The following is a 57671-nucleotide window of genomic DNA, read 5'->3' on the forward strand; positions in this document are numbered from 1 at the left end:
TAAAGTGGTGGTAGCGCTATATACACTTTCCCCGCTTCTACAAGTGGTCTCATATATCGGAAGAAGAATGTTAACAACAGTACTTGAATATGTGCTCCATCGGTATCAGCATCCGTCATGATAATGACTTTATCATACGCAGCATCTTCAACATTAAAATCAGAACCAACGCCTGCACCAACTGCATGAATAATAGTTGAAATTTCTTCGTTTTTCATTATATCTTGCAATTTTGCTTTTTCAGTATTGATCACTTTACCTCGTAGTGGCAAGATAGCTTGGAAAGTACGGTCACGCCCTTGCTTAGCAGAACCACCAGCAGAATCACCTTCGACTAGATATAATTCATTTTTCGAAGCATTCTTTGATTGAGCAGGTGTCAACTTACCAGATAAAATGGTGCTTTGCTTTTTAGATTTTTTACCATTTCGCGCATCTTCTCTTGCTTTTCGAGCTGCTTCACGAACTTGTTGTGCTCGAATAGCTTTGCGCACAAGCGATGAACTAAGTTCAGCATTTTCTTCTAAGATATACATCAATTGCTGAGATACTACTCCATCAACTGAACTTCTAGCTTCAGATGTACCAAGCTTTCCTTTGGTTTGTCCTTCAAATTGCAATAAGTGTTCAGGTATACGAACAGAAATAATTGCAGCAAGGCCTTCTCGAATATCAGAGCCGTCCAAGTTTTTATCTTTTTCTTTTAACAGTCCAATTTTACGAGCGTATTCATTAAAAACGCGAGTCATCGCAGCTTTCGCACCCGTTTCATGAGTACCACCATCGCGTGTTCTTACGTTATTAACAAATGATAGGATTGTTTCTGAATAGCCATCGTTGAACTGAAAAGCAAATTCTACTTCAATTTCATCTTGTGTTCCTTCAACATATTTAACTGGATGTAAAACATCTTTTTCCTCGTTTAAATAGGATACAAACGCTTCAATCCCGTTTTCATAATGATAAACTTCATGACGTTCTGTTGCCTCTTCGATTAACTCGATTTTTAAGTTTTTGAGTAAAAATGCAGATTCACGCAAACGTTCTGCTAATGTATCGAAATTATATTTTGTAGTAGAGAATATCGTTTCATCAGGTTTGAAGTGAATAAGTGTACCAGTTTCTTTCGTTTTACCTATTTCCTCTAAAGTGGTAACGGGTTTACCACCATTTTCGAAACGCATACGATACTTTTTCCCATCACGATGAATTACAACTTCTAACCATGTTGATAGTGCATTTACTACTGATGCACCCACACCATGTAAACCACCGCTTGTTTTGTAGCCACCCTGTCCAAATTTCCCACCTGCATGTAAAATGGTGAAAATTACTTCTGGAGTTGGTTTACCTGTTTTGTGCATACCTGTAGGCATACCTCGTCCATAGTCACGCACGCTAATACTTTGATCAGCTTGAATCTTTACAATGATATGAGAACCGAATCCTGCTAAAACCTCATCCACAGCATTGTCAACGATTTCATATACGAGGTGATGCAAACCTCTACTATCAGTTGAACCAATATACATACCAGGACGTTTTCTAACGGCTTCTAATCCTTCTAATACTTGAATATCATCTTCATTGTAAGACGTGATTGTCTGTTTACTTGTCAAAAAAATTCCCCCTAAATACAAACACCCGTTCTACTTTTATTCATATTAAACACAATCATTGGAACTGTCAACTTCTTGCATTTATATACATACAGCATTTATTGTATCAAACGTTGAATTGAAAGGAAAATAAGAATATGATTAAAAAGCGAATAAAGTTGATGATTGTGTATTCTACTGACTTCGTGATAAACTATTAGTACAATATAATAGTACCAACTACTAAAAAGTAAGAGGGAGTTTTTTATGGATATGATTCTTGTTTTGGTTATAGCCTATTTAATTGGATCGATTCCTTCCGGGCTATGGATTGGCCAAATATTTTATAAAACAGATATCCGAAAGCACGGTAGTGGCAATTTGGGTGCAACAAACACATTTCGTGTACTTGGTAAAAAAGCTGGAATAGCTGTAACCCTAATGGATATTTTAAAAGGGACGGTTGCTACCCTAATACCAACAATTGCTGTCTTTGCTAATAGTGGTGTACATCCTCTTATTGCTGGTGTCGTTGCAGTATTCGGCCATATGTATCCAATCTTTGCTGGCTTCCGAGGAGGTAAAGCTGTTGCAACCTCAGCAGGTATTTTACTTGGTTACCATTGGCCAATTTTCGTTTTATTAGTTTTAGCTTTTTTACTTTGCTTAAAAGTATACAAAATGGTAAGTCTAGCTTCCATGTTTGCAGCAGTTGTTGCTTTCATTTATGCACTTATCTATGCTATTTTAGAAAAAGAGTATTTACTCTTAATCATCATAACGATTATAGTAGTCTTTATATTCTATCGTCATCGCACAAATATTTCACGTATTAAACACGGTACAGAGCCAAAAATAACTTGGTTATAGTTAAAAGGAGTGTTCTCATGAATATTGTGATAACTAATCAAGCTTTACAATGGTTTTCAAATGAAATGGAAGTACAACCAGGCGACACAATTCGCTTTTATGTACGATATGGAGGCTCTAACCCTTTCCATGAAGGATTTTCACTTGGCATGAGTAAAGATGAGCCTATGAATCCTACTGTCATAGCAAAAAATGAAGGTGTAACTTTCTTTATCGAAGAAGACGACGTATGGTTTTTTAATGATCATGATTTATATGTAGACTTCGATCAAGAATTAGATGAACTTAGCTATGATTATAAATAAAATACATACAAAAAGCATGCTAGAGTTATTAGCATGCTTTTTGTTTTTTATTTTTGAATCTCAGCGATTTCTTTATACTTGTTATACCATACTTCATCTACATGATTAAACGCCACTGGACGGAAGTTTTCCTTTTTTACTACAATATGTTCAGATGTTGCAGTTGCAGCAACTGTGCCATCTGTATGTAAAATTTCATAGGCATAAACCGTACGTAATCGATCTTGTGATTTTACCCAAGTGCGAATAATTGCTTTTTCACCATAACGTAAAGCGGCTTTATAGCTTACATTTACATTCATAACAGGAGAAACATAACCATCCGCTTCAAATTTTGTTACTGAAAATCCAAGATCATGAATAAGTTGTGTTCTTCCTACTTCCATCCATATAACATAATTCGCGTGATAAACTACGCCCATTTGATCTGTTTCTGCATAACGAATTTCGATTTCTTTTTCACTTACAAACATTTCTGTCACCTCATTCATTAGTATATCGAAATTTCTTCAAAAAATCTTATTTCGATCATCGTTTCAACCAAAAACCCCTCATTTTTTTTACAATTTGAAAATCTTTGATGTAATTTTGGAATAAATATTAATAAAAATGTTATTAATCTCTTTAATGAATCAATTTTTAAATACGAACATTTCAACATTTTAACTTACAATATTCAGATATTGTTGTTCCGCTACAGACGGCGCTTTCCACGGGCAAGCATCAAGCCTCCTCCTCACTTCGTTCGTGCGGGGTCTTGATTCGCTTGCTTTTCCCGTAGGAGTCGCCGTCTTTCGCTCCACAATGAATAAAAAGTGGATATTAAAAATGTTCGTATATTTATTGAATTTTGCATTTTGAAATTGACTCAAATACATTCTTTTAAAAAAGAGCTTGAAAAACATTTTAAATCGAATTACCTTATCTAAGAAAGGAGGAATAAAACATGATAATATCTATTGAAGAATTACCTGAATCAAGGATTGCTTATTTCCGAAACCTTGGAGAGTATGGTGAAAAGCAAAACAGAGAACTAATGGGGTCGTTTAAAAATTGGGCGCAGTTGAATGGTGTATTTGATAATTCTACAATTTTAGGTATACCACAGGATAACCCTGAGGTTACTCCTAAAGAGAAATGTCGTTATGATGTTTGCGTTATTATAGATAAAGATTTTAATGTAGCAAAACCAGCTCAAGATGGTAAATTTTATGGTGGAAAATATGCTGTTTTCTTGCTTGATCATACAAAAGAGGCAATCAGTGAATTTTGGAGTAATATTTTTATTGAAATAGAAAAAAATAATCTATTAATAAGAGAACAGCCAATTGTAGAAAGATACACTTCACAAATGATTGATAATCATTTATGTGAGATATTATTTCCCATTAAGTAATAGAAACAGAGAAACTTACCATCTTTTGTTAAATTTAGTAGAGATGATTTTGAGGACTGATATCTAAAAAAAATCACCCCCAATAAAAACTAAAGGGGTGATTTTTCAAACTTTTTGATTAAAGCTCTCACTATAGAGGTTTTTACAACAGGTTATCTTTTACTTGCTTCATTTGCACCGAATAAACCGATTGATTTGTTTTTGTTCCATACACTATTCCAGTATCGATGTGGTACTGGTCCATATCCCGCGTAAGGAGCTATTTCGATGGTTAAACCTGGTTTCTTTTGATTTAATATAAACCAATCAGCAGATGATCCAGATCCTCTATATGGTAAAGGAGGTACAACTGAATAGCCTGTAATTCTCGCAACACTTTTAGCTAAATTTAAATCTCTTGTACGATTAGATCCTTTTTGGAAATTATACCAATATACAATTTGTCCAGATGAGTGGTAAGATAAATCAGTTTTAAATTTATGACGTTGTACAAAAGCTTTTAATGCTTGTGCCTCCGGTTCTGAGAATGCACTTGTTCCTTTATAATTCATATAAGACTTAGGTGTTGTGGCTACATATTTCCATAATCCATCAAAATTGCGGTTTAAGTCAACGCCTCGTCCATTTGCCTTCCAACGATTAAAATTATTGCTTCCATGATTATATTTTTTGAGACTCGCTTTATATTTACTATCCATCGAGCCAATGCCTTTTTGGACTAATGTAACTCCATCAGGATTCATCATTGGTACAAACCAAATACTTGTTTTATCTAAAACACGTTTCACATTATATCCCGCATAATTTGTTCCTTTTCGATAAGAAACAGTATACTGATCTATCATTTCCATTAGGACATTCGTTGTCATATGTTCCCGCGCATGTATAGCAGCATCCATTAAGATTTCTTTCTTTCCATTCCCTACACGTAATGCATAAATAGAACGTCCTTGTACGGATTCTCCAATCTTTTCGATTTCAGTGAATTCAGGGTATAGCTGTGCAAAGACACGAAGATAATAGTTGTACATCCCGTAGGTAATGTTCTTTGTTGGGTTAACTATATTGGAATGGTTAAAGTATTTAAGATCTACATAGCCTGATTTCCCCATATAATTAATGATTCCTTTATTACCTTTTAAACCTTTTAAGCTTACTACTTGTCCTTTATTGATTGTCCCCATCTTGGTGCCTTTAGAAGTATAAATAGAGTTTGTTTTACTTACTGTTAGTGTGATAGGATAAGTGGATTTCATTAATGTTCCAAGCGATGCAGGATTTTCTGTAGGGATTGTACCTTTTTTGAGGATTGCATATGTTTGACTTCCAACTTGAATAATATGATATTTAGCTGTTGATTTAGCTACTTTTACTACTGCTCCATTATCTAATGAACCCATCGCTTTATACTTACTACCATCGATTTTATACATTTTAACTGAGCTTGTCGCAACCTCTACATTGCTGTTTTTCTTGTAGTCGATATTTACATCGCTAATAGGAATGTATCCTCTTACTCCAGCCATTGATACTACATAATAATCTTGCACTACATCAACAACTTTGAAAGTCGTTTCTTTTGTTCCTTCGACAAGAATTTTCGAATTGTTATCGTTTTCGGAGTAAATGTTAAAGTTGCTTTTAGTGGTGATGATCAGATTTCGTTTCTGAGTTATTTCTGATGGATTTTCAGGCGAAGCAATTAAGTTTTCTGCTTTAATCCAATATGTATTTTCCCCTATAAGGATTTCAAAATAGTCCTCATTTGAAGATTTTGTTACATAATATGCATGATCATCTGCTGGTAGTTTCAAATTTGTTGGTTGTAACGATTCCGGTGTAAATAGCTCTGCATCTGAGCTTATTTTAGCGAAATTTCCAATACTCTGATTTTCACTTCCACTTTCAGATGAAGTTGTATCATTAGTCTGACTGTTAACTCCTTCTGAACTGTTTTCTAAACCATGTTTTGTTACTTTAACTGCACTGCTTTGTTCACTTAATTCAGCCGCAAATGCTTCAGCGGATAGTAAACTCATCGACAGCAAAAATCCCGCTGAATAGACAAGCGAGCGCTTAATTTTCTTTTGTATTCCCATTATTTTTTAACACCTCGTTTATTATCTAGTATAAATATATCATAAAAAATAGTACTTTGGTTTGTTTTGACAAGGTTTTGTTAACAATATTGTTATATTTATCCGTATCTTTACTAATAGACACTATCCGCAGGATTCAGCATTTTTCGCTCAAGTTCGGTAATAAAAACAATAAAAAAAACATGTGCACAATTTACTTGTGCACATGTATGAAAATGTTCATTTTACAACGAACTTATTTTGCTAATTTATTACGTAATACCATTTGTAGGATACCGCCGTTACGGTAGTAATCTACTTCTACTTCTGAGTCGAAACGAGCAAGTGCTTTGAATTCTTTTGTAGAACCATCTTTAGCAGTTGCAGTTACAGTTAAGATATCGCGAGGTTTAACACCTTCACCGATTTTTACTGCAAATGTTTCTTCACCAGTAAGGCCTAGTGATTCAGCGTTATCGCCATCTACAAATTGTAAAGGAAGAACACCCATCATTACTAAGTTAGAACGGTGGATACGTTCGTATGATTCAGTGATAACTGTTTTAACACCTAGAAGGTTAGTACCTTTAGCTGCCCAGTCACGTGAAGAACCCATACCGTAATCTTTACCACCAAGTACTACTAAACCAGTGTTGTTTTCAGCATATTTCATTGCTGCATCATAGATGTATTCAACATCGCCTGTTGGCCAGTAAGTAGTGAAGCCACCTTCTGTACCTGGAGCGATTTGGTTACGGATACGGATGTTAGCGAATGTACCACGCATCATAACTTCGTGGTTACCACGACGAGAACCGTAAGAGTTGAAGTTACGTGGTTCTACACCGTTTTCACGTAAGTATTTACCAGCAGGAGTATCTTTACCGATTGCACCTGCAGGAGAGATGTGGTCAGTTGTAATTGAGTCACCAAACTTAGCTAACACGCGTAAGCCAGCAAGTTCTTGAATATCTTCTGGTTTAGCAGATAAGTTTTGGAAGAATGGTGGGTTTTGAATGTAAGTTGATTTATCATCAAATTCATATAATGAATCAGTTGAAGTTTCAATTTCATTCCATTTTTCGTTAGCGTTGAATACTGTTTCATATTCTTTTTGGAATAATTCACGAGTAACAACTTTTGAAAGTACTGCGTTAACTTCTTCAGTTGTTGGCCAGATATCATCGAAGAATACATCTTTGCCGTCTTTGTCTTTACCGAATGAATCTTTACGTAGGTCAACATCTACAGTACCAGCTAATGCATAAGCAACAACCAATGGTGGTGAAGCTAAGTAGTTAGCTTTTACTAATGGGTGTACACGACCTTCGAAGTTACGGTTACCAGAAAGTACTGAAGTTACGAATAAATCGTTAGATTTGATTGCTTCTTCAATTTCAGGTAGTAATGGACCTGAGTTACCGATACATGTAGTACAGCCGTAACCTACAGTATTGAAACCAAGAGTATCAAGGTATTGTTGTAAACCAGAGTCTTGTAAGTAGCCAGTAACAACTTTAGATCCTGGAGCCAATGAAGTTTTAACCCATTTAGGAACTGTTAAGCCTTTTTCAATCGCTTTTTTCGCAACAAGACCTGCAGCGATTAAAACGTATGGGTTTGATGTATTTGTACATGAAGTGATTGCAGCAATACCAACAGCACCTGCTGGAATTTCTACATCGCCTTCAGCAAATTTAGCTGTTGCTGTTTTTGTGAATTCATCTTCAGTTAAACCGAAGCCTTGAACACCAGCTGGAGCAACTACTACTTCGTGGTAGCGATTTTTCATGTTAGAAAGTGGAATCAAATCTTGTGGACGTTTAGGACCAGAAAGGTTTGGTTCGATATCGTTTAAGTCGATTTCTACTACATCAGTGTAAGTTGGTTCTAATTCTGGGTCAAAGAACATGTTGTTTGATTTCAAGTATGATTCTACAACTTTGATATGTTCTTCTTCACGACCAGTTAAACGCATGTAGTTAAGTGATTCTTCATCAATTGCAAAGTAACCACAAGTTGCGCCATATTCAGGAGCCATGTTAGAGATTGTTGCACGGTCAGCCAATGGAAGTGCAGGTACGCCAGGTCCGAAGAACTCAACGAATTTACCTACAACACCTTTTTTACGTAACTCTTGAGTAACTTTAAGAGCTAAGTCAGTAGCTGTTGTGCCACTTGGAAGTTTACCAGTAAGTTTAACACCGATAACTTCTGGAATTGGGAAGTATGAAGGTTGACCTAACATACCAGCTTCAGCTTCGATACCACCAACGCCCCAACCAAGAACACCGATACCGTTGATCATAGTTGTATGAGAGTCAGTACCAACTACTGAGTCTGGGAATGTTTCGAATGTACCGTCAGCATTTTCGTTCACGTGAACTACTGGAGCTAGGTATTCTAGGTTAACTTGGTGTACGATACCAGTTGCTGGTGGAACAGCACGGAAGTTATCGTAAGCAGTTTGTGCCCATTTTAAGAAGTTATAACGTTCTGCGTTACGTTCGAATTCAAGATCCATATTTGCTTGTAGTGCAGATGAGTTACCGTATTTATCAACTTGTACTGAGTGGTCAATTACTAAATCAACTGGAATTGCAGGGTTGATTTCGTTAGCGTCGCCGCCCATTTCTTTCATAGCTGTACGTAGAGATGTTAAGTCAACTACTACTGGTACACCAGTGAAATCTTGTAGTACTACGCGAGATGGTTTGAAAGGTACTTCAGCGTTTGCGTCTGCATCTTTACCCCATTTAGCTAAGTTGTCTACGTGATCTTCTTTGATTACGTAGCCGTCATATTGACGTAATACTGATTCTAATAATACTTTGATTGAATAAGGAAGGCGTGAAACTTGTGCGATGCCAGCTTCTTCGATCGCAGCTAAACGATAAAAGTTATAAGTTTTACCGTTAACTTCGAATGAAGAACGACTATTATGCAAGTTGTTGTTTGCCATTGTTCGGTTCCCCCTCTAAATAAACTAATGAAAAGGCTTTTTAATTGAGCATCTTTTCTCCAAAACCAATAATAATCGAAAAAGATACATAAGTAAATAACATTAATTTTATGCTTTGTGATAAGAAAAAATTATGACCTCTAATTTAGAAAACGTTTTCGCACATTTTCATCAGGAATTTTACATATCTTACCTGAATTCGTAAATTTATAACGATTTTTGGATATTATTCGGTAAAAATAATCACGGATGGGTGAAGGAATTATTTTAAAAATAAAAAAGAACAAAAAAGGAAAGTTTAAATTTTTTGTAATAAATAGAATCGCATTCGATTCTGTTAACATTTTTCCATCCTGATAAACAACAACCGAATCTAAGTTTTGAGTTATATTTGCTGGTAATAACTTTGCTGCGACTTCTCCTTGTAGTGGTGCAAATTTAAAAATCGGTTTCTTTTCATGTCTTAGTACAAATTGCACCGACTTTTGGCAAAATCCACAGTCACCATCATAGAAAAGAATCGAATTCATAACATCCTCCTTTATTTTATAATAGAAGAAACGCCAATTTCTCTTAATGGTACAGAGAATTGAAATTATTATCAATAAAAATACCCAGCTTAGGCTGGGCTTTTTTCAGCTAAATTATTCATCTATCAAGATAATATATGTTGCATGAATTGGGCCATGTACTCCAACAACTAATTTCATCTCAATATCAGCCGAGTTACTCGGACCAGATACGAAATCAATTGCTGATGGTAATGTTTCACCTGATTCTACACGTTTGTTTAATATTTGTGCTACTTGTGTCATACGAGGTACAATCGTGCTTTTTTTGACAATAGCGATAAAACTATTAGGTAAAAGACCAACAGATTTACCCTGTTCCTTATCAGAAAAAAGCACAACAGTTCCTGATTCTGCTAGCGCATACTCAGAAAAAGTTAGCCCAATATTAGCTTTTTCCGCATTTTCAATATTTTTTTCTCCTAATTCTTCCTTCCATTGTGAGATTTCATATCCTTTTCTTGGCCATATTTCTTCATACAATGATTTTAGCTTGTATTGATTAAAGCGTGGATCTTGCCACATTGAAATTGGTCCACCACCATAGTTTTCTACTACTTGTTCTAATGCTTGTGGTAATTCTTCAACAGTCGTTTTTACTACATCTGTATGAATGTTTTGACACTGCTTTTCAAGAATTTCTAACAAATCGTCTTGTGATAATCCTTGATAGCCTTTTTTCTGTGGTGCGTATTTCCAATTACGTTGTGGTTTATCTGTTGTATTTACAGCACGACCTAAAGACATCCCGATTGTTTCTAAAAATTCTTCACGGTGTTGAATCATTTGTTGTCACTTCCCTTTTCATGTTCCTTGAACCAATCTCTAAAGCGTTCTTTTTTAGGTGCTGGGAAATCACGAACTTTAGTCCATTCTTTTAATGGTCCAGGTCCTTTTGAAATTTTTCCGTTTTTCGAAAGGGGTGCTACAAAGCGTGAAGCGATCTTAGCTCCAGTTGCGTATATTGAGCTTGATGATCCACCTAGGCTAAATGCTTTCATCAGCATGGCTTCGGAAACGGGTGCCTTTCCTTCCTTTTCAACGATTCGTTCACGATGTGTTAATAGCAATTCATGTAATGGAATCTTTACTGGACATGCTTCTGAACACGCTCCACATAAAGATGATGCGTATGGCAACTCTTTGAATTCATCATAACCGGCTAGTAATGGCGTTAAAACAGCGCCAATAGGTCCTGAATAGATAGAATTATAAGAATGTCCACCTATATGCCGGTATACTGGGCATACATTGACACAGGCACCGCAACGAATACATTGTAGAATAGATTGGAAATCTGTACCTAAAATACTTGAACGACCATTATCGACAATAACTAAATGAAAATCCTCAGGTCCATCTGTTTCTCCGGGTTTACGTGGTCCTGTAATAACATTGACATAGCTTGGCAATTTTTGGCCAACTGCACTTCTTGTTAGCATATTCACTAAAACTTCTAGTTCTTCAAATGTTGGTACTAGTCTTTCCATCCCCATGACTGTAATTTGAGTTTTTGGAATTGTTGTAACCAGCCCCGCATTTCCTTCATTCGTCACAAGACTGATAGAACCTGATTCCGTTATGGCAAAATTACATCCCGTAATCCCAACATCCGCTGTTAGGAATTCATTGCGCAATGTAGTACGAACATGTCTTGCTAAATCACCAGCTTCAGCTGAATTTTCTGGATTATATCCTAATTTATCAACAAACACATCTTTCACTTGATGGGCATTTTTATGTAATGCCGGTGCGACAATATGTGAAGGTTTATCGTGATTATCAATTTGCAATATATACTCACCTAAGTCAGTTTCCACAACTGTACATCCTGTTTCTTCCAATGCTTCATTTAAACTGATTTCTTCGGTTACCATTGATTTTGATTTAACGATTTTCTTTGCTTTCTTTTTCTTCACGACTTCTTGAATATAATCTGTCGCATCTTTTGCTGTTTTTGCAAAAAATACATGTCCGCCAGCTTTTTCAACGTTTTCAGCTAATTCATTTAAGTAATAATCTAAATGATTTAATACATGTTGACGAATTTCTTCTCCATGCGAACGCCACTCTTCCCAATCACCTAATTCTTCTGCAGCGGCAATACGACCTGCACGAAGACGATCTTGAGCAGAAACTACTGACCCTCTCATAAATGAATTGCTTAAATTATCTTCGACGTTATCTTTAAATTTATGATTATTAAATTGAATAGACATTCAATTCCCTACCTTCCCTAATGGTGATTCAGTACTTCTGCAATATGCATTACTTTGACATTTTCACCACGTCTTTGCATACGGCCTCCAATGTTCATCAAACAGCCACCGTCTGCTCCTATTAAGTAATCTGCCCCAGTTTGTAATGTACTATCTACTTTTTCATCTACCATTTGTTCGGAAATATTGCCCATTTTCACAGAGAACGTTCCACCAAAGCCACAACAATTATAGCTATTTGGCAAATCAATCAATTGAAGACCTTCCACATGACTTAATAATTTTTTGGGTGACTCAGATACGCCTAAAAGTCTAGTCATATGGCATGATGGATGGTATGTAGCTTTCCCCTCTAATTTCGCACCTACATCCTCAATTTTTAGTACATTGACGATAAAATCCGTTAATTCGTATGTTTTGGATGCAACTTTTTTCGCTTTTTCAAAATAAATTGGATCCTCTTTAAACACTTTTGGATATTCTTTGAACATAAACGCACAAGAACCAGATGGTGCTACTATCACTTCAGCATCCTCAAACGCTTCAATCATTTTTTTCATAGGTTCTTTTGCGTCTCTTACATAACCTGAGTTATAAGCAGGTTGACCACAACAAACTTGGCCTTTTGGAAAAATAACTTCACAACCCAATCTTTCTAATAGTTCAACTGTCGCTTTACCTACATCTGTTTGAAACATATCCACAATACATGTTGCAAATAATGAAACCTTCATTCATAAATCCCCCTCAATAAAAGAAAGTTAGGTCATCAGATGACTAACTAGATAGTTTTTATACTACACTCAAAATTCTATATTTTCAAACTATTTTAATTACACTATTTGTACTTATTATTGAATACAAAAAGAAAGTGCGACAACTTATGGTCACACTTCCTTTTAATTTTTGATACATAGCTTTTCAACTATACTTTTTTATCAAAGTCAAAATCAACTTCTTCTAATTTAACTAATTTCGTTTTCCTAAATATTTTATAACCAATCAGTAAAATTATGAATAGTGGAATACCCAAGTATGCGGCTACAACACTGCCCCAATCCACATTATCAGCAAGAAACGCTTGGAAATTTTGAGCTAATATTACGATAATGCCACATGCGATTGCAAAAATTGGTCCAATCGGATACCATTTTGCACGATATGGTAATTCATCTAAAGAATGACCTTGTGCCAAAAATGCTTTACGGAAACGATAATGACTGACAGAAATACCTAACCAGAAGATAAATCCTGTAATTCCTATAGCATTCATCAACCAAAGATAAACTGTACCATCGCCAAAGAATGAAGCTAAAAAGGCAAGGCCACCAATAGCACACGTGAAAATCATACTAGCAATAGGTACACCACGTTTATTCAATTTTGCAAATATTCTTGGAGCTTGTCCTTCTCGAGCCATAGAGAATAGCATACGAGTGGATGCATAAACACTAGAATTACCTGCTGATAATACAGCTGTTAAAATAACTGCATTCATAAGTGAGGCAGCAAATGCAATTCCTGCCTTTTTCAAAATTAGAGTAAACGGACTAACCATTACACTATCATTTTGTAAATTTGGATTTGTATACGGAATTAGAAGTCCGATAACAAAAATCGCCAAAACATAAAATAGTAGAATTCTCCAAAACACACTATTCACAGCTTTTGGTACATTTTTGGCTGGATCTTCACTTTCCCCAGCTGCAACACCAACAATTTCAGTTCCTTGGAAAGAAAATCCTGCTGCGATAAATACAATGAATACTCCCATCATACCGGTTGGAAAAGGTGCATCACCAACTGTGAAGTTTTTAAAGCCAACTGCTTCACCACCCATAATACCGAAAATCATAAGAATACCTACAACAATAAAAATAACAATTGCACTTACTTTTATTAAAGAAAGCCAATATTCTCCTTCTCCATACCCCTTTACCGATAAATAGTTTAGAAGGAAAATAATCGTTAAGAATGCACCACTCCATAACCAGGAAGGGCTATCTGGAAACCAAAATTTCATAATCATCGTAGATGCGGTCAATTCAGCTGCAATTGTCATTGCCCAGTTAAACCAATAAGTCCATCCAATGGCAAAACCGAATGCAGGATCCACAAATTTAGACGCATATGTACTAAATGAGCCACTTGTTGGCATAAAAGCTGCCATCTCTCCTAAACTAGTCATAACAAAGTAGACCATTGCTCCAACTATAGCATATGCTAGTAATGCACCACCTGGACCAGCCGTATGAATTGCAGTTCCACTACTAAGAAATAAACCGGTTCCAATTGCTCCTCCGATTGAAATCATCGTTAAATGACGGGATTTTAATTTCCGTTGTAAATGCTGTTGTTCTTGCTGTTCAACAATACTTTGTTCATGTTGTTTAATAACAACATTTTGTTCCTCATGATGTACTGTCATTCTCTTCATCCCCTTTGAAAACGCTATCATTTTATTTTATAAATTTAAATGTTCTATATTACACCCCTTCGTCAGCAAGTAAAATAGTACACTTTCGAGCAAAATAGTATTTTGTTGTCGAATTTACAAAATAAATATATTAGAAATATAATTCATAATTGTCTGAAATGCAATGAATTTTTAGAAATTTAGTACTTTTTTTAAAAAAGTTAATACTTTTTATTTTCAAAAATGTATATCCGAAGTAAAATTAGTGCAAATCCATGTCATTGGATTTGCACTTTTAGGTTTTGAATCTGTTGATTTCCGTTCAAATATGACACTTTCTACATGATGTGGAGTTAGCTTCAATTTTAACTGGTGAGCGTTGAATTCCTTGACAGTGGAGACTTTTTCTTTGCCATCGTTTCGTCAGAAGAAAAAGATTGCTCATACGGTTACTCGTTGCAGAAAATTTTTGCAGCATGTGGGCTTTATCTTACTTACTTTCTCTCAGGAGTCATCGCAATTTCCATTTCAACAAAGATAGCTGTTTAGGACTCTGTTTGTATTCGATTTAATCACTAATGGTTACGTATTATACTAATAATAAAGAGAAGAGCCTTTCCCCTTCTTTTCTCATTCTCAATTATTAGGACTTTAACCGAGACCATTCTGCAACCAAATACCCCTATAGAATCTGGGGTATTATCTATCAGATATGATAATATAAGTTGCTTTAATGGGCCCATGAACACCAATAATTGGATTCATTTCAATATCAGCTGAATTACTAGGTCCTGAAATAAAGTTAATACAAGCAGGAATTCCTTCGCTATTTTTTACTTGTTGTGATATAAATTGCGCTGCTTGTGTCATTCTGGGGACAATTGTACTTTGTGGAATGATAGCAATATACGATTTTGGAAGGACGCTAACAGATCTACCTTTGCCCGAACTTGAAAATAATACGACTGTTCCAGTTTCAGCAAGTGTCATATCACTAAAAGTGATTCCCACATTCGATCGTTCAGCTTGAGCTATATTAGCGGCACCAATATCAGGATTCCATTCGTTTACTACTACATTTGAAGAGGGCCACTCATCTAGTATCAAAGATTGGAGACCAAATTCAACAAATCGTTCATCCTTCCAAATTGAAACAGGACCACCACCATTTAATTTGACTCTATGTTTTAATTCATTTTTTAAATCTGCAACCTTCGATACAACATAATCAGTATGGATTGTATTACACTGACTTTTAAATAATTGAAGTAATTCATTCTGTGAAAGGTCAATTAGTGTAGAGGCTTGAGGATTGTGTTTCCATTTTAATTCAGGCTTTCTTGAGGTATTAACATTTCTGCCAAGGGCTTTTGCAATATTATTTAAAAAAGGCTCACGCTGTTGAATCACTCTTTAAATCCCCCTTCTCGATTGTCGAACCAGTCACGGAATCTTTCACTTTTAGGCATTTGAAACTCACGATTGGATGTCCATTCTTTTAATGGACCAGGACCTTTTGAGATAAATTTTTTATCTTTAATAAATGTTTTCACAAAAGATGAAATCATTTTTGTGCTGGTGGTATAAATTGTATTTGATGAACCTCCTAATCCAAATGTCTTATACAATACTTCCTCTTGAATAGGTACTTCACCTAATTTCTCAACTAACACCTGACGATGTTTATGGATTAATTCATGTAAAGGAATTTTAACTGGACATGCCTGAGAACAAGCTCCACATAATGAAGATGCATAAGGGAGGTCTTTAAAATCTTCATATCCACCCAATAATGGTGATAAAACCACCCCTATCGGTCCAGGATAAATCGAATTATAAGCATGACCACCAATATGACGGTACACAGGACAAACATTAATACATGCCGCACATCGTATGCAGTGAAGCACAGATTGAAATTCTGTTCCTATTATTTTCGAACGACCATTATCAACAATCACGAGATGAAATTCATCTGGTCCATCTACATCTTCAGTACGCCTTGGCCCAGTAAGTATCGATACATAACTTGTAATATTTTGCCCAATAGCACTTCTAATCAACAAAGTAATAAGTACTTCAAGGTCCGCAAAAGTTGGAACTATTCGTTCCATACCCATAACGGTTATTTGCGTCCTCGGAATAGTTGTTGTTAAACGATCATTTCCTTCATTTGTAACAATACTAACGGAACCTGATTCCGCAATAGCAAAGTTACACCCAGTAATCCCTATATCTGCTGTAAAAAAATCATTTCTTTTCGTATCGCGTGCATGACGTGCAATTTCAGTTGGATCACTTGTTTTCGTATAGTTCAGTTTCTCCTCAAAAATTTTACGAATCTCTTCTTTGCTTTTATGAAGTGCTGGCGTAATGATATGTGAAGGTGGATCATTATTATCCATTTGTAAAATGACTTCAGCTAAATCTGTCTCTACCACTTCAACTCCAATTGCTTCCAGATGCTTATTTAAGCCAATTTCTTCGGTTACCATTGATTTTGATTTAACAACCTTTTTAGCTTTCTTTTTCTTTGCTACATCTTGAATATATCGATTGGCGTCTTCTGCAGTTTCAGCAAAGAAAACGTAACCACCAAGCTTTTCAACATTTTCAGACAATTCATGCAAGTAATAATCTAAATTTTCAATCACATGTTTTCGTATTTCTTCTCCATGAGATCGCCATTCTTCCCAATTACCTAGTTCCTTAATGTTTTTTAACCTACTCAATCGAAGCCCGTCTTGTGCCCCAGTCATTGAACTTCTCATAAATTGATCTTGCAAATTTGCTTTTACTTTATCTAAAAATTGATCGTTAGAAATCTTTATAGGCATTTTTACACTTCTTCCTAATGAGAATTTAATACTTCTGCTATATGCATTACTTTAATCGGAACTTTTCTACGTTCCATTCTTCCAGCAATGTTCATCATACAACCGCCTTCTGCAGCAACTAAAATATCGGCATTCGTTTCAATCACTGAATTTACCTTTTCATCCACCATTTGCTCTGATATTTCTGCCATCTTAGTAGAAAACGTTCCACCAAAACCACAACAATTATATCGATATGGAAGTGGTTTAAGCTGAAGCCCCTCTACATTTGATAATAATTTAAATGGTGAATCCTTCACACCTAACAATCGAGTCATTTGGCAAGATGTATGATAAGTTGCAACCCCATTTAGCTTTGCTCCAACGTTTTCAAGTTTTAACACATTAACGATAAAATCAGTCAGCTCAAATGTCTTTTGTGCTAAGGTTGTGGCCCGTTTCGCCCAATGTGGCTCATTATCTAAAATTTCAGGGTATTTTTTGAACATCAATGCACAAGAACCAGATGGCGTAACAACAACATCGGAGTCTTCAAATGTTTCGATCATATCTTTAATCATGGGCTTTGATCTTTCTACATAACCAGCTGCATGAAAGGGTTGTCCACAACATACTTGCTTCTTAGGAAAATCAATTTCACAACCAAGCCTTTCCAATAATTCTACAGTCGCTTTACCTACATCCGTTTCAAAAATATCAACAACACATGTCACAAATAATGTAACTTTCACATGAACCAAGCTCCTTATATTCAATTGTTTCTATATGCAATTTTATAAAAATCAAGAACAATTAATATGTTCACTAAGCATGTAGTTGTTTTCATTATTTACAAATGGAAATTGTTTTAGTCATCTACATATTGTTAGGTATTCACCTTCACTTTTTATTCACATAAAAAAACTATCAAGAAATCTAATTTCATAGATTTAATCGATAGTTCTGTTCCGCTACAGACAGGCGCTTTCCGCGGGCAAGCATCAAGCCTCCTCCTCACTTCGTTCGTGCGGGGTCTTGAATCGCTTGCTCTTCCCGCAGGAGTCGCCTGTCTTCCGCTCTATTAGTAGCAGTCATTCGTAAATGGCATCAATCTCGGAATATCTAAATGAATCATTCTCATTAATCTATTTTCGGTTTTTAAATGTGATCATTACAACAAATTAACTTTTCAATATTCAGATATGGATGTTCCGATATAAACGGCACTTTCCACGAGCTTGGCTTCAATTTCCAATATGTTGAAATCACTGAAAAAGTAAAAAAGATGAAAATTCATAATAAAAATTTTGTATAGCTATCTTAGTTGATGTGGAATTAGCGAAGACTCCTGCGGGAAAGCGAGCCAGACGAGACCCCACAGCGTAGCGAGGAGGCTCGTCAGTTCGCCCGCGGAAAGCGAAGCTAATTCCACATCATTGAGAAAACAGATTAATACTTTTAAATTTGTATTTTAACACTTTCTCAGTGCCTTCACTACGTTCCTGCAAGGCTTTCAGCTCAAGCTTTTCCCGTAGGACTATGAATGAATCTCACTGAAATAAAAAAACTATCGAGAAGTCTAATTCATTAGATTTACTCGATAGTTCTTTATGATATTTACTTATTTAATGTTTAATTGAATTGAATACGTTTTTCTTCAAATTCTTTAATAGAATCTTCGTATTTGAAAGTCAATGCAATCTCATCCCAACCGTTTAACAACATTTCCTTATAATAAGGATTGATTTCAAAGTGATATACTTTGTCGTCTGCAGTTAAAGTTTGGTCTTGTAGGTTCACTTCAGCTTCTAGAGTAGATTGTTCGCCTTTCAATAATAATTCTTCTATTTCTGATACTTCCAATTTGATTGGTAGAATACCATTTTTGAAGCAGTTATTATGGAAAATATCTGCAAAGCTTGGTGCAACAACAACTTTAAAACCATAATCTAAAATGGCCCATGGTGCATGTTCACGAGATGATCCACATCCAAAGTTTTCATGAGCCACTAAGATGTTTGAGCCTTTGTATTGTGATTGATTTAATACAAAATCTTCTATTGGATTACCATTTTGGTCAAAACGCCAATGATAGAAGACAAATTGTCCAAAACCTGTACGTTCAATTCGTTTTAAAAATTCTTTCGAAATAATTTGGTCTGTGTCTACATTTTTACGATTTAAAGGTGTGATGACACTTTTTACAATATTTATAGGTTTCATAATTTACGCCTCCATCATACAGGTACATTAATAATTTCGCGAACATCAACAAAGTGACCAGCGATTGCAGCAGCTGCAGCCATCGGAGGACTAACAAGATGTGTTCTTGAACCTGTACCTTGACGTCCTTCAAAATTCCGATTAGATGTTGAGGCACAACGTTCACCTGCTGGTACAACGTCTTCATTCATAGCAAGACACATACTACAACCTGATTCGCGCCATTCAAATCCGGCATCTTTAAAGATCTGGTCAAGTCCCTCTTCTTCCGCTTGTTTTTTCACTAAATGAGAGCCAGGTACAACAATTGCACGAACATTTGAATGCACCTGTTTTCCTTTAATAACGGAAGCTGCAGCACGTAAATCATGTAAACGAGAATTCGTACAAGAACCAATAAAGACATGTTGAATTTCAATTTCTGTTAAAGGTGTACCTTCTTTTAAATCCATATAAGCAAGAGCTTTTTGCAACGCTCGTTTATCTGATTCTTCTGAAAAATCAAAGGAAGATGGAACAGCTTTAGATATACCGCTACCCATTGATGGATTTGTACCCCAAGTTACGAAAGGTTCAATTTCAGATGTGTCAATAACAAGTGTTTGATCATATGTTGCGTCTTCATCAGATGCAAGTGATAACCAGTATTCCTTTGCCTTTTCAAATTTTTCACCTTGAGGAGCGTAACGACGACCTTTAATATAATCAGCTGTAATTTCATCAGGACTAATTAAACCTGCTTTTGCTCCCGCTTCAATGGACATATTACAAATCGTCATGCGTTCTTCCATAGATAATTTATGAATTGCATCACCTGTGAATTCAACGATATGACCAGTACCTACATCAATACCAAATTTTGAAATAATTGCTAAAATAATATCTTTTGCAGTAACGCCAAAGCCTAGTTCACCTTGAACATGAATCTGCATTGTTTTAGGCTTACTTTGCCAAAGTGTTTGTGTGGATAATACATGTTCTACTTCACTTGTACCGATACCAAATGCAATCGCACCGAATGCACCATGTGTAGACGTATGAGAATCTCCACATACAATTGTTTTACCAGGTTGAGTTAAACCAAGTTGTGGTCCAATTACATGGACAATCCCTTGATCTGGATGACCCATATCGGCTAATGGAACACCAAATTCTTCACAGTTCTTAGCTAAAGTATTAATTTGAGTTTTAGCAATTGGATCATTGATTACTGGTAAGTTTCGTGTAGGTACATTGTGATCCATTGTAGCAAAGCAAAGGTCTGGACGACGAACCTTTCGATTATTTAGACGAAGCCCCTCAAAAGCTTGCGGTGAAGTCACTTCGTGAATCAAATGAAGATCGATGTAGAGTAAATCTGGTTTACCATCCTCTTGATAAACAACGTGTTGGTCCCACACTTTTTCTATTATATTTTTCCCCATTATTCTTCACCTATTTTCTAAATATAAGTAGTCATAATACTATCTGAAACAAAACTTGTATCTAATTCATTTAATACTTTTTCAGTCCATTCATTTGTTGTAAGTACGCGGCTATTTGGAGTTGCTAAATCTGCTGTGAAATAACCATCTTCAAAAACAGCATTAACAGCGCGTTCAATTTCAGCAGCTTCTTCTTTTAATCCAAATGAATAGCGTAGCATCATTGCAACCGAAAGAATCGTTGCAGCCGGATTGGCAATTCCTCTTCCTGCAAGTTCTGGTGCAGATCCATGGACTGGTTCATATAATCCGAAATTGTCTGAGCGAATACTTGCAGAAGGTAGAACACCAAGAGATCCTGTAATAACAGAAGCTTCATCACTTAATATATCTCCAAACATATTTTCAGTGACAATGACATCATATGCACCGGGATTCGTAATTAACTTCATTGCAGTTGAATCGACTAAACTGTGCTCTACTTCTACATCTGGATATTGTACTTTTTTCTCTTCTACAATTTGTCTCCATAAGCGTGAAGTATCAAGAACGTTTGCTTTATCAACAGATGTCAACTTTCCTCTACGAACACGCGCTAGTTCAAACGCATTCTCCACAATACGTTCAATTTCAGGTCGAGTATATACTAGTGAATCTAGTGCCTCTTCATCTGTACGTTTACGTGGCTCACCAAAATATAAGCCTCCAGTTAGTTCACGTACAATTAGTAGATCGACATCTTTTACTAAATCATCTTTTAGAGGAGAAGCTTTTATGAGTGATGGAACAGCCTGAACGGGGCGTAAATTTGAAAACAAATCAAAATGCTTACGGATACGGAGTAATCCTTTTTCAGGTCTCAGTTCAGCAGGGTTTTGATCCCATTTTGGACCCCCTACTGCGCCTAAAAGGATCGCATCACTTTGTTCACACAACTCAATGGTTTCTTGAGGAAGTGGATCCTCATGCTGATCAATTGCGGCACCTCCAATCATCGCGTATGCAATATGAAATGTGTGTTGAAATCTTTTGCCCACAGCTTGTAGTACTTCTACTGCAGAAGCAACAACCTCAGGACCAATCCCGTCACCAGGTAAAATAGTAATCTTCTTTTCCATAAAAACTCCTCCTCCAATACTAAAATGATTAAACATGCACTCCTTCTAAATTTTCGATAGTCCCATTGGTTACAACTCATTAACTTAAAGAAGCAGGTAAACTACTCCTTTAAGTTGTGAATTGTAAAAATCACTATTTAGATGTAGAACACGGAATACTATCAACTAAAATTACTAAGCTTTTGTACTACCAACAGTTTCTTTTTCAACTTTATTGCCTACGAATGGCATCATAGCGCGTAACTCTTCCCCTACTTTTTCGATTTGATGTTCAGATTCAGCTTTTTTGATTGCATTGTATTTTGGTCGACCAGTTTCATTTTCGTTGATCCATTCTTTTGCAAACTTACCTTCTTGGATATCAGTAAGAACATCTTTCATTGCTGCTTTTACTTGATCCGTTACGATACGTGGACCTGAAACGAAATCGCCCCATTCAGCAGTGTCAGAGATTGAGTAGCGCATGTTAGAAAGGCCGCCTTCGTACATAAGGTCAACGATTAATTTTAATTCGTGGAAACATTCAAAGTAAGCAATTTCTGGTTGATACCCTGCTTCTACTAATGTTTCAAAACCAGCTTTTACAAGCGCTGCTGTACCTCCACATAGAACTGCTTGTTCTCCAAATAGATCTGTTTCTGTTTCTTCTTTGAAAGTTGTTTCAAGTACGCCAGCACGTGCTGCACCAATTCCTTTTGCATAAGCAAGAGCAATGTCTTTTGCAGTACCAGTAGCATCTTGATAAATACCGATTAGAGCAGGTACGCCTGCACCTGATTCGTAAGTACGACGAACTAAATGTCCTGGACCTTTTGGAGCAACTAAGAATACATCTACATCTGCTGGAGGCACGATTTGTTTAAAGTGAATGTTGAAGCCATGTGCGAAAACTAGTGCATTTCCAGCTTCTAATCCTGGAGCGATTTCTGCTTCGTATACTGCTTTTTGTCTTTCATCTGGAAGTAAGATCATGATTACATCTGCTTCTTTAGCTGCTTCTGCTACTGATTTAACCTCAACACCATCATTTTTTGCCTTTTCAGCAGATTTCCCTGGACGAATACCAACGCGAACGTCAAAACCTGATTCTTTCAAGTTTAAAGCATGTGCATGACCTTGTGAGCCGTAACCGATAATTGCGATTTTTTTACCTTCTAATACTTGTTCATTGATATCTTGGTTATAATACATTTTTGCCATTTTAATTTCCCCCTGATTGTTTTGTAGTTTATATTTTTTTATTGTAAAATCGAAAGTTGCGCTGATGGCTTAAGTTGAGCATCACGTACAAATGCAGTTGCACCTGTACGAGTCAGTTCTTTAATACCATATGGACGAATCAATTCAATAAAAGCATCTATTTTTTCCGGATTACCAACGATTTGATATGTAATCACATTTTTACCCATATCAATGATTGAACCACGGAAAGGTTCGACGATTGAATTGATTTCGCTACGCAAATTCGGTGGAGCTACTACTTTAATAAGTGCTAATTCACGCATAACAATTGATTTTTCTGTTATGTCATTGACTTTAATCACGTCAATTTGCTTTGATAATTGTTTTACAAGCTGTTCAATTTTAGCTTGATCCTCTACATTTACGAGAAACGTCATTTTGGAAATACCTTGTTGCTCTGTATGACCAACCGTGATACTTTCAATATTAAATTGACGTTTCATCAGTAGCCCTGTAACTCGATTTAGAACACCACTTTGGTTAATAACTGTTACGGTTATTACTCTTCTCATCCTTTTTTCACTCCAATCATTTCAGCAAGTCCTTTACCAGGTGCTACCATTGGATTAACTAATGTAAGTTCTTTCACACGGCAGTCTACTAAAGTTGGTTCATCTGATTCGATTGCTTCTTTGAATACAGATTCCACATCTTCTACTTTTTCAACTTTATAGCCTTTTATGCCATATGCTTCAGCAAGTTTGACGAAGTCTGGTTGTACTGGCATAAGTGAAGAAGAATAGCGTTCTTCATAGAATGTTTCTTGCCATTGGCGAACCATACCTAGACAGCTGTTATTTAGGATGAAAATTTTCACGGGTAGTTTGAATTCTTTTAGCAATGAAAGTTCTTGTAATGTCATTTGGAATCCTGCATCACCTACGATTGAAATAACTTTTTTATCAGGATCAGCAAATTGTGCCCCAATTGCTGCCGGGAAACCAAAGCCCATCGTACCTAAACCACCAGACGTTACCCAGTGATGATCATTTTTAAAAGGATAATATTGTGCAGTCCACATTTGATGTTGGCCAACATCTGTCGTAATGATTGCTTCGCCGTTAGTTAGACGGTGGATGGTTTCGACCGCAAATTGAGGATAAATTGTGCCATCTCCATCATCGTCATACCATAGTGGGCATTCTTCTTGGCATTCGTGCAAATATTCATGCCAAAGTGTTAAATCTTGTACTTCAAATGGTTGTTCTAATAATGAAAGTAATGCTTCTTTAGCATCCGCTACGATTGGAATTTCAGTTGGAACGTTTTTACCAATCTCAGCTGGATCAATGTCAATATGAATTACTTTCGCTTTCGGAGCAAATTTTTTCAAATTTCCTGTTAAGCGATCATCAAAACGAGCGCCTATGTTTAACAGAACATCACAATTACTAATAGCCATATTAGCTGTAAATGTTCCATGCATACCAGCCATTCCTAGGAAAAGTTTATGTTTTCCTTCAATGCTTCCGAGTCCTAATAATGTATTAACAACAGGGAATTTAAATTTTTCCACAAATTCTGTTAATTCTTTCGATGCATCAGCTGCTAAAACACCAGCACCCACTAAAACAAGCGGTTGTTTTGCTGTGCTAAGCAATGATACGGCTTTTTTGATTTGCAAATAATTTGGATGCAACGTTGGTTGATAGCCAGGCAAGTTTATTGATGCCTCTTCAACTGCGCTATCATCAAAAATAGCATTTGCAATATTTTTTGGAATGTCAACTACAACCGGGCCTCTGCGACCAGTTGATGCAATATGAAATGCTTCTTTTACGATTCGCGGTAAGTCCTGTACATTTTTCACTTGATAGTTATGTTTTGTAATCGGTTGAGTAATTCCGATAATATCCGCTTCTTGGAAAGCATCCGTACCAACGACAGTTGTTGCAACTTGACCTGTAAAGACAACGAGTGGTAAAGAATCCATCATTGCATCAGTAATACCAGTAACTAAGTTAGTAGCCCCTGGACCAGAAGTAGCAATTACTACTCCAGGTTTACCTGATACTCGTGCATAGCCTTCAGCTGCGTGAATAGCACCTTGTTCATGACGAGCAAGTATATGCTTAATTGGATTACGATAGAGTGCATCATATAAAGGTAAGACTGCTCCACCTGGATATCCAAAAACTATCTCAACACCTTGGTTTTGCAACGATTCGATAAAAATCTCAGCACCCGTCTTACTGGCTTTACACTCTTGATCAACTTCTTGATCTGTCGCTGATTGTTTCTTTAGTTGAACTTGTGCATTCATCATAGAACTCCTCCCTAGGATATTAAATTTATTATATAAAAAAAGCTTTTTCATCCACGCAAAAAACCTATCGCGTAGGGATGAAAAAAGCTTTCATGGTACCACCCTATTTTATAGCCCAAAAACGACTACCTCATGAATAGAACAATCTATTCTTTCTTTAACGAGCACAAAAGTATGCGCCCGAGGTTACCTAATTGCAAATAGCTTTTAGTAACCCACTCCAAGGGGATGTCAGTATTAGTTGTATTGTCGGCTCTCAGCAACCCGGCTCTCTGTAAATACAAGACTCTAATACCTTTAACCTTATCAACGTTTTATCATTATTTTGTTTTCAAATTATATTTTCATAACGCCGCCAGTCGAAGCGGAAGTAACTAATTTAGAATAACGAGCTAGATAACCTTTTTTAATTTTAGGTTCAAATGGTTTTAATGTTGCTTTTCGGTCAGCTAAAATTTCATCTGACACTTTTAATTCAATTGTTCTGTTTATCAAATCAATTGAAATAATATCGCCATTTTCAACTAATGCGATTGGACCACCTTCAGCCGCTTCTGGAGATATATGACCTATTGATATACCTCTAGATGCACCAGAGAAACGACCATCAGTTATAAGCGCTACATCTTTTCCTAAGCCACGCCCCATAATTGCAGAAGTTGGAGCTAGCATTTCAGGCATCCCTGGTCCACCTTTGGGACCTTCATAACGAATGACTACGACATGCCCTTTTTGAACTGTTCCATCATCAATTCGAGCTTGTGCTTCTTCTTGAGAATCGAATACAATTGCTTCTCCAGTAAATTCTTTAATCGATGGATCTACTGCACCCACTTTGATTACTGCACCATCTGGAGCAATATTGCCAAAGAGAACAGATAAACCACCTACAGGACTATAAGGATTGTCTTTTGTACGAATGACATCCGAATTCTTAATTTCATGACCTTTAACTAATTCTTCAAGTGTCTGACCAGTCACAGTGATGCGATCTTTATGAATTGCGCCAGGTATTTTACATAATTCATTAATAATTGCACTAACACCACCAGCAAGATGGACATCATGCATTGAATAGTTGGATGCTGGCATGATTTTAGATAAATATGGAACACGTTCTGCAACTTTATTGATATCCTCGATGTTATAGTCGATTTCTGCCTCATGAGCGATTGCGAGTGTGTGTAAAACTGTGTTTGTTGAGCCACCCATAGCCATATCAAGTGCAAATGCGTCATCAATAGTTTCTTTTGTAATGATGTCACGAGGTCTAACATTCTCTTTAACCATACGAACTAGATGTTCTGCAGCTTGTTTAATCAACTGATATCTTTCGTCAGAAGTTGCAACGATTGTACCGTTTCCAGGTAATGCCATACCTAGCATTTCCATTAAAGAGTTCATCGAGTTAGCTGTGAACATACCAGAACAAGAACCACAAGTTGGGCATGCATTCTCTTCAATTTCCTTTAGTTTTTCGGCTGTCATAAGGCCACTTTTATATGACCCTACACCTTCAAAAACAGAAGTAAGTGATAGTTGTTCACCTGTTGAAGATACACCCGCTTCCATCGGACCACCAGATACAAAGACAGAAGGTACATTTGTACGAACAGCTGCCATCAACATTCCTGGTGTAATTTTGTCGCAGTTAGGTATGTAAAATACACCATCAAACCAATGGGCATTAATAACAGTTTCTGCGGAATCTGCAATTAACTCACGGCTTGGTAATGAATAACGCATACCGATATGTCCCATTGCTATTCCATCATCAACTCCAATAGTGTTGAATTCAAAAGGAATACCACCAGCTTCACGAATTGCCTGCTTAACAACTTCTCCAAATTTTTGAAGATGAACGTGTCCAGGGATTATATCAATATATGAATTACAGACACCGATGAATGGTTTATCTAAATCTTTTGTTTTAACACCTGCAGCGTATAATAAGCTGCGGTGTGGAGCTCGATCGACTCCTTTTTTAATCATGTCACTACGCATGTATACCGCCCCTTACTTTACTGTAACTTCTTCGTCATATACTTTGACGCCTTCTTTTTCGACGATTTCACGAAAACCTTCAAGGATATCTTTTGTTACTTTGCCAGGTTTACCTTCGCCAATTACACGGCCATCAACATTTACAACTGCAATTACTTCAGCTGCAGTACCAGTTAAAAATACTTCATCCGCAACATATACATCATGTCTTGTAAATACACCTTCACTCGCTTCGTAGCCACGTTCTTTCGCAACATCTAAAATAGCATTCCGAGTGATTCCCTCTAATGCACCAATATAACCTGGAGGAGTAATTAATTTATTCCCTTTAACGATGAAAATATTATCACCAGAGCCTTCTGCTACATACCCTTCATCATTCATCATTAATGCTTCAGAAACGCCAGCTTGTGTCGCTTCAATCTTCACTAGAATATTATTTAAGTAGTTTAATGTTTTTGTTTTTGGACTTAATACATCTGAACGGTTACGTCTACTTGACGCTGAAACGATTGAAATACCAGTTTCATATAATTCAGCTGGGAATAGTGCAAGTGGTTCAGCAATAACAATGACACTTGCCCCACTGCATGTTGAAGGATCAATTCCTAAATTACCGACGCCTCTTGATACAATCAAACGGATATAAGCGCTTTGTAATTCATTTGCTTTTAATGTATCCTTAACAATTTCGGTCATTTCTTCTATTGTGTATGGAATGGTGAGTAAAATTGATTTAGCAGATTCATATAATCGAATTAAATGTTCCTCTAAACGAAAGACGTTGCCATTGTATGAGCGAATGCCTTCAAATACTCCATCACCATATAAAAAACCATGATCATAAACAGAAACTTTAGCGTCTTCCTTTTGCACTAAATTTCCATCAAGAAAAATTAACTGTTCCCCCATACTCTTCACTTCTTTCTGTAAAATACAATAATCTGTCTTTAGCTATTTGCATAAAACATTTATTAAATTGTTGCTATCATAGTATGTATTTCCATTGAAGTCAACAGTATTTTTGGAATTGTCACTCAATTTAAAAAATTAAATCTTCAATGTATACGTTTTCATTCCCTTTATATTAATTTTTCGCTAAGTTATGAACAAAATTAAAATTTTTAGAAAAATTAATTAATTGGATCTATTTAGAACATTTCAACCCCACATAATATATCGATTTTTTACACAATGATGTGAGATATTATTCGTTCATTCGATTAGTTTTTTGAAATAATCCGTAACAAAAATATTTTCAGGATCATATTTTTCTCGTAATTGAAGGAAAAGCGGGTAATTTGGGTAGAGCTCTAGTATATGCACCTTTGTTAGATGATTCATTTTCCCCCAATGTGGTCTACCATTATATTTTCTCATCAATGTTTGTACCCATCTAAAATAATCTTTTTCATCCATTCCTTTGTACATATGAAAAGCTATAAATGCACTTTCTCTGTCTTGTGTTGGGCTTAAAAAGCCATTTTCTCCCCTTGTTATTCTACACTCAATAGGAAAATGCACTTTGAATGGATGCGATTTTAAGGTGAAGTGTATTTCTTCCATACAATCATGGAATTTTTCCAAAGGGATTGCATATTCCATTTCTAAAAATTTTACTTTACGAGGTGATGGGAAAATTTCATAGCTTAGGCCTTGTTTTACACCGGTTGGTACGCTTTTGGAAGCTAAGTTACTTACCCATCTTGTGGCTTTAGGCTGTCTTTTACAGACTTCTGAAACAATATATAAAAGACCGTTTTCAATTACATTATTTTTTAAATCTTCAACCGTTTTAGATTTCTTAGACTGTTCAACAATTGGGATCTGATCCATTATTTTCACTTGAATTCGCTCTGTTCCAGGGAAGTAAAACCATTCAACATGACGATGTTCCCGAATCATCATATCCCAAACTTTATTTGCTTCATCAAAAGTGTAATGGATTGTTTGACATTTTAGACTGTATAGTGGAACTGTTTTAATGGTTACTTTAACTAGTACTCCTAAAAGCCCTAATGATATGTGTAAAGCTTTTGATAAATCATCGTCTCCTCTGGTATGTTCATGATAATTACCTAATCCGTCTACAATCCCCCACATCACAACTTGGCTGGATAAAGAACCTAATGTCACTCCTGTACCATGAGTACCTGTCCCGATTGCACCTGCAATTGTTTGTTCATGTATATCTCCCATATTCGCAAGTGCAAAGCCGAATTGAGCCAAAATTGGACCAATTTCAAACAAATAAGTGCCTGCCCAAAATGTGGCTTCTCCTGTGTCCCTATTAATATCAATTAGCCCTCTCATATTATGAAGAGAAATAGCAATATCATCTGGTTTCGCGATTGGACTAAATGAATGTGCTGCTCCAGTTACTCGAATCGTTTTATGTTGTTTTTGTATATTCCAAATTAAATTAGAAAGCTGTTTAGTGTCATGTGGTAATAAGGATTGAGTTGGGATACCATTCACATTTCCAGCCCAATTTCGCCACTTACGTGTATCTACCCAATCTTTTACAGAAAACATTTTCCTTCCCCCCTATAAGTTTTGAAACAATTCACATGTTGACCACTTCTTACAGCCTCTAACTGTGTAAAACGTTCACATAATTCACCAGCTTTTGCATGACGAAAATAAATTGTATCTCCAATCTTGGGATTTTGATGATCCTTTCTTCTAAGTGGTGTTTGTACTTCTCCTGCACCTTCAAGTGGTAAAAAAGCAAAATGTTGAGCTTCATAAGGAACAGGTTGCTTATCTTTTCCAATAGCTCCTGAAGCAATATAACCACCCCCATGGCAAACTACAACATCCCTTGCTGGATTTCTTGTGACGCGTAAAGCAAATCCAGCAGCAGGCTGTAAATCTAATTGACTATATTGATCGAATAATGCAGGATTAAAAAATGCTGAGCCAATTGTAATTTCCGTTACCTCTGAACTTTGTGCTGTAAAATCTATACTCCCTGATCCTCCCCCGTTAACAAATTCTACCTCCCCAATTTCAGCTAAAATGAAATCAACCGCTTCCTTTCGAAGCTTTGCAACACGATTTTTTGAAACCTTTTGCAATTGTTGAATCACTGGTCGCTTCCATTTTTGTATTGGCAAATCACCAACACCTGCGAGTTGTGCTTCATAGCCCATCACACCCTCAATATGTAAATGTGTTTGTTTTTTTAGCAATTCTAATAAGTTCTCTAAATCCTTTAAATTTGTTATAGCAGAACGCCTCGTACCAAAAAAGATAAATGGAAGTTCAATTGATAGATTGATATCGATACATATTCCAACATTTACATTAGAACGTTTCGCTAATTCGTTTAACCACTTTGCTTGTCGAATATCATCTACCATAAAACAAACATCATAGCCTTTTTTAATATATTTATATAACTCTAAAACGCTTTTTTCCTCCAACACTGGATAGCCGAGGAGCAAATGGTCAAAGCCATTCTCTAACAAATAACAGGTTTCACTTGCTGTAAAAGTCATCAATCCCGATACATTAGATAGCTTTTCATTTAAATATCTAAGTAATGGAATAGAACGAATGGATTTCGTTGCGATGCGAACATTTTTTTCTTTGACATGATGGTTGATAAATCGAATATTTGCATCTAGAGCATTCATATCGACCCAAGCAAATGGCCTTTCAACGTTTTCAAATGCCTTTTCAAATGATTGCAAGTTGTAATCACTCCTTTTGCAAACTCTATAACTCTATAATTTATCCATTTTAAATAACAAAAATGCTTCTTCAAAGGCGAAATGTGTTTTCCGTCGGAGAAGAAGCATTTAGTATCTGTATGATCATATTTTATTTTAAGACTTAGTGGATCTCTAAGAAGTCAAAAGCGAGATTCAAAAAGAAAATTGAATGTATCGCTACGAAAATTAATGCATGTTTGTTATATTTTTTCATTAATGTACGATCCATAAGCTTACAACTCCCTTCAACTTTTTTGTAATTATATACTAAGCTATTTGAAATTGCAAAACTTTTAAGTCTCATAGTTATTTTATTATTTATATGACCGAATCCATTTCATAACGCAAAATTTATATTATAAAACATGAATATTTATTGATATCCATTATTATTGCAAAGCTTGCGAGTCCTCGAAAATACATTCGCATCTCCTTCCCATGATATTAATTCAATGAAGTGCATTCACAGTCCAGTCCTACGGAAATTGAAATTTTCGTATTTATAAACCGAAAACAGATTTATGAAATTCATTCGACATTCTTCTATAAAGTGTGTCATGATATATGTAAAGACATACTGTTGGGGTGATGAAATGAAGAAAGCATTAATCGTAATTGATTATACTGTAGACTTTGTAGCGGAAAATGGAGCATTAACTTGCGGAGAAGCAGGACAAATACTTGAGAAAGCGATTTTACGTCATATTCGTCAATTCATCGATGAAGATGAGCTAATTATTTTTGTTTGTGATTTACATGAAAAAAACGATCCTTTTCATCCAGAAACGAAGCTATTCCCTCCACATAATATTCGGAATACAAAAGGAAGAGAACTATATAATGAAGTTCAGTCCTTGTACGAAGAAATAAAACATTTACCAAATGTTATTTGGATGGATAAAACACGTTACAGCTCGTTTGCTGGAACAAATCTAGAACAGCTTTTACGTGAACGAAATATAAATGAGTTATATTTAACAGGTGTTTGTTCTGATATTTGCGTACTACATACAGCAGTTGATGCATATAATAAGTCATTTGACCTTGTCATCTATGAAGATTCTGTTGCAAGCTTTAATCAAGCTGGTCATGAGTGGGCTCTTGGTCATTTTAAAAACTCATTAGGCGCAACAATTATGTAAAAAGGGTATCTACTAGAATTATTCAAATTCTAGTGGATACCCTCTTCTTATAATTCGGCTTATTTTACTTGAGATTTTCTTTTCGTTACAAAAATCGCCAAAATTACAGCAAAGATAGCGAAAATGAAAGCACCGGTATAAACAGATCGTATACCATCCGCTATAATTTCAATGATCTTACTAATTTGTTGTTGTGAAAAGATTGAATGGTCAAATGATCCATTTAAATTAATATGCTCTGCACCTAATAAAGACAATCGCCCACTTGTAGTTATATTAAATAGAACTCCAAAAATTGCCGCACCAATCGATTGGCTAAAGGTATTGATAAAGGAGTTTAAGCCAATCGCCGTTCCTAATTGCTCATCTGAAGAAGATGCTTGAACAGTTAATATAATCATTGGTGCAATAAGGCCCATGCCCAATCCTAAAAACGCCGTTGATAGATAGACAAAAAGTGAACTAGTTGAGGAAGATAAGAACATTAGCATAAATGTTGAAATCAACAATAAGCTTGTTCCAATTTGGATAATCGTTTTGTTTGCAAAACGGCCAACTAAATTACCTGAAATAATTGCACCTACTGTCCACATTACAGAAATAGGCGTAAGCATGAGTCCTGCCTCTGTCGCATTTTTCCCTAATACAGATTGAGCGTAAATTGGTAAATATACTGAAATACTAATGACAACTGCCATACAAAATAGAGTTAAACCGTTTACAACATTTAATCGTTTATTTTTAAATAACGAAAGTGGGATGATAGGTTCACTTGCTTTCTTTTCAACAAAGACAAATAATCCAAGAAAAACAATTGCAATCATGTAAAAGATTATTTGTGTTGTGGTTACCCAATGTTGCGTATTACTTCCTGCTATTAGTGAATAAAGCAACGCAACCATACCGATTGAAAAAAGGAATGCTCCTGCAAAATCAATTTTACGAGTTAATTTAATTCGATCTTCTTTATAATGTTTAGCAATTAAATATATTGCCCCTAAACCAAAAGGAATATTTAATAAGAAAATGAAGTGCCATGTTAACTGGTCTACAATAAATCCTCCAATTAAGGGACCTACAACACCTGAGACACCCCATACCATACTTATGTAGCCTTGTCCTTTAGCACGTTGTTTCTCCGATTCAAATAACTCTCCAACAATTGTTAAAGTAATTGGTAAAATGGACCCTGCTCCTATCCCCTGAATTGCACGGAAAATGATAAGAAGTTCCATTGATGTTGCCATTCCACATAATAATGATCCTATTAAGAAAATACTAATCCCTGCAATAACCATTTTCTTGCGTCCAAAGAGATCTGCTAATTTCCCAAAAATAATGGCAGAAATCGCCGAAGTTAAAAGATAAGCAGAATAGATCCAGCTAATAAGATCAACACCAGAGAGATCGGTTGTTATACTGGGAATTGCTGTTGAAACTATCGTACCTTCTATTGCTGCCAAAGCTGTCGCTAGTAATACAGCGGCAAATACTTTATTCATCAAAATACCTCAATTCTAATAAAAATATTCCATTGTCACTAAATACCTATCATAACATGAAAAGTAAAAAACACCTAGATTAGATATTTACTATCTAGTTTTTAAGAATAAGGTTTGATACTATTTGTAATAGGTGTTTTATGAAAAATATTACTTTTTAGTAAAACATCCTTTTTATAGGAGGTAAAAAATATATGTGGGAAGATTTTAAAAAATTCGCTTTTAAAGGAAACGTGGTAGATTTAGCAGTCGGGGTTATTATAGGTGCTGCTTTTGGTAAAATTGTATCGTCTTTAGTAGGCGATATCATTATGCCGATTATTAGTCTTTTTAGCGGGAAAGAAGAATTTGATTTCACTTCTTTAACGTTTTACGGCATTAAGTATGGTAGTTTCATACAAAACGTTCTTGATTTCTTGATCATTGCTTTTTCTATCTTTATTTTCATTCGGATTATTTCAAAATTCAATTTCAAGAAAAAACAAGAAGAAGTTTTGGAAGAACTTCCAGCTGAAACAACTGAAGACCTTTTAAAGGATATTCGTGCTTTACTTCAAGAGAGAAAATAAAAATGAGCAGCTATTTTTTTGAATAGCTGCTCATTCGCTTATTATTTGCCATCTTCAATTAAGGTTTCCATATCAACCGCAATCGTATCGACTGGAACGTCTTTAAAGCCACTATAGTTTTTCACAACTACCCCATCTTGATTGACTAAGTAAAAACTTGAACCATGAATTACTTGGTTTGTATTAGGATCATCTTTGACAATAGTTTTAAATGATTTTAATGCTAAATCAGCTATATCATCTTGTGAATAGCCTGTAAGCAGATCCCATTTAGAATTGTCTGCTACAGGATATTGTGCTAGGTATTTCTTTAATTTTGCAGGTGTATCTGTTGCAGGATCTACACTAAATCCAACGATTTTGTAGTCTTCTAATCCTTTTTCCTTAAACTTTTTTTGAATGTCTGTCATATTCTTGGTCATTGGCGGGCAAACAGTTGCACAGTTTGTAAAGATAAACATTGCAAGCCAAGGTTTGCCTTTCAAACTATCTAGTGAAACCTTGTCACCATTTTGGTTCGTATAATTGAAATCTTGTACTTGCCAATCGGTTTCCGCTTTAAAATTGTCACTGCTACCGCATGCAGATAATAATACAGTTAAAACTAAAAATAAGGACGATATAATCAATCTTTTTTTCATCTTATCTTTCACTCCTACTCTGCATTCATCTTATCGAATTGTAACACAGATTACAAGAACACAGATGGAAAGCTTTTAGACGAATTTGTGAATCTATTTATTTTAAGTCCAATAAAGCATCGTGAATTGCTTGTAGCTTTGATTCTACTCGATGCATTAAATAGAATGAGACAAAGATAGGAAATCCTATTTCTTGAATAAGAGTAGTCCATTCAGCCATCACAATTCCTCCTCTCAAAAAAACTGTCTCATCTATCTGTTGATAAATGAGACAGTATTAAACAATTTACGCTTGTAATTCTGTGACTGTACGTTCAATGTAGCGTGCACCAACGATTTCTGAAAGTGTTACTCCATTTATTGCAAAAACCTTGCTGTCTATAACTGTGTTCATTACCTGATAGATTACTTCAGGGGTTAGATCCTCCTTTGGTGTATCAACACTCAAAGAACATGCTGTACCATCAGATGTTTTAAATTGTAATTGCAGAACCTTTGCCATTTACACTCTCTCCTTTTCTTATTAATTTCGAATTGCTTCTTGTGTTGCTAAACCTGTACCAATAAATTGGTTTTGGTACAGACTAGCAAGTGCAGTACCTACAGTAGCCACATTATCTAACGATGCTTGTTCTGATACGTTTCGGAATGTTTTCGTTTTTTCAATAATTTGACCATTTTCATTTACACCTAATGAGAACTTTAAACGAAGTGTTGCATTTTCAAATGTTTTCGTTGCCATGATAATCACCTCCCTTCACTTCTTACATAGACTTTAAATCTTGAAAAAGGACAAGGGATGCAATTTTTTAATATTCAATTTATAATGATAGAGAGGTGAATAGTGTGCTAAACGGCTGGTTTATGTGGTTTATATTATTTTGGGTAGTTGTTCTAGTAGGAACTATGGCTATAGGCGGATTCTTCATGTTCCGCAAGTTTTTGAAATCAATGCCAAAAGATGATGGTAAATCTACATTGGATTGGCAAGATTATTATGTAAACAAAAGCTTACATTTATGGCATCAGGAAGAAAAGGACTTATTAAATGAATTAGTTAGCCCAGTACCAGAACTATTTCGCGATGTTGCGAAGCAAAAAATTGCAGGTAAAATTGGACAACTTGCTTTAGAAGAAAAGGCAAAGAAAATCGATTTTGACTTAATTATCAGAGGATACATACAAGCCTCACCAAAACGTGATCATAAATTTTTACGTAAAAAATTAAATCAAATGAAAGTTGACTTATCGCCTTATGAAGATTTACTAGACTAAGATTAGAGGTAGTGTTCAAAACTAGCAAAAAAAAGGTTCTTCTCCGAAATAGAGAAGAACCTTTTTTTAGTCTTGTTGCAAATGTAATTGCTTTTCAAGTTTTTTGAATCGTATCAACATGGCTACACGCCAAGGTGCAATCATAGAAAAAGCTAATATAAAGAACATTCCACCAAGTTCTCCTAAGTCGAATGTACCACTTAAGTAAACCTTAACAACCGTACGAACGATTAATAAGCCTGCTAGGATGAAGAAAAAGGCTTTAGAAGGTTTTAAGTAAACTTTATCATCAACAATTTGGAATTTAGAAGTTGCAATCAAAACTGTTGAACAAATTAATCCTGCAGTTACTGCTTCAAATACTTGCGGCCAAGGTACTTGAAAATATTCATTAAAGAACATACATGCACCCGTCGACATAGCAATTGGAGGAATAATAATTTTTTTTACACTCGCTGGTTTTTTAGCTGATTTAGCACGAACTATCATCATCATAATCCCCATAAATACAACACCAACAGTAGAAGCAATTAACATATATTGAGAAGGAATAGAACTCAACGTAATACACTCACCTATCTTTAAAAAGTTATTCTATCATTTGACGAATGGTCGTCTCTAAATGTTCCCTCTCAAAAGGTTTTGTAATAAAATCTTTTGCGCCAGATTTTAATGCTTCTAAAATAAGTTTTTGTTGCCCTAATGCAGTGACAATACAAATTTTGGCATCGGGATCATTTTGTATAATCTCTTTAGTAGCTTCTAAGCCTGACATCACTGGCATCGTAACATCCATTGTAACAACATCAGGATGTAGCTTTTGATATTGCTCTATTGCTTGTTTTCCATTTTCCGCCTCGCCTATTACTTCAAAGCCTGCCTCTTCAAGCATCGTTGTAATGGCGTGACGCATAAACATTGCATCATCTACTACTAGAACAGTTGACAACCATTTCACCTCGTAACTATTTACTCAATATTAAAAGCCTTGGAATCCTCCGAAAATAGGTGTTAATAATCGATTAAGAACAGTCATTCCATCAAAGAATAAAATAACCCCCACTACAATCATGATATACCCACCAATTTTAACGAATTTTTGGCTATTTCTTCTAATCCAATCCATTCGTGAAACGAAGAATGAAAGTACGAAGAATGGAATTGAAAAACCTAGTACATAGGCTAACATATACCATATAGATGAGTCTGGGTTTGTCGTACCTAAAGCGATAATCGCAGCTAAAATAGGACCTGTACATGGTGTCCAACCAGCTGCAAATACAAGGCCAATAAGCATTGAACCAATGTATCCGGATGGTCTATTTTTGAATTCAAATTTACGATCTTTCATCAAAAATTCAGGAGTGAAAATTCCTGTAATAACAAGACCAAATACAACAATTAAAATACCACCAATTTGGCGGATTAACTCATCATATTGTACAAAGAAACCTTTTACAAAAGATGTACTAAAGCCTAATACTACGAAAATAACAGAAAAGCCTAGTAAAAAAAATAAAGTGTGTAAGATGGCTCTTTTTTGCAACATCCCTTTTTCGTTTTTTAACTGATTAAAGGATACGCCAGTTATGTAAGAAAGGAACGCAGGATAAAGAGGCAGCGTACATGGTGAGATAAAGCTTAAAAAGCCTGCACCAAAAGCAAAGAATAAATTTATATCTGTATTCATATGCGGATGTCGCTCCTTATAGTTTCTATATCCATCGTACCAAACTTTACGAAAAAATTCTTATTTTTCACTTGTGACATTTTCTTGAACTTTTGTCTTACTTATCATTAGTATAATGCTGAATTCAAATAAAAGCGAAAGATTTCTATGGCGGCTCTATTTATCTTTATTAACCTTTAATTTCATTTACTAATCCATTTTGCAATCGATACATTTTATGATATAGACCTTTTTTCTGTAAGAGTTGTTGATGTGTACCACGCTCAACAATTTCACCTTGGTGCAATACAAGAATTTGATCAGCATCTTGAATTGTACTCAATCTATGAGCAATTGCAATTGTCGTACGGCCTTTACGCATCTTATCTAAACTTACTTGAATCGCCATTTCAGTTTCGGTATCGATTGTAGCTGTCGCTTCATCCAATACTAGAATCTTAGGGTTTGTCGCAATTGTTCTTGCAAATGCAATCAGTTGCTTTTGTCCACTAGAGAAAGTCGAACCTCGTTCAGATACTTTTTGGTTATATTGATCAGGTAATTGCTCGATAAATTCATGTGCCTGCACAAATGTCGCTGCTTCTTTTATGTCTTCATCTGTCAGACTTTCATTAAATAATCGAATATTACTAGAAATCGAACCATAAAACAAAAACGGATCCTGTAATACAAGTCCCATTTGCTCACGTAATTCTTGCTTTGAATATTCTTTAATAGACCGACCATCTATTAAAATTTCTCCTCTATTAAATTCATAAAATCGCATGAGAAGATTAATAATTGAGCTCTTCCCGCTTCCAGTATGTCCTACAAGCGCAACCGTTTCTCCTGGGTTAACAGTAAAATGTATTTGTTTTAAAACATCTGTTTTACCATCATATGAGAACGATACATTCTTAAATTCAATTCGTCCCTTCTCAACATGAAAACCTTTATGTTCAGTTTGATGAGGATCTAACTCTTGATCATCCAGCAATTTAAATACTCTAGATGCAGAAACAATTGCTTGTTGAAGCAAGGACATTCTTTGCATTACTTGATTAATTGGCTCAAAAAAGCGATTAATGTATGTTATAAAAGCATAAATAACACCTATTTCAATAGGCTCACGGAACGATGTTATACCAAAAAAACTTAGTAACAATATAATTGCGAATGTGTACACAAGGTCTATAATTGGACGTAATAATAAGCTATCTAACTTAATACTGCTCATTGCTGCCTTATAATGATTTTCATTTATCTCATCAAATTCATCATGAAAGCGTGATTCTTGACGAAAAGCTTGAATAATAGACATTCCTTGTAATGACTCTGCGATTTTGGCATTTAGTTGACTCAGTCTTTCTCGCATATCCATATAGTAAATAGCACTATATTTTCGATAAGCGCTAATAATGATATACAGAATAGGAAGTAGAATAAGCGATGCAAATGCTAACTTCACATTTAAAGAAAACATTGCAATATAAACACCAATGATTAAAAACCCACTTTGTACAAATCCAATTAATACCGTGACAAACATCTCTTTGATTGCTTCTGTATCATTCGTTACTCGAGAAACAATACTTCCAGCAGGTGTTTTGTCGAAATAACGCATTCCAAGTTGATGGACTTTTTGAAAAACATCAATTCGTAATTGCTGGATGACTTTTAAAGCGAGCTCTTGAAATCGCATCATCTGAAAATAGCTTATGATGACATTTAATATCTGAATTCCCAAATAAGTTACACCAAGTATAACTAAAGGATTCGTAGGGAATTTTCTAGGTGTTAAATAATCATCCATAAAGACTTTTATTATATATGGACCCATGATATCCCCAACAACAGTAATAACTAATAGGAAAAGTGCAATACTTATTGATTTTTTATGTGGATTTAAATATCCCAACAAACGTTTTAAAACTTGCCATTGTTCTTTACTACTTAAAGCGGTGGTTCGATCATTATTCATGCATTTCCACCTCCTCTTTCAACCAACCTTTCTAATTGTTGTAATTGGTACATCTCATAATATCGACCCTTTAATGCCATTAATGTCTCATGAGTTCCTTTTTCCACAATCGTTCCCTCGTGTAATACGATTATGATTTGTGCATGTTGCAAAGCACTTAAACGATGAGAAGTAATAATTGTTGTCGCATCTTGCCTAGCACTTTTTAGCGCTTGCAAAATACTTTCTTCAGTTTTCGCATCCACAGCCGATAAGGAATCATCTAAAATAAGTAATTCTGGATTCATCAGTAAAGCTCTAGCGATTGAAACTCTTTGCTTTTGTCCTCCAGAAAGAGATACTCCACGTTCTCCGACCATTGTGCTATAGCCATCTGGGAAACGTATGATATCATCATGAATTTGCGCAATACGTGCTGCTTCAAATACCATTTCCTCTGTAGCTTTTGGATTAACAAATGCTATATTTTGATATAAAGTTGAAGAGAATAGAAAATGCTCTTGAGGTACATAACCTATTGCTTCACGTAATTTTTTTGCTTGGTATGCATTAAGCTCATGGTTTCCAAAGGTAATTTGACCTTGATATCCATCAAACTCTCTTAATAGAAGTTTTAAAATTGCAGTCTTCCCAGCTCCTGTTTTCCCAACAATACCTAATGTTTCACCACGTTTTAACGTGAAGTCAACTTGCTGCAATGCAGGTGATGAATCCCCTGGAAATAAAAATGATTCCACATGAAAATGTAAATCTCCCTTTGGTTGGATCGAGAAGGCATTTGGATGATCGATTATATCAATCTTTTCATTTAATAATGTTCGAATTCTATCATATGAAGCACTACCTCTTTCCATGATATTAAATAACATACCAAATGCGAGCATCGGCCAGACAAGTAAACCTAAGTAAGCAATAAAAGCAATTAGATCTCCAATGCTCATATCCCCCGCCACAACAAATTTGGCACCAAATACCATTGAGAGAAAATATGAAATACCAACAACAAGTGAAATGGTCGGATCAAATAAAGAATCAATTTTTGCAACACGAATGTTTTTATCTACTACTTCTTGAGATAGCCTTTTAAAATCCTCTACATCTTCTTTGTCTTGACCAAATGTTTTCATCACTTTGATGCCTGTAATACTCTCTTGTGTTTTATCATTTAATTCTGAAAACGCCGCTTGTGCATGATGAAAACGTTGATGTAGTAATTTTCCATAATAACTGGTTGATAACGCCATAAAAGGCATTGGAATTAAAGCAATTAATGTTAGTCTCCAATCAATTGTAAACACCATGGCTAATATAACAAAACCACCAGTTGTAAGTGAATCGACTAATGTTAACACTCCATTACCAGCTGTTTGTTGTACGGCCGATATATCATTTGTGGCATGTGCCATTAAATCACCAATTCGACGCTTTTGATAAAATGCTGGAGACATGGCAGTGAAGTGTCGAAACAATTGAGCTCGTAATCGCTTAGCTAGAGACATAGAAGAACCATAAATCATTTGACGCCAAGAATATCGTATTATGTACATTACAATTGCAGTAATCGTCAAAATTCCAAGCCAAATTAATAGCCTGTTTGAATTTAGTTGAGCATTGGCTATTTCATCAACAACAATCCCAATGATTTTCGGTGGGACTAATTGTAAGATGGCAACAAAAACAAGCATTGTAATACCAGCTATATATTGCCATTTCCTTTCTTTAAAAAACCATCCTAATTCAAAAAATACTTTCAATAGATTCACCTTCTTTTCTTCGTACGTATCAGTTTATCAAAAATTCAGAACTTATGGAAGAAACTGAAAAATTAATTTCGGATAATCAAATATTTCAATCGCATTTTTTCACTTTATCCAAAGCTTTTAAAATCCAAAAGGACTTCACTTCAATTGAGGGCACTGAAAAAGTAAAATGCATAAATAATAATAATAAAAAATACATTTTCTAACATCGTTCTAAGTAAACTTAAAAATACATTATCTAATTATCCAAAACTCATTCCTTTCGCAAAACAGTTTTCCAATTTAGACTTTTTTTCATCTGTATTTTCCTGTATTATATGTATAATAATGATAAGTTATCAGAAAATATAATTATAATAGGGAGTTAAATGATGCCTTTTTATATTGGACCTATCGTTGGTGTAGTTCACTTTTTGCTCACTTACTTTATATGGAAAAAAGGAAAGGTACTGATTTTAGCAGGATATGTGGAAGGTCAAGTAAAGGATACAAAGAAACTCTCAAAGAATGCTGGTATGTTAATACTTGGTGCAGGAATCATATCTGTGTTTTTCACGCTTGTTCCTGGTAATTTTTATTATTTTGTTTTTGGATTGTATTTTTTATGGCTCTTAGTCGGTATGGTTATTGTAAATATCAAAGTAAAATAATCAAAAACTCCCTTTTTCGAAAGGGAGTTTTTGTTATTATATATAATGTCCATCTTGAGTCTTTTTCTTAACAAGTACAATTAACTCAATATGTATTTCTATTTCCATCTCTCCAGCTTATCTAAATTTCTAACGAACATGCCTGCTAAAAATTTGGGTAAACCCATTTCAATACACTTTCCTTTTACAAACACCGTCATCTCTTCTACGGATATATTTTTTTGAGTAAATTCGCCTTCCTGATAACAATGCTTACAATACATTGAACTTCTTTCATGATTTCTTTCTGTACCTCGGTCTTCTGACTTCTTAATTGGCATAGAACAGCTTTGGCATTTTTTATATTCTTTCATCATCGTTCCTCCTCATTTTTATTCATTCAGCCCTAGTACTTTATAAATTTTTTTAATTCTTTTTAATTGAGGTGCTGAAAGTTCATTTTCTCTTCGTTTTAACACAGTTAAAAATGCATCTTTATTATCATTATTTACAGCAATAAGAGTACTCTCAGCGTGTTGGGGAACTTCTTTCGGTCTGCAAGTTTCTAAATGATGAAGCAGGAAAGGAAAAATTCGTTCATTGTTTTCATTGCTTGCAGTTGCTAACTTTGCTAAAGTTAATACCCCTTTATCAACAGTAATAACGGAGCCAGTTTTCATAGTTGAAAAAATTGTATCAAGATGCTCCATCATAATCGAAGATGAAACTGTTGAAATGGTAGATAATGCTGTCATTGCACCCCAAACTAAACGGTTATTTCTACTTTTTAATAAATTTATAAAGGTTAAAGCGTATTCACTTATAAGCTCTGGGTTAACTTCCCCAATTTCATAGGCTACTTTAATACAATCCTGTTGAATTCCTTTATCCTTATTAGATAAGTTTTGTATAACTTCTTTTATACCTTCAAGATTGTGATCGTTAACTAATTCCTGTGCTAGTTCAATATTTGGTTCTTCATCACGACGTTGTAACTTCGAGGCCAACTTAGGCACTATCGACATATTATCCCTCTTTTACGTTGATATCATTCTATTCACATACTATCATATTAATCAGACTAGATGATGTTTTTAGTTTTACAGTAATCATAGGGACAATGATTTACATAAAATGTTCGCCTACGCTAATTTGAATTTTGTTGATTATTTTGCCACTAAAATGCCCCAATTATTAGAGTTTGAGTCTAACAATTGGGGGCAGTTCACAACAAGTGAGGATTCTAAAATGTAAGGGGTGGTGGCCACTCCATATTAGCCCTTTTTAGCAGCCCCCTTTCATGAAAGAAGCTCCTACAATAATCAATAAGATAAACAAGACAACAACTAAAGTAAAACTGTTGCTACTTCCATTGTCATAACCACAATCACCACTCATATACGATTCCTCCCTTCCATCTAGGTATACTTTAACTTATGCTAAATAGTTGAGATGCTTTGTGCTCTTGATATTACATTTGCACAATTATTATTTTCATTAGAATAATTTCACCTTAAATAAGATGATTCTAGAAGTAAGCCTTCCATTGAATGGTGATATTCTACTTAACTGCTATCGTTAGTAAAAAAGCGACTGCTCTTATTTCGCAATCGCCTCGTTAGCTACCCATGAAGATCTTCTTCACCTCAAAACATGTAAGAAAACTACTTTTTACATACTTTTACATGTAAAAAAAAGATCAACAAAAAGAACGTTAATCCCTCTTGAATCAACACCCCTGTTCGCTTATTAAGAATTCGATGAAATACCCTTCCCACCTTTTGTTGTTAGGGTGCTGATTCTCTCCATTCCAGTAATGATTGGTTTTGCACGCTTTATTAATGTTTGTGTAGCTTCAAGAGTTAAAGATGCTTGATGGGCAGTTTCATTACTCCTCACTTCATAAACATATACAGTATTGGGGTCGTCTTCAGAAATATTTACGAGATATATCTCGTATTCATCCAGATTTTTCAATGATTCTGCTGTTCCAACATAATATCTATCTATCGCTATGCTTGGAATCATAAACAGATTTCCAAATTTCCCTGCTGAAGCTCCACTTATTAAATAATGGTGCACCTATTGAAGTTAGTCAAAGTCTGATGGGGCATGAGAAGAGCGAAAACACTCGGATTTATGCTCAACAAGCGGGAGACTTAGAAAAGAGTTTTATCAAAAGTAATATTAATTAATAAGGACAACGTCTATTTGACGCTGCCCTTTTTACTAATGCATCCCTTTAGTTTAAGTACAATTCTTCACAATGCTGCTAACCTGCCCTATTAAAATATAAAACAACAATTAGTTACTAATTATATTAATAATTTTCTGTTGAGCATCTTTGGCTTCAGGAATTGGCATAACAACAAACACATGATTCATTTTAGGATAAACAAAGGTATTGATTTCAATTCCTTGTTCTATCAGTTTCTCATCAAATTTTATTGCATCTGGATATAAACTTTCGTGTGTTCCAATAAAATGAGTAATTTTCCCAAGTCCTTTAAATTCACCATAAATTGGACTAATCAATGGGTCCTTTAAATTTTTATCAGCTGCCCATATCTTTGTAATTACTTCCATTCCTTCACTAGCTAACATCGGGTCCTTTTCTTCATATTCAGGTATAAGAGGATTTTCAAAACCCATATCAACACATGCAGATAATAAAATAATATCTTTCGGTTGAGGTAGATGGTTCATCTTCAAAAGATGGGCCAGGCCAAGTGTTATATTTCCGCCTGCCGAATCTCCCATGATGGTCAATTGATTGGAACTTTCAATGGTTCCAAGAATTTCTTTATATAGGTTGAGGATTTTTGAATAGGTATCTTTATAGTTAAAATGAGGTACTTTAGGATAAATGGGCGCAATAATTTTCGCATTTAAAGATTGTGCCATTTTATCCATGAACAACCAGTGTAAATCTAAAGGTTGATTCGTCCAAGCACCACCATGAATATAGAAAATAACTTTTTGTTTCAAAGACTTTTGGTCATTTAAAGTGAAAACCTGTATTCCTTCGAATGCCTCCTCCTTCACATCAATTGAAAATTCAACATCATCCCCAATAACATAGGGCTGAATATTTTCAGTTCCCCTTTGCTTAACGAACCGTTTGGTATTTTCTATACTAGAAAAACTCGTTTTATTACTATTGGAAATTAACCATTTTTCAAATTGAACACTTTCTTCAGAACGTTCTCCGTTAAAAATTTCTACACTCATTTTTTTCTCTCCTTTAAATATTTTTACTGTTCATCCTGTTTCATAACACGGTATGATTTATAAAAGCCGTGTCTCTTTATCAAAAGTCTGTAACAAGTTAGATAGAAGGTCTTGAATTGAACGGAGGCTTTAATTTTTCCTTTCAATTTTATTATTATATTTACAATGCCTTTTAAAGTATTACTTAGCATTTTCATGATTTCTCTAATTTCCTTTAACGAGTAACTTAATGATTAGGTATCTTTTATAAATTTTATTTTTACAAGGTAATCTTCTGTATATAATCTATACCGTTAGAACGCCGTTTCGGAGTATACTGCATTGCGTTACGATATTTACGGTATAAAGGTTGAACTATACTTCAAGGTCAAGATAAAAATTTTAATTTTTGATTTCTCCTTCTTCAACAAAACTGCCCCTTTAGTACAATAAGTCCAAAATTGTTAACCTTTCTTGTATCAACACCCCTATTGTAATTGTCACTTCCCTGTTTTATCTTCTAACTACACAATTAACCAACAAAGATATCCAACAATGGATTTTCTCTGTGTCATTTCTAACCAGCTCCATAACTTGAAGAAGAAATATGTCTATAACCTTTCATTCATTTTCATTAAACGAGATAGAGCTATGAATTTTATCAAAAAAAGATGCTATTAAGTTAGCATCTTCTTCATTGAATATTAATAAGGTACAGGATAAGCATCTAGAGGGCAGTTTAATCGTAACTTTTCACTTTTCCTTACTATTGTTAAGGTAACAGTGGAATTATCAGTTTTTTCATTCAATGTTCTTTCAAATGACTCATATCCAACAATTTCTGCTCCATCGATCTCCACTATAATATCTTCAGGTTTAATTCCAGCAGCTGCGGCTACCGTTCCTTCCTTCACCTGTAAAACTCTTGTACCTCTATCCTTCTCGTTTGTTGTGTGTACAATACCAATCCATGCTTTCCAAAAATCCGCACGATTATCAGTACTTGTTTCATATACACTCTTTAGATTTTCTAAGAATTGACTTGTACCAAACAACATATTTTCCTTCGTAGATTGATTCATTTCACCAATAAAGGAAGCCTGATATTCAATACTCACATGAATACCCTTTTCAACTTCTTCTATAGAAGTAATGGTAGTAAAATCCCCATCAAGGCTCTGAAGTACAAAGCGTTTCATTGTATCAATTTCTGTAAATATACCCTCAGATGTTGCCCCCCAGCCATGATTCATATAACCTCTTCCACCTATACGAAATTCTATTTCAGCATTTTTTGTATACCAACGGTTTAAATGCTCAGGCTTAGTCAATGCATCCCAAACTTGCTTCAAAGGCGCATTAACAACAATTTCTCTCTTAATGGAATCCTTAATCATCTTCATCTCGAAACTCTCCTTTTTCCACATAATTTTTTAGACTTACGAGCTGATCATCAAGTAGATCTTCGATGTATTGAAGCATTTCGTGGTAGGCAATTTGGAGAATATTGAGATTTAATGAATAGATACGATACTTCCCATTCAAGCTCTCCGAAATAATTCTTTCCTCCAATAAAATATTCAAATGCTTCTTAATTGCTGGTTGAGAGATATCAAATGCTTCGACTATCTCCTTTTGGGTTTTATTTCCTTGTTTAAGCATACTTAATATACGGCGCCGCGTTGAATCACCTAATGCTCGATAAACATCTGGCATTATCATTCCCTCACTTTTAACATATAACCAATAGGTTATATGTAATATAAACATAACCAGAAAAAATGTAAAGAATTTTCAGAAAAAATAATATCCATATTTAACTAACATGCGCCTTTAGTTGAAAAAGAAAAAATTTTCTTAGTAACCTATTTGTTCCTATGGCATACAAAAAGCCAACTGTATATAGTTGACTTTAGATAATATAAGACATTTATCTACTTATCCTCAGTAAGAAACCCTAATACTTTTTCGCCATTTTCTTCTAAATAAACATTGATAGACTTAAATTTAGATTTTTCTTTGGTTGTAAAATTCACCAATATTGTTTGAGTGTTTTTAATATCTATTGTATTGCTGTTTTTATTATTAAATACTTCTAATTTACTTCCCGATTTAAAACCCGTAACTTCCACCTGTTCCTCATCAATTATTTCTTTTTTTATGGAGTTCGATAGGGATTGATAAGCAACTTTTTGTAAATCATTTTCTTCTTCTGCAGTAAATGTGAATGTGCTACTTGTTACCTGTTTATTAGCAGAACATCCAATAACAGATAACAAAAGGATACCGATTAATATGTATATTAAATTCTTCAACAAAACTTCCTCCTTTGATATATTTATTTTTTCAATATAATCATGTAATCTTTTCTTATTCATGTAACAAATAATTCAATAATAAAACGTGAGTTTAAGGCATAAATTACGAAATAAAGGGAATTTGGGATCACTTCTAAATATATATCTTTAATAGATGAAATAAACTACTTGTTATTCAACAAAAATATGAGGTGAAACATTTGAATGGATTACTCATCTGGCGATTATTTATCTTGGCTGTTGTGGTCGTATTAAAGTTTTTCAGCGTCATTTCATTATCAATGTTTTTAGCCGCATTAAGCGGTATAGCGTTGGCACAAATGATTGAAATGTATACCAAGGAAAAAAATCAAAGGAAAATATTTGATAAACATTAACATTGAGTGACCCATAAATTAGGTACAATTCTATTTTTGTTTTATAAGCAACGATGTGGTTTTACATTGCCAACAAAAAAGAGCATTAATCCTTCTTAGATTAGCGCCCCCTTTAGTTTATATAAAATTATTCACATTTCAGTTTTTTATCTTTAAATTATCAATAAAATAAGTATCATAAGATTCCATAAAAGTGTATCCTAGCTTTTTCGCCAGTTCAACAGATTCAGAATTAGCTCCATCCCAACTAGGGTATTTTCCTCTTTCTAGACAATCTAGCATCAGTGCAGCGGCAACAATTGTTGCTAAACCTTTCCTTCTATGGTTAGGGTGACTTGCAACTTCAATCTCGATTCCATCATCATATATGCTAAATGATGTCGCCGCAGAAACAACTTGCCCTTTATATAAAATAGCATAACCTATTCCTCTATCAATAAAATCATCAATAGAATCAAACTGACTAATAAAGTCTTCTGAAAGTTCATGGAATGACGAGGCATTTGCTATATTTTTATCAACTCTTTTAATTTGGTATTCTTCAGGTAATGCAGACAGGTGTTCTTGTATGTGAACTCTATCTAAATCATCAGGGTTCTTATTAAATCTAAACCGCTGAAATTTCTCAATTGAACCTTCGTGAACAGTCTCTATCCGATTTTTCCATTCAACTGAATCAACAATTGCGAGAGTAAATTCAGGAAGATTATAAAGTAATTCTTCAGCTTCCTCTGTATTAGGATCCCCAGCATAAAAGACAAATATCCCTACAGTTATTTGAGCAACAGTTGGATTCTCAAGGTTGTCCACCCAAGCATTCCCCATATGTCCTTGGAGATATGAAAGAACAATAGTGCTATCAATATTTTCAAACATAGATACCAACTTTCCCCTTACATTGTTATCCGCTTTATAAATCATTCAATTCCTTCTTTCTAATAATTCAAAATTTTCCACACATACCATATTATCATATATTTTTTTAAAATATATAAACACTTTATAAAACTAAACTGCTTCGATAAATATCCATTAATATTAGGTTTTCTTGATGAACTAAACTACAGCGTTAATATTAAACATTTTTACTTATAGTAGAATGCTGAGAGTTATTTAATAAATATCATTCTCTCTATGTAATTTTGATCTCTTTCTTTAAATAATCAATACGTTTATAGATTCTACACTTACCTCTGATTAACCATCCCACTGGATACTTATTGAACTAACATGCCCCTTTAGCCCTCTACATAAGAGTTGAAGTAAATATCTTCACAATCTTATTGTGATATTAATATAAATATCCAAATAAAAAACCAGCTCCCCTCTGGAAACTGGTTTTTCTTTAGCACACTATGTATGCTGTCCATGGAATTGGCCCCCCTCTGTGGACGTCCTTCCAATCATTCAATTACTAATTTGTGATGAAATCTTAGTCTTGCAATTGGCAGACAAGTATTTTCATAAGTTAAAATTTTATATCTTTTATATTGTCTGTTTTGTAACTGATAATTTTTCTTTTGCTTTTTCAATTTGGATTTTCACTTGATCGAAGCCTGTTCCACCTAGGGAATGACGACGTTTAACAGCTGCCTCTGGTGCTAAAACATCGTACACATCCGCTTCGATTAGATTGCTTGCCTCTTGCAAGTCCTCAAGAGGTAGGTCTAATAAGTAAATACCACGTTGAATACAAAGGAATACTAATTTACCTGTTACAGCATGTGCTTCACGGAATGGCATGCCTTTTGTTGCTAAATAATCCGCAAGCTCAGTTGCATTTGAAAAATCTTGATGAACAGCTTTGTTCAATGTTTCTTTCGCAACAGTCATAGTTCGAATCATGCCTTCAAAGATTTTAAGCGCACCGACAATTGTATGAAGTGTATCAAACATACCTTCTTTGTCTTCCTGCATATCTTTGTTATAAGCAAGTGGGATACCTTTTAAGACTGTCAACAATCCCATTAGATTACCGTATACTCGGCCTGCTTTTCCACGAATTAGTTCAGCCATATCAGGATTTTTCTTCTGTGGCATAATACTAGAACCTGTTGAAAAGGCATCATCTAACTCGATGAATTTGAATTCTTCACTTGACCAAAGAATAATTTCTTCAGCAAATCTTGATAAATGCGCCATTAATAATGAACTATTACTTAAAAATTCTACGATAAAGTCGCGATCACTTACTGCATCCATACTGTTTTGATAAACAGATGAGAAGCCCATTAGTTTTGCACTCATTTCACGATCAATCGGGAATGTTGTTCCAGCTAGAGCCCCTGCCCCAAGTGGAGAGATGTCTATACGTTTAAGCGACTCGCTAAAACGTTCTTTATCTCTTTCTAACATCCAGAAGTATGTCATTAAATGATGCGCAAAGGAAATCGGTTGTGCACGTTGTAAATGCGTATATCCCGGTGCAATCGTATCGATGTTTGCCTCTGCTTGATCGACAATTGTTTCTTGGAATTTTGCAATTAGCTCAACGACTTCTTTTACACGCTTTTTCAAGAATAAATGCATATCCGTTGCAACTTGGTCGTTTCGGCTACGGCCTGTATGAAGTTTGCCTCCAACAGGACCGACCAAATCGATTAACATCTTCTCAAGATTCAAATGAATATCTTCGTTTGCTACTGAAAATGTAAGCTCGTTATTTTGAGCTTTCACTTTTAATTGTTCAAGACCATCTTTTATCGTGCTGACTTCATCTTGATCAAGGATGCCGGTTTCGCCAAGCATGGTTACATGTGCGATACTACCTTCTAAATCCTCTGTTACAAGCTGTTGGTCAAACCCGATGGATGCTCCAAATTCGTCTACCCATTGTTCTGCAGATTTTTGGAAGCGACCTCCCCAAAGTTTACCACTCATGCTTGCACCTTCTTTGCTCCTTTGTTGTTGACCATTGAATTAACTTTTGTAGGAAGACCGAATAATTCAATAAAACCTACAGCTGAAGCATGGTTGAATTCATCATCTTTTGTATAAGTAGCTAATTTTTCGTCATATAAAGAGTTTGGTGATTTACGTCCTTCCACAATTGCGTGACCTTTAAATAATTTCACACGAACTGTACCATTTACGTATTTTTGAGTTTCTTTTAAGAAAGCTTCAATTGCAACACGTAATGGAGAGAACCATAGACCATCATAAATAATTTCAGTTAATTTTTTCTCGATAACTGGTTTAAAGTGAGCTAATTCTTTTACAAGTGTAATATCTTCTAATTCTTTATGAGCTAGAAGTAAAGTGTGAGCACCTGGCACTTCGTATACTTCACGTGATTTAATACCGACAAGTCTGTTTTCAACATGGTCGATACGTCCAACACCATGTTTACCAGCTAATTCGTTCAATTTTAAGATTAAATCGGCTAGTTTATATTGCACACCATCAAGAGCAACTGGAACACCTTGTTCAAATTCGATTTCGATTACATCTGGTGTATTAGGTGCATCTTCAAGTGCAACTGTTAACTCATAAGCATCAGCTGGTGGAGCAGCCCAAGGATCTTCTAAAATACCACATTCGTTTGCACGACCCCATAAGTTTTGGTCGATTGAGAATGGACTATCTAAATTGATTGGAATCGGAATATTTTTTTCTTTTGCATATTCGATTTCTTCTTCACGGCTCCAAGCCCACTCACGAACAGGTGCTAGAACTTCTAAATCTGGATTTAAAGCTTTGATAGATACTTCGAAACGAACTTGGTCATTCCCTTTACCTGTACATCCATGTGCTACAGCAACTGCACCAGTTTTTTCTGCGATTTCTACTAATTTTTTTGAAATTAGAGGACGAGATAAAGCAGAAACTAAAGGATATTTTTGTTCATACCAAGTGTGACCTTGTAATGAGATTAAAGCATATTCTTCAGCGAATTCGTCTTTAGCATCAACGATATAAGATTCAACTGCACCAACTTCTAATGCTTTCTTTTGTACAAAGTCTAAATCTTTCCCTTCACCAACGTCTAAGCAGCAAGCTACTACGTCATACCCTTTGTCTTTTAACCATTGAATCGCTACGGAAGTATCTAAACCACCTGAATATGCTAACACTAATTTTTTTGCCATCTTACATTCCTCCATGTCTCTCGATGTATGTTTATGCGTTATTTATTAATATTTATGCATACATCGTAACATGGAATAAAAATGAATACAAGTGTATTTTCTTGCATTTTTCTAAAAAGTTATAAATAAAAATCAATTTAAAATATGCGATGTAAAAATAATGTAATTTTCGATAAAATCCAGTGAATTAAACAGAAAAAAAGCGACTCAAATTATTCTTTAGAGTCGCTATTTTAATAAACTTATATAATATAATATGTGTGTGGATTACCCAGTTTTACCCATTAAAAAATAGATGATCAACCGATAATCGCTACGGATTACTCGATTTCCTGCGGGCGAGCGCTGAGCCGCTTCCTTCGCTACGCTACGTGCAGGGTCTCAGCTGCCACGCTTTTCCCGCGGGAGTCGAGTAATCCTCCGCTACATTCAATAAACAAAGAGACACAAGCACCTTAATTGTAAGATTACAGAAGTATATTCTTCCTATTTTATCCTAGTCAACACTCTTGATAATATAATTCAATGAAATATGTTCTATTTATCATATGATCAAAAATGAAGATGCATACAAGTAGCCTTTTTGAAAATGGAATAATAGAGATTTAATACAGCAAATGTATACGCTATTCATTTTTTATTGAAGAAGTTCTTCCCTATTTTCTCTACTATACTAGGAGCGATTGCATATATTTTACTTGATATCCCCATATACCACGGTAAGTTTACTTCTCTTGTATTCTTACCAATTGTATTAATTGTAGCATTCGCGACTTTTTCAGGATCTAATAAAACACGTTTCATCGCTTTTCTGTATGAAGCTGTTTTGTCAGCATGATCAATAAAAGGCGTATCAATTGGCCCTGGATGAATACAAGTAACATTAATGTGAAATGGTGCAAGTTCCATTCGTAATGCATTTGTATAGCCTATCAACGCATGTTTCGTCGCAGCATATACAGCTGCCTTGGGCGTCGCAACCTTCCCAGCCTGTGATCCAATAAAAATGAGTTGACCATATTGCTGTGTTTTCATCTTAGACGCAATATGTTTTGTAAGAAGCATCGGTGCTTGAATATTCACTTGCAACATTTTCAATAAATCTTCATCCAACATTTCGGTTGCATATTCAAAAGTACCAATCCCAGCAGAAAAAATTGCAATATCAATCTGCGGTAACTGCTCAACTAAAACCTTCACTCCTGATTGAGTAGATAAATCACTCTCGAAAACCATCATGTTTCTTTTAGCTAATTCGCTTAAAGCTTTGTTATTTCTCCCAGTTGCAATAATACGATGTCCTTTTTCCGCCAATTTTATTGCAATTAGACGGCCGACACCTGAAGTTGCACCGGTTATTAAAATCGTTTTACTTTTTTGCATACCAGAATACACCGTTCTCATCTATTTCTTCTGTAATGAAGTCGTTATCTAATAAATAGTCTGTTTGACCAATTGTTTGAGATAAAGTTAAGCCAAGTTCTCTTTCCCAATGTGCAGGAAAAATTTCTACATTTAGTTCAAAAATAGTTTTTGGTCGTTCTTCTAACATATCGAGTACTCTCATTGCGCGAAGATGTTGTTTTTCTAGTCTTGCATTTACTAATTCATTAACATTTGTTATTTCATCACCATGTCCACTATAAAGAATATCAATTGGTAATGTTAATAGCTTTTTTAAGGACTCATTGTATTGTAATAAGGATTTTGCTCTTTTTGCCTTCGGATTTAATGGTGGTTCAATCAGAGGGTTGGATGAAATTTTACCAATTAATAAGTCACCGCCAATCATCGCCTTCTTCTCTTCATGCCAAAAAGCTAGATGACTTTGTGCATGTCCAAGTGTCTCAATTGCAACTAATCCTTTATGTCCAGGAATCTCTTGACCATCATGGATAATTCCTGTTAATGTTCGCTCACCAAGCATTTCTACGGATCGTGTCATTTTCTTTACCCAATATAAATACTTTTCCGGAACACCTTCTTCTTTCATACGATCCATATAAAAATCGTAGTGTGAATTAATAAATACTGGATCTCTTCGAAGCCATGCATCAACATATACATGCCCAAGTACTTCAGCATTTGGAAAAGCATCAATCCATCCTACATGGTCAGGATGATGGTGAGTTAAAATAACTTGTTCGATATCGCCCATTCGATATCCAGCATTTTTCACACCTTCCTTTAATGCTTCCAAAGCTTCAGGTGTTTTCGTACCTACGTCAATTATGGAGAGTGCATCATTTTTTAATATATATGAATTCACTGTTCCTTCCGGAAAAGGTACAGGTGTTACAATTTTTTGAATCATACTTAGGCCCCTTTAATGAATACTTATTCAATTTATTGTACAGTTTTTTTTGAAAAACGTCATCTTTTTTCATTGACAAAACTTCTTTCATTCCCTATACTCACATTTATATATGTTAAGCAAAGACGAAGAATAGTACAAAGGATACGGAGTTTATAGAGAGTGTGATCATCGGCTGCAAGTCACATAACAATGTTCTTTTAGAACCTACTTCCGAGCTACTGTGAAAACACAGTCGCATCTCTGCGATAAAGAGAAATTGAGTTGTGCTACAATTAGTAGCAAAACAAGGTGGTACCGCGGAATCAAGCATTTTCGTCCTTATATTAAGGATGAAGATGCTTTTTTATTTAAATACTTTATTAAATGATATTGTTGAATTATTAGCACATCTGAATGAGCGAATGGCGCAGGAAAAAGAGCCCGACTAGACCCTGCAAGTAATACTAGAAGGCCAAATTGTGTGATGCAGTTTTTTGTTGAAGTGGAATCAGCGAAGACTCCTGCGGGAAAGCGAGCCAGCGAGACCCCACAGCGCAGCGAGGAGGCTCGTCGGTTCGCCCGCGGAAAGCGAAGCTGATTCCACTTCATGTTACAACAGATTTGCTCTAAAAGTTAGGGATAAAATCTTTTTCAGTGTCCTCTGATACGAGGAGGCTCTTCAGATTAGCTCAGAAGTGTCCGCATTTAGAGACAGATGAATTTTCAACTTTATTGAAAAAAAGTCAATTAATAAATATAGGAGGCGACGAAAATGAAAACAATTGTATTTGCAGGTGCAGGCTCAATGGCAGAAGCATTAATTCATGGCTGGGTCAAAGAAGGTGTAGTTTTACCCGAAAACATATACGTTATGAATAAATCCGATCAACAAAAGCTGCAAAGAATGGCTAATACCTATGGCGTACAAATTGTTTGTGGAAGTCGCGAAATTGTGAAAAAAGCTGATTGCTTAATACTAGCAATGAAACCAAAAGACATTCAGAAAGCTATGGAAGATTTAGTTCCTTATCTTCAATTAAATACAGCCATTTTATCCGTAGTAGCAGGTGTTTCCATGGAAACAATTGAACAAACATTAGGAAAAAGACCCATGGCACGAGTTATGCCGAATACTTCAGCAACGATTGGTATGTCTGCAAGTGGTGTCGCATTTAACAGTTCAACTACCATTTCCCTTAAAGAAGAATTTATGCACATGTTAGAAGCCATTGGGTTAGTTATAGAAGTTCAAGAGGATGAATTGCACGCAGTTACTGCCCTATCAGGTAGTGGCCCAGCTTATCTTTACTATTTAGTAGAAGCTTTCGAGCAGGCAGGGATGAAATTTGGGTTAAGTCAAAATGTAGTACGCAAGTTAGCCGTCCAAACAATTGCTGGTGCTGCTGAGATGCTAAAACAATCAAGTGAAGAACCAACGGAATTACGACGAAAAGTAACAAGTCCTGGTGGTACAACCGAAGCAGGAATTAAAGCATTAGAAGAAAATCATTTTAAAGATACCATCTACGCATGTATTCAAAATGCAGAAGCTAAATCAAGAGAACTTGCTTCCATAAAAAAGAATAAAAAACTGTAGATCCTCTCGATTTTCGTCGAGTGAATCTACAGCCTGAAAGTAAACCATTATTGGTTTACTTTTTTTGTTTGTCAGAAACATTATTACGCTTAAATAATTTAGAGCTACTAGTGAAAAATGCTAACAATAAGAAGAAACCAGCGATTGAAAAATATAAACCAGAATAGTTGGCTTCAACACCTGTTTGAGGTAATGTATTTTGTACAAATTCTGCCTTATTAGAAGATGTAGTTTCTTTTTCAGTGTTCGTTGTTGAATTTGATACTGTTGTAATTGCAGATCCATTATCTTCAGCAGTTGTTGTCACTACACTATCTGTAGTTGTCGCATGTGCAACTGGTCCTTGTGATAAAACGATGTTCATTACAGAAACACTTAGAATGATCCCCAATATATATTTTTTCATCATTTTTACCCCTCAATTAATAAATTCAAATAGTTTATGTGAGTCAATTTCATAAATGCTTTTCTAGTTGAAAAATACGAATAGTTTCTAAATAACAATTAATAATTCGGATGATATTTCATTTTCAGTATTTACTTAGCATGTCGCTCCAGATGGCAGTTTCGTGCTAAGCGATCGTTGAGCCTCCTCGGAAGCAAAACATTGGTGCTCCTGCGGTTACTCATCGCAGAAAAACATTTGCTTTTGCATCGCTTCGCAAGCTTCATCGCAGGACTATGAATGGACCTATCTGAAATAACATCGCACGAAGGAAATGCGAACGCATTTTCGAGGACTCGCCATCTTCCGCTTGATAGACTTTGTTCTAATAGATATGGCATATAACAATGCCACATTTAATTTTCGTGTTTTTTTCAAAACTTTGAATTATGAAATTGATTCAAGTTGGGATTTATTTATGTCCCATCGGTACATTATATACCTATCTGGCTATTTTAACTATAAATCTTTACGACTCTTTAATAAAAATATAAAAAATAAGCCTTTATACTTAACAATTTAATGATATGAAAATGGTAATCCTAGTTTATTCATAGATATATTCAAAAAGCGAACAAAGCTGTATGATAGCTTTTGAATATGGCTTTAGACAGAAGCCCATTTCTATTTTTTCTTTAAATAAGAAAAACTACTAAAATCGCCTAAACAGTAAATTTGAATAAGTATGGATAATTCAGGATAAATAATATATATTCATTTTCTTGAGGGGCTATGTCATTATTTTAGAATAAAACGTGTATGACTAAATCCTTCTTTACTTTTTTTCACTTCTAATAGAGCTGGCATAGCGTCTTTCAGTTCAGCAACATGCGAGATAATTCCAATCATTCTACCAGTATTTTGTAATTCAATTAAAGTATCGATAGCCTTATTTAATGCCTCTTCATCTAGAGTACCAAAACCTTCATCGATGAACATCGTTTCGA

At 35.1% G+C, this 57671-nt stretch carries 56 protein-coding genes and 1 other annotated feature (2 of these 57 running past the window's edge); of the genes, 9 read left to right on the forward strand and 47 right to left on the reverse strand.

Annotation, left to right across the window (positions count from 1 at the left end):
* On the reverse strand, window positions 1-1619 hold the 5' portion of the coding sequence (gene parE, locus ACIQ4I_RS02755) for a DNA topoisomerase IV subunit B (protein WP_403092578.1). The gene continues 358 nt to the left of window position 1, outside the view; the window shows 1619 of its 1977 coding nt (coding positions 1-1619); it begins with the start codon at window positions 1617-1619; its stop codon lies beyond the left edge, outside the window.
* A gap of 246 nt (window positions 1620-1865) precedes the next feature.
* Here parE and plsY point away from each other — a divergent pair, with 246 nt between their 5' ends.
* Window positions 1866-2468 carry a glycerol-3-phosphate 1-O-acyltransferase PlsY gene (gene plsY / locus ACIQ4I_RS02760; RefSeq protein ID WP_403092580.1) on the forward strand — a complete coding sequence of 201 codons (603 nt, stop codon included), beginning with the start codon at window positions 1866-1868 and terminating at the stop codon, window positions 2466-2468.
* A 17-nt stretch (window positions 2469-2485) separates the two neighbouring features.
* Entirely contained in the window at window positions 2486-2773 is a 288-nt protein-coding gene (locus ACIQ4I_RS02765; protein WP_403092581.1) for a HesB/YadR/YfhF family protein, read from the forward strand.
* A gap of 47 nt (window positions 2774-2820) precedes the next feature.
* Here ACIQ4I_RS02765 and ACIQ4I_RS02770 read toward each other — a convergent pair whose 3' ends face one another.
* Window positions 2821-3246, reverse strand: a complete 426-nt coding sequence (locus tag ACIQ4I_RS02770) for an acyl-CoA thioesterase (RefSeq protein WP_397538707.1) — start codon at window positions 3244-3246, stop codon at window positions 2821-2823.
* Window positions 3247-3719: 473 nt separating this feature from the next.
* Between ACIQ4I_RS02770 and ACIQ4I_RS02775 the strand changes: the two genes are divergently transcribed.
* Window positions 3720-4169, forward strand: a complete 450-nt coding sequence (locus ACIQ4I_RS02775) for an AraC family transcriptional regulator (protein ID WP_403092583.1) — start codon at window positions 3720-3722, stop codon at window positions 4167-4169.
* Window positions 4170-4321: 152 nt separating this feature from the next.
* Here ACIQ4I_RS02775 and ACIQ4I_RS02780 read toward each other — a convergent pair whose 3' ends face one another.
* The 20 genes from ACIQ4I_RS02780 to ACIQ4I_RS02875 form a co-directional block, all read right to left on the reverse strand.
* A complete protein-coding gene (locus ACIQ4I_RS02780) occupies window positions 4322-6268 on the reverse strand; it encodes a M14 family zinc carboxypeptidase (RefSeq protein WP_403092585.1) in 1947 nt (648 codons plus the stop codon).
* A gap of 235 nt (window positions 6269-6503) precedes the next feature.
* The gene (gene acnA / locus ACIQ4I_RS02785) at window positions 6504-9209 is read right to left on the reverse strand and encodes an aconitate hydratase AcnA (protein ID WP_403092587.1); all 2706 of its coding nucleotides are present in this window, start codon (window positions 9207-9209) and stop codon (window positions 6504-6506) included.
* Between the two features lie 140 nt (window positions 9210-9349).
* Window positions 9350-9739, reverse strand: coding sequence for a thiol-disulfide oxidoreductase DCC family protein (locus ACIQ4I_RS02790; protein ID WP_403092589.1), 390 nt, complete (start codon window positions 9737-9739; stop codon window positions 9350-9352).
* Between the two features lie 114 nt (window positions 9740-9853).
* Complete coding sequence (locus ACIQ4I_RS02795) at window positions 9854-10564, reverse strand: LutC/YkgG family protein (protein ID WP_403092591.1); 711 nt, start codon at window positions 10562-10564, stop codon at window positions 9854-9856.
* Window positions 10561-11997, reverse strand: a complete 1437-nt coding sequence (locus ACIQ4I_RS02800; protein WP_403092593.1) for a LutB/LldF family L-lactate oxidation iron-sulfur protein — start codon at window positions 11995-11997, stop codon at window positions 10561-10563. The genes ACIQ4I_RS02795 and ACIQ4I_RS02800 overlap by 4 nt, the downstream gene beginning before the upstream one ends.
* 17 nt (window positions 11998-12014) lie before the next feature.
* Entirely contained in the window at window positions 12015-12731 is a 717-nt protein-coding gene (locus tag ACIQ4I_RS02805; protein WP_403092595.1) for a (Fe-S)-binding protein, read from the reverse strand.
* A gap of 191 nt (window positions 12732-12922) precedes the next feature.
* Window positions 12923-14311: an amino acid permease gene (locus ACIQ4I_RS02810; protein WP_403093351.1), complete on the reverse strand. Its 1389-nt coding sequence runs from the start codon at window positions 14309-14311 to the stop codon at window positions 12923-12925.
* A gap of 801 nt (window positions 14312-15112) precedes the next feature.
* The gene (locus ACIQ4I_RS02815) at window positions 15113-15823 is read right to left on the reverse strand and encodes a LutC/YkgG family protein (RefSeq protein ID WP_403092597.1); all 711 of its coding nucleotides are present in this window, start codon (window positions 15821-15823) and stop codon (window positions 15113-15115) included.
* On the reverse strand, window positions 15820-17250 hold the full coding sequence (locus ACIQ4I_RS02820; protein ID WP_403092599.1) for a LutB/LldF family L-lactate oxidation iron-sulfur protein: 1431 nt from the start codon (window positions 17248-17250) through the stop codon (window positions 15820-15822). Before ACIQ4I_RS02820 ends, ACIQ4I_RS02815 begins: the two co-directional genes overlap by 4 nt.
* Window positions 17251-17264: 14 nt before the next feature.
* Window positions 17265-17981, reverse strand: a complete 717-nt coding sequence (locus tag ACIQ4I_RS02825; protein ID WP_403092600.1) for a (Fe-S)-binding protein — start codon at window positions 17979-17981, stop codon at window positions 17265-17267.
* 880 nt (window positions 17982-18861) lie between these two features.
* Window positions 18862-19452 (reverse strand): 3-isopropylmalate dehydratase small subunit, encoded by a 591-nt coding sequence (leuD, locus tag ACIQ4I_RS02830; RefSeq protein ID WP_403092602.1) that lies wholly within the window; start codon window positions 19450-19452, stop codon window positions 18862-18864.
* A gap of 14 nt (window positions 19453-19466) precedes the next feature.
* Window positions 19467-20876, reverse strand: a complete 1410-nt coding sequence (leuC, locus tag ACIQ4I_RS02835; protein ID WP_403092603.1) for a 3-isopropylmalate dehydratase large subunit — start codon at window positions 20874-20876, stop codon at window positions 19467-19469.
* 17 nt (window positions 20877-20893) lie between these two features.
* Complete coding sequence (leuB, locus tag ACIQ4I_RS02840; RefSeq protein WP_403092605.1) at window positions 20894-21994, reverse strand: 3-isopropylmalate dehydrogenase; 1101 nt, start codon at window positions 21992-21994, stop codon at window positions 20894-20896.
* A gap of 174 nt (window positions 21995-22168) precedes the next feature.
* Window positions 22169-23194, reverse strand: a complete 1026-nt coding sequence (gene ilvC, locus ACIQ4I_RS02845; RefSeq protein WP_403092607.1) for a ketol-acid reductoisomerase — start codon at window positions 23192-23194, stop codon at window positions 22169-22171.
* Between the two features lie 38 nt (window positions 23195-23232).
* Window positions 23233-23748: an acetolactate synthase small subunit gene (ilvN, locus tag ACIQ4I_RS02850; protein WP_397538724.1), complete on the reverse strand. Its 516-nt coding sequence runs from the start codon at window positions 23746-23748 to the stop codon at window positions 23233-23235.
* On the reverse strand, window positions 23745-25499 hold the full coding sequence (ilvB, locus tag ACIQ4I_RS02855) for a biosynthetic-type acetolactate synthase large subunit (protein WP_403093354.1): 1755 nt from the start codon (window positions 25497-25499) through the stop codon (window positions 23745-23747). Before ilvB ends, ilvN begins: the two co-directional genes overlap by 4 nt.
* A 339-nt stretch (window positions 25500-25838) precedes the next feature.
* Window positions 25839-27506 carry a dihydroxy-acid dehydratase gene (gene ilvD / locus ACIQ4I_RS02860; protein ID WP_403092609.1) on the reverse strand — a complete coding sequence of 556 codons (1668 nt, stop codon included), beginning with the start codon at window positions 27504-27506 and terminating at the stop codon, window positions 25839-25841.
* A 12-nt stretch (window positions 27507-27518) separates the two neighbouring features.
* Window positions 27519-28418: a branched-chain-amino-acid transaminase gene (gene ilvE, locus ACIQ4I_RS02865; protein ID WP_403092611.1), complete on the reverse strand. Its 900-nt coding sequence runs from the start codon at window positions 28416-28418 to the stop codon at window positions 27519-27521.
* Between the two features lie 303 nt (window positions 28419-28721).
* Window positions 28722-30041 carry a D-arabinono-1,4-lactone oxidase gene (locus ACIQ4I_RS02870; RefSeq protein WP_403092613.1) on the reverse strand — a complete coding sequence of 440 codons (1320 nt, stop codon included), beginning with the start codon at window positions 30039-30041 and terminating at the stop codon, window positions 28722-28724.
* On the reverse strand, window positions 30029-31204 hold the full coding sequence (locus ACIQ4I_RS02875; protein WP_403092615.1) for an alanine racemase: 1176 nt from the start codon (window positions 31202-31204) through the stop codon (window positions 30029-30031). The genes ACIQ4I_RS02870 and ACIQ4I_RS02875 overlap by 13 nt, the downstream gene beginning before the upstream one ends.
* Before the next feature lie 614 nt (window positions 31205-31818).
* Between ACIQ4I_RS02875 and ACIQ4I_RS02880 the strand changes: the two genes are divergently transcribed.
* Window positions 31819-32367 (forward strand): cysteine hydrolase family protein, encoded by a 549-nt coding sequence (locus ACIQ4I_RS02880; RefSeq protein ID WP_403092617.1) that lies wholly within the window; start codon window positions 31819-31821, stop codon window positions 32365-32367.
* 59 nt (window positions 32368-32426) lie between these two features.
* On the opposite strand, the gene ACIQ4I_RS02885 is transcribed toward ACIQ4I_RS02880, so the two are convergent.
* The gene (locus ACIQ4I_RS02885; protein WP_403092618.1) at window positions 32427-33872 is read right to left on the reverse strand and encodes an MFS transporter; all 1446 of its coding nucleotides are present in this window, start codon (window positions 33870-33872) and stop codon (window positions 32427-32429) included.
* Window positions 33873-34063: 191 nt separating this feature from the next.
* On the opposite strand from ACIQ4I_RS02885, the gene mscL reads away from it, so the two are divergent.
* Window positions 34064-34438: a large conductance mechanosensitive channel protein MscL gene (gene mscL, locus ACIQ4I_RS02890; protein ID WP_403092620.1), complete on the forward strand. Its 375-nt coding sequence runs from the start codon at window positions 34064-34066 to the stop codon at window positions 34436-34438.
* A gap of 41 nt (window positions 34439-34479) precedes the next feature.
* Here mscL and ACIQ4I_RS02895 read toward each other — a convergent pair whose 3' ends face one another.
* From ACIQ4I_RS02895 to ACIQ4I_RS02910, 4 genes are all read right to left on the reverse strand, one after another.
* Window positions 34480-35079: an SCO family protein gene (locus tag ACIQ4I_RS02895; protein ID WP_403092622.1), complete on the reverse strand. Its 600-nt coding sequence runs from the start codon at window positions 35077-35079 to the stop codon at window positions 34480-34482.
* 97 nt (window positions 35080-35176) lie between these two features.
* On the reverse strand, window positions 35177-35299 hold the full coding sequence (locus ACIQ4I_RS02900; RefSeq protein WP_397538733.1) for a YvrJ family protein: 123 nt from the start codon (window positions 35297-35299) through the stop codon (window positions 35177-35179).
* Window positions 35300-35365: 66 nt separating this feature from the next.
* Entirely contained in the window at window positions 35366-35581 is a 216-nt protein-coding gene (locus tag ACIQ4I_RS02905) for a DUF2922 domain-containing protein (protein WP_403092624.1), read from the reverse strand.
* 21 nt (window positions 35582-35602) lie between these two features.
* The gene (locus ACIQ4I_RS02910) at window positions 35603-35821 is read right to left on the reverse strand and encodes a DUF1659 domain-containing protein (RefSeq protein WP_403092626.1); all 219 of its coding nucleotides are present in this window, start codon (window positions 35819-35821) and stop codon (window positions 35603-35605) included.
* Between the two features lie 104 nt (window positions 35822-35925).
* On the opposite strand from ACIQ4I_RS02910, the gene ACIQ4I_RS02915 reads away from it, so the two are divergent.
* Window positions 35926-36354, forward strand: a complete 429-nt coding sequence (locus tag ACIQ4I_RS02915; RefSeq protein ID WP_403092628.1) for a DUF2621 domain-containing protein — start codon at window positions 35926-35928, stop codon at window positions 36352-36354.
* A gap of 66 nt (window positions 36355-36420) precedes the next feature.
* Here ACIQ4I_RS02915 and ACIQ4I_RS02920 read toward each other — a convergent pair whose 3' ends face one another.
* The 5 genes from ACIQ4I_RS02920 to ACIQ4I_RS02940 form a co-directional block, all read right to left on the reverse strand.
* A complete protein-coding gene (locus tag ACIQ4I_RS02920; RefSeq protein ID WP_483880682.1) occupies window positions 36421-36891 on the reverse strand; it encodes a CcdC family protein in 471 nt (156 codons plus the stop codon).
* A gap of 52 nt (window positions 36892-36943) precedes the next feature.
* On the reverse strand, window positions 36944-37303 hold the full coding sequence (locus ACIQ4I_RS02925) for a response regulator (RefSeq protein ID WP_403092632.1): 360 nt from the start codon (window positions 37301-37303) through the stop codon (window positions 36944-36946).
* Window positions 37304-37333: 30 nt separating this feature from the next.
* A complete protein-coding gene (locus ACIQ4I_RS02930; RefSeq protein WP_403092634.1) occupies window positions 37334-38044 on the reverse strand; it encodes a cytochrome c biogenesis CcdA family protein in 711 nt (236 codons plus the stop codon).
* Window positions 38045-38213: 169 nt separating this feature from the next.
* Complete coding sequence (locus tag ACIQ4I_RS02935; RefSeq protein ID WP_403092636.1) at window positions 38214-40004, reverse strand: ABC transporter ATP-binding protein; 1791 nt, start codon at window positions 40002-40004, stop codon at window positions 38214-38216.
* Window positions 40001-41758, reverse strand: coding sequence for an ABC transporter transmembrane domain-containing protein (locus tag ACIQ4I_RS02940; RefSeq protein ID WP_403092638.1), 1758 nt, complete (start codon window positions 41756-41758; stop codon window positions 40001-40003). Before ACIQ4I_RS02940 ends, ACIQ4I_RS02935 begins: the two co-directional genes overlap by 4 nt.
* 377 nt (window positions 41759-42135) lie before the next feature.
* Here ACIQ4I_RS02940 and ACIQ4I_RS02945 point away from each other — a divergent pair, with 377 nt between their 5' ends.
* On the forward strand, window positions 42136-42414 hold the full coding sequence (locus ACIQ4I_RS02945; RefSeq protein WP_403092640.1) for a DUF3784 domain-containing protein: 279 nt from the start codon (window positions 42136-42138) through the stop codon (window positions 42412-42414).
* Window positions 42415-42512: 98 nt separating this feature from the next.
* Here the strand turns inward: ACIQ4I_RS02945 and ACIQ4I_RS02950 are convergent, their stop codons facing one another.
* The 8 genes from ACIQ4I_RS02950 to ACIQ4I_RS02985 form a co-directional block, all read right to left on the reverse strand.
* Entirely contained in the window at window positions 42513-42767 is a 255-nt protein-coding gene (locus ACIQ4I_RS02950; RefSeq protein ID WP_403092642.1) for a zinc ribbon domain-containing protein, read from the reverse strand.
* Between the two features lie 18 nt (window positions 42768-42785).
* Window positions 42786-43418: a hypothetical protein gene (locus ACIQ4I_RS02955; RefSeq protein ID WP_403092644.1), complete on the reverse strand. Its 633-nt coding sequence runs from the start codon at window positions 43416-43418 to the stop codon at window positions 42786-42788.
* Between the two features lie 259 nt (window positions 43419-43677).
* Window positions 43678-43791, reverse strand: a complete 114-nt coding sequence (locus ACIQ4I_RS02960; protein ID WP_403092646.1) for a YjcZ family sporulation protein — start codon at window positions 43789-43791, stop codon at window positions 43678-43680.
* A 351-nt stretch (window positions 43792-44142) separates the two neighbouring features.
* Window positions 44143-44421, reverse strand: a complete 279-nt coding sequence (locus tag ACIQ4I_RS02965) for a putative quinol monooxygenase (protein ID WP_403092648.1) — start codon at window positions 44419-44421, stop codon at window positions 44143-44145.
* A gap of 276 nt (window positions 44422-44697) precedes the next feature.
* The gene (locus ACIQ4I_RS02970) at window positions 44698-45624 is read right to left on the reverse strand and encodes an alpha/beta hydrolase fold domain-containing protein (RefSeq protein WP_403092650.1); all 927 of its coding nucleotides are present in this window, start codon (window positions 45622-45624) and stop codon (window positions 44698-44700) included.
* Between the two features lie 683 nt (window positions 45625-46307).
* The gene (locus tag ACIQ4I_RS02975) at window positions 46308-47006 is read right to left on the reverse strand and encodes an SRPBCC domain-containing protein (RefSeq protein ID WP_403092652.1); all 699 of its coding nucleotides are present in this window, start codon (window positions 47004-47006) and stop codon (window positions 46308-46310) included.
* Window positions 46993-47319, reverse strand: a complete 327-nt coding sequence (locus ACIQ4I_RS02980; RefSeq protein ID WP_403092654.1) for a metalloregulator ArsR/SmtB family transcription factor — start codon at window positions 47317-47319, stop codon at window positions 46993-46995. The genes ACIQ4I_RS02975 and ACIQ4I_RS02980 overlap by 14 nt, the downstream gene beginning before the upstream one ends.
* A gap of 218 nt (window positions 47320-47537) precedes the next feature.
* Window positions 47538-47918, reverse strand: coding sequence for a hypothetical protein (locus tag ACIQ4I_RS02985; RefSeq protein ID WP_403092656.1), 381 nt, complete (start codon window positions 47916-47918; stop codon window positions 47538-47540).
* 203 nt (window positions 47919-48121) lie between these two features.
* Between ACIQ4I_RS02985 and ACIQ4I_RS02990 the strand changes: the two genes are divergently transcribed.
* Window positions 48122-48298 carry a Sec-independent protein translocase family protein gene (locus ACIQ4I_RS02990; protein WP_403092658.1) on the forward strand — a complete coding sequence of 59 codons (177 nt, stop codon included), beginning with the start codon at window positions 48122-48124 and terminating at the stop codon, window positions 48296-48298.
* Window positions 48299-48436: 138 nt separating this feature from the next.
* On the opposite strand, the gene ACIQ4I_RS02995 is transcribed toward ACIQ4I_RS02990, so the two are convergent.
* The 5 genes from ACIQ4I_RS02995 to ACIQ4I_RS03015 all read right to left on the reverse strand — a co-directional run bounded on the left by ACIQ4I_RS02995 (window position 48437) and on the right by ACIQ4I_RS03015 (window position 54700).
* A complete protein-coding gene (locus ACIQ4I_RS02995) occupies window positions 48437-49219 on the reverse strand; it encodes a GNAT family N-acetyltransferase (protein WP_403092660.1) in 783 nt (260 codons plus the stop codon).
* Between the two features lie 564 nt (window positions 49220-49783).
* Window positions 49784-51178 (reverse strand): argininosuccinate lyase, encoded by a 1395-nt coding sequence (gene argH, locus ACIQ4I_RS03000; RefSeq protein WP_403092662.1) that lies wholly within the window; start codon window positions 51176-51178, stop codon window positions 49784-49786.
* On the reverse strand, window positions 51175-52386 hold the full coding sequence (locus ACIQ4I_RS03005; protein WP_403092664.1) for an argininosuccinate synthase: 1212 nt from the start codon (window positions 52384-52386) through the stop codon (window positions 51175-51177). Before ACIQ4I_RS03005 ends, argH begins: the two co-directional genes overlap by 4 nt.
* Before the next feature lie 630 nt (window positions 52387-53016).
* Window positions 53017-53769, reverse strand: a complete 753-nt coding sequence (locus ACIQ4I_RS03010; RefSeq protein WP_403092666.1) for an SDR family NAD(P)-dependent oxidoreductase — start codon at window positions 53767-53769, stop codon at window positions 53017-53019.
* Window positions 53756-54700 carry an MBL fold metallo-hydrolase gene (locus ACIQ4I_RS03015; RefSeq protein WP_403092668.1) on the reverse strand — a complete coding sequence of 315 codons (945 nt, stop codon included), beginning with the start codon at window positions 54698-54700 and terminating at the stop codon, window positions 53756-53758. Before ACIQ4I_RS03015 ends, ACIQ4I_RS03010 begins: the two co-directional genes overlap by 14 nt.
* Before the next feature lie 113 nt (window positions 54701-54813).
* Window positions 54814-55026, forward strand: a binding site (T-box leader).
* Window positions 55027-55454: 428 nt separating this feature from the next.
* Between ACIQ4I_RS03015 and proC the strand changes: the two genes are divergently transcribed.
* Window positions 55455-56279, forward strand: a complete 825-nt coding sequence (proC, locus tag ACIQ4I_RS03020) for a pyrroline-5-carboxylate reductase (RefSeq protein ID WP_403092670.1) — start codon at window positions 55455-55457, stop codon at window positions 56277-56279.
* Between the two features lie 55 nt (window positions 56280-56334).
* Here the strand turns inward: proC and ACIQ4I_RS03025 are convergent, their stop codons facing one another.
* Window positions 56335-56688, reverse strand: coding sequence for a hypothetical protein (locus ACIQ4I_RS03025; protein ID WP_403092672.1), 354 nt, complete (start codon window positions 56686-56688; stop codon window positions 56335-56337).
* 774 nt (window positions 56689-57462) lie between these two features.
* A protein-coding gene (locus tag ACIQ4I_RS03030) for an AAA family ATPase (RefSeq protein ID WP_403092674.1) crosses the window boundary here: on the reverse strand, window positions 57463-57671 show its final stretch. The gene runs 2869 nt beyond the window's last position; only the last 209 of its 3078 coding nucleotides appear in the window; its start codon lies off the right edge, out of view — the gene reads right to left on this strand; its stop codon occupies window positions 57463-57465.

This window comes from Rummeliibacillus sp. NPDC094406, from assembly GCF_044763875.1.
In the GTDB taxonomy this organism is placed as follows: Bacteria; Bacillota; Bacilli; order Bacillales_A; family Planococcaceae; genus Rummeliibacillus.

What these genes read in the sequence shown, in the direction of transcription:
- plsY (WP_403092580.1), top strand. Translation starts at nt 1,866, where the DNA reads ATGGATATGATTCTTGTTTTGGTTATAGCCTATTTAATTGGATCGATT.
- ACIQ4I_RS02765 (WP_403092581.1), top strand. Translation starts at nt 2,486, where the DNA reads ATGAATATTGTGATAACTAATCAAGCTTTACAATGGTTTTCAAATGAA.
- ACIQ4I_RS02770 (WP_397538707.1), bottom strand. Translation starts at nt 3,246, where the DNA reads ATGTTTGTAAGTGAAAAAGAAATCGAAATTCGTTATGCAGAAACAGAT.
- ACIQ4I_RS02775 (WP_403092583.1), top strand. Translation starts at nt 3,720, where the DNA reads ATGATAATATCTATTGAAGAATTACCTGAATCAAGGATTGCTTATTTC.
- ACIQ4I_RS02780 (WP_403092585.1), bottom strand. Translation starts at nt 6,268, where the DNA reads ATGGGAATACAAAAGAAAATTAAGCGCTCGCTTGTCTATTCAGCGGGA.
- acnA (WP_403092587.1), bottom strand. Translation starts at nt 9,209, where the DNA reads ATGGCAAACAACAACTTGCATAATAGTCGTTCTTCATTCGAAGTTAAC.
- ACIQ4I_RS02790 (WP_403092589.1), bottom strand. Translation starts at nt 9,739, where the DNA reads ATGAATTCGATTCTTTTCTATGATGGTGACTGTGGATTTTGCCAAAAG.
- ACIQ4I_RS02795 (WP_403092591.1), bottom strand. Translation starts at nt 10,564, where the DNA reads ATGATTCAACACCGTGAAGAATTTTTAGAAACAATCGGGATGTCTTTA.
- ACIQ4I_RS02800 (WP_403092593.1), bottom strand. Translation starts at nt 11,997, where the DNA reads ATGTCTATTCAATTTAATAATCATAAATTTAAAGATAACGTCGAAGAT.
- ACIQ4I_RS02805 (WP_403092595.1), bottom strand. Translation starts at nt 12,731, where the DNA reads ATGAAGGTTTCATTATTTGCAACATGTATTGTGGATATGTTTCAAACA.
- ACIQ4I_RS02810 (WP_403093351.1), bottom strand. Translation starts at nt 14,311, where the DNA reads ATGATTTCAATCGGAGGAGCAATTGGAACCGGTTTATTTCTTAGTAGT.
- ACIQ4I_RS02820 (WP_403092599.1), bottom strand. Translation starts at nt 17,250, where the DNA reads ATGCCTATAAAGATTTCTAACGATCAATTTTTAGATAAAGTAAAAGCA.
- leuD (WP_403092602.1), bottom strand. Translation starts at nt 19,452, where the DNA reads ATGAAACCTATAAATATTGTAAAAAGTGTCATCACACCTTTAAATCGT.
- leuC (WP_403092603.1), bottom strand. Translation starts at nt 20,876, where the DNA reads ATGGGGAAAAATATAATAGAAAAAGTGTGGGACCAACACGTTGTTTAT.
- leuB (WP_403092605.1), bottom strand. Translation starts at nt 21,994, where the DNA reads ATGGAAAAGAAGATTACTATTTTACCTGGTGACGGGATTGGTCCTGAG.
- ilvC (WP_403092607.1), bottom strand. Translation starts at nt 23,194, where the DNA reads ATGGCAAAAATGTATTATAACCAAGATATCAATGAACAAGTATTAGAA.
- ilvN (WP_397538724.1), bottom strand. Translation starts at nt 23,748, where the DNA reads ATGAGAAGAGTAATAACCGTAACAGTTATTAACCAAAGTGGTGTTCTA.
- ilvB (WP_403093354.1), bottom strand. Translation starts at nt 25,499, where the DNA reads ATGAATGCACAAGTTCAACTAAAGAAACAATCAGCGACAGATCAAGAA.
- ilvD (WP_403092609.1), bottom strand. Translation starts at nt 27,506, where the DNA reads ATGCGTAGTGACATGATTAAAAAAGGAGTCGATCGAGCTCCACACCGC.
- ilvE (WP_403092611.1), bottom strand. Translation starts at nt 28,418, where the DNA reads ATGGGGGAACAGTTAATTTTTCTTGATGGAAATTTAGTGCAAAAGGAA.
- ACIQ4I_RS02870 (WP_403092613.1), bottom strand. Translation starts at nt 30,041, where the DNA reads ATGTTTTCTGTAAAAGATTGGGTAGATACACGTAAGTGGCGAAATTGG.
- ACIQ4I_RS02880 (WP_403092617.1), top strand. Translation starts at nt 31,819, where the DNA reads ATGAAGAAAGCATTAATCGTAATTGATTATACTGTAGACTTTGTAGCG.
- mscL (WP_403092620.1), top strand. Translation starts at nt 34,064, where the DNA reads ATGTGGGAAGATTTTAAAAAATTCGCTTTTAAAGGAAACGTGGTAGAT.
- ACIQ4I_RS02895 (WP_403092622.1), bottom strand. Translation starts at nt 35,079, where the DNA reads ATGAAAAAAAGATTGATTATATCGTCCTTATTTTTAGTTTTAACTGTA.
- ACIQ4I_RS02900 (WP_397538733.1), bottom strand. Translation starts at nt 35,299, where the DNA reads ATGGCTGAATGGACTACTCTTATTCAAGAAATAGGATTTCCTATCTTT.
- ACIQ4I_RS02905 (WP_403092624.1), bottom strand. Translation starts at nt 35,581, where the DNA reads ATGGCAAAGGTTCTGCAATTACAATTTAAAACATCTGATGGTACAGCA.
- ACIQ4I_RS02910 (WP_403092626.1), bottom strand. Translation starts at nt 35,821, where the DNA reads ATGGCAACGAAAACATTTGAAAATGCAACACTTCGTTTAAAGTTCTCA.
- ACIQ4I_RS02920 (WP_483880682.1), bottom strand. Translation starts at nt 36,891, where the DNA reads ATGTTAATTGCTTCTACTGTTGGTGTTGTATTTATGGGGATTATGATG.
- ACIQ4I_RS02930 (WP_403092634.1), bottom strand. Translation starts at nt 38,044, where the DNA reads ATGAATACAGATATAAATTTATTCTTTGCTTTTGGTGCAGGCTTTTTA.
- ACIQ4I_RS02935 (WP_403092636.1), bottom strand. Translation starts at nt 40,004, where the DNA reads ATGAATAATGATCGAACCACCGCTTTAAGTAGTAAAGAACAATGGCAA.
- ACIQ4I_RS02945 (WP_403092640.1), top strand. Translation starts at nt 42,136, where the DNA reads ATGCCTTTTTATATTGGACCTATCGTTGGTGTAGTTCACTTTTTGCTC.
- ACIQ4I_RS02950 (WP_403092642.1), bottom strand. Translation starts at nt 42,767, where the DNA reads ATGAAAGAATATAAAAAATGCCAAAGCTGTTCTATGCCAATTAAGAAG.
- ACIQ4I_RS02955 (WP_403092644.1), bottom strand. Translation starts at nt 43,418, where the DNA reads ATGTCGATAGTGCCTAAGTTGGCCTCGAAGTTACAACGTCGTGATGAA.
- ACIQ4I_RS02960 (WP_403092646.1), bottom strand. Translation starts at nt 43,791, where the DNA reads ATGAGTGGTGATTGTGGTTATGACAATGGAAGTAGCAACAGTTTTACT.
- ACIQ4I_RS02965 (WP_403092648.1), bottom strand. Translation starts at nt 44,421, where the DNA reads ATGATTCCAAGCATAGCGATAGATAGATATTATGTTGGAACAGCAGAA.
- ACIQ4I_RS02970 (WP_403092650.1), bottom strand. Translation starts at nt 45,624, where the DNA reads ATGAGTGTAGAAATTTTTAACGGAGAACGTTCTGAAGAAAGTGTTCAA.
- ACIQ4I_RS02975 (WP_403092652.1), bottom strand. Translation starts at nt 47,006, where the DNA reads ATGAAGATGATTAAGGATTCCATTAAGAGAGAAATTGTTGTTAATGCG.
- ACIQ4I_RS02980 (WP_403092654.1), bottom strand. Translation starts at nt 47,319, where the DNA reads ATGCCAGATGTTTATCGAGCATTAGGTGATTCAACGCGGCGCCGTATA.
- ACIQ4I_RS02995 (WP_403092660.1), bottom strand. Translation starts at nt 49,219, where the DNA reads ATGATTTATAAAGCGGATAACAATGTAAGGGGAAAGTTGGTATCTATG.
- argH (WP_403092662.1), bottom strand. Translation starts at nt 51,178, where the DNA reads ATGAGTGGTAAACTTTGGGGAGGTCGCTTCCAAAAATCTGCAGAACAA.
- ACIQ4I_RS03005 (WP_403092664.1), bottom strand. Translation starts at nt 52,386, where the DNA reads ATGGCAAAAAAATTAGTGTTAGCATATTCAGGTGGTTTAGATACTTCC.
- ACIQ4I_RS03010 (WP_403092666.1), bottom strand. Translation starts at nt 53,769, where the DNA reads ATGCAAAAAAGTAAAACGATTTTAATAACCGGTGCAACTTCAGGTGTC.
- ACIQ4I_RS03015 (WP_403092668.1), bottom strand. Translation starts at nt 54,700, where the DNA reads ATGATTCAAAAAATTGTAACACCTGTACCTTTTCCGGAAGGAACAGTG.
- proC (WP_403092670.1), top strand. Translation starts at nt 55,455, where the DNA reads ATGAAAACAATTGTATTTGCAGGTGCAGGCTCAATGGCAGAAGCATTA.
- ACIQ4I_RS03025 (WP_403092672.1), bottom strand. Translation starts at nt 56,688, where the DNA reads ATGATGAAAAAATATATATTGGGGATCATTCTAAGTGTTTCTGTAATG.